General features: G+C 48.9%; 64 protein-coding genes and 2 pseudogenes. 18 read left to right on the top strand and 48 right to left on the bottom strand.

The window, feature by feature from the left end; all coding sequences use genetic code 11:
• The 5 genes and pseudogenes from IPL17_RS21415 to IPL17_RS21435 form a co-directional block, all read left to right on the top strand.
• Window positions 1–893: ABC transporter ATP-binding protein (locus IPL17_RS21415; RefSeq protein ID WP_345309126.1), on the top strand; the 893-nt coding region annotated here is incomplete at its 5' end.
• Window positions 890–1,747 (top strand): ABC transporter ATP-binding protein, encoded by an 858-nt coding sequence (locus IPL17_RS21420; protein ID WP_345309127.1) that lies wholly within the window; start codon window positions 890–892, stop codon window positions 1,745–1,747. The genes IPL17_RS21415 and IPL17_RS21420, both read left to right, overlap by 4 nt.
• A gap of 128 nt (window positions 1,748–1,875) precedes the next feature.
• The gene (locus tag IPL17_RS21425) at window positions 1,876–2,649 is read left to right on the top strand and encodes an RNA methyltransferase (protein ID WP_345309128.1); all 774 of its coding nucleotides are present in this window, start codon (window positions 1,876–1,878) and stop codon (window positions 2,647–2,649) included.
• Between the two features lie 86 nt (window positions 2,650–2,735).
• Window positions 2,736–2,953, top strand: a pseudogene (locus IPL17_RS21430) (alcohol dehydrogenase catalytic domain-containing protein); the annotation flags it as partial.
• 96 nt (window positions 2,954–3,049) lie between these two features.
• Entirely contained in the window at window positions 3,050–3,541 is a 492-nt protein-coding gene (locus tag IPL17_RS21435; protein ID WP_345309202.1) for a zinc-binding dehydrogenase, read from the top strand.
• Here the strand turns inward: IPL17_RS21435 and IPL17_RS21440 are convergent.
• The 3 genes from IPL17_RS21440 to IPL17_RS21450 all read right to left on the bottom strand — a co-directional run bounded on the left by IPL17_RS21440 (window position 3,528) and on the right by IPL17_RS21450 (window position 4,768).
• Complete coding sequence (locus IPL17_RS21440; RefSeq protein ID WP_345309129.1) at window positions 3,528–3,839, bottom strand: hypothetical protein; 312 nt, start codon at window positions 3,837–3,839, stop codon at window positions 3,528–3,530. The genes IPL17_RS21435 and IPL17_RS21440 overlap by 14 nt on opposite strands.
• A gap of 82 nt (window positions 3,840–3,921) precedes the next feature.
• Window positions 3,922–4,233, bottom strand: a complete 312-nt coding sequence (locus IPL17_RS21445) for a CPBP family intramembrane glutamic endopeptidase (protein WP_345309203.1) — start codon at window positions 4,231–4,233, stop codon at window positions 3,922–3,924.
• On the bottom strand, window positions 4,205–4,768 hold the full coding sequence (locus IPL17_RS21450; protein ID WP_345309130.1) for a hypothetical protein: 564 nt from the start codon (window positions 4,766–4,768) through the stop codon (window positions 4,205–4,207). The genes IPL17_RS21445 and IPL17_RS21450 overlap by 29 nt, the downstream gene beginning before the upstream one ends.
• Window positions 4,769–4,901: 133 nt before the next feature.
• Between IPL17_RS21450 and IPL17_RS21455 the strand changes: the two genes are divergently transcribed.
• The 3 genes from IPL17_RS21455 (at window position 4,902) to IPL17_RS21465 (ending at window position 7,924) form a co-directional block, all read left to right on the top strand.
• Window positions 4,902–5,345 carry an Hsp20/alpha crystallin family protein gene (locus tag IPL17_RS21455; RefSeq protein ID WP_345309131.1) on the top strand — a complete coding sequence of 148 codons (444 nt, stop codon included), beginning with the start codon at window positions 4,902–4,904 and terminating at the stop codon, window positions 5,343–5,345.
• 275 nt (window positions 5,346–5,620) lie between these two features.
• Entirely contained in the window at window positions 5,621–7,006 is a 1,386-nt protein-coding gene (locus tag IPL17_RS21460) for an NADP-dependent malic enzyme (protein WP_345309132.1), read from the top strand.
• Window positions 7,007–7,018: 12 nt separating this feature from the next.
• A complete protein-coding gene (locus IPL17_RS21465; RefSeq protein WP_345309133.1) occupies window positions 7,019–7,924 on the top strand; it encodes an FAD-dependent oxidoreductase in 906 nt (301 codons plus the stop codon).
• 173 nt (window positions 7,925–8,097) lie between these two features.
• Here the strand turns inward: IPL17_RS21465 and IPL17_RS21470 are convergent, their stop codons facing one another.
• From IPL17_RS21470 to IPL17_RS21480, 3 genes are all read right to left on the bottom strand, one after another.
• The gene (locus IPL17_RS21470) at window positions 8,098–8,751 is read right to left on the bottom strand and encodes a DUF3592 domain-containing protein (protein WP_345309134.1); all 654 of its coding nucleotides are present in this window, start codon (window positions 8,749–8,751) and stop codon (window positions 8,098–8,100) included.
• 96 nt (window positions 8,752–8,847) lie between these two features.
• Complete coding sequence (locus tag IPL17_RS21475; protein WP_345309135.1) at window positions 8,848–9,285, bottom strand: universal stress protein; 438 nt, start codon at window positions 9,283–9,285, stop codon at window positions 8,848–8,850.
• A 39-nt stretch (window positions 9,286–9,324) separates the two neighbouring features.
• A complete protein-coding gene (locus IPL17_RS21480; protein WP_345309136.1) occupies window positions 9,325–10,062 on the bottom strand; it encodes a metallophosphoesterase family protein in 738 nt (245 codons plus the stop codon).
• An 82-nt stretch (window positions 10,063–10,144) separates the two neighbouring features.
• On the opposite strand from IPL17_RS21480, the gene IPL17_RS21485 reads away from it, so the two are divergent.
• Both IPL17_RS21485 and IPL17_RS21490 read left to right on the top strand, forming a co-directional pair.
• Window positions 10,145–11,503 carry a protein kinase gene (locus IPL17_RS21485; RefSeq protein ID WP_345309137.1) on the top strand — a complete coding sequence of 453 codons (1,359 nt, stop codon included), beginning with the start codon at window positions 10,145–10,147 and terminating at the stop codon, window positions 11,501–11,503.
• Between the two features lie 149 nt (window positions 11,504–11,652).
• Window positions 11,653–12,153 (top strand): hypothetical protein, encoded by a 501-nt coding sequence (locus IPL17_RS21490; RefSeq protein ID WP_345309138.1) that lies wholly within the window; start codon window positions 11,653–11,655, stop codon window positions 12,151–12,153.
• A gap of 105 nt (window positions 12,154–12,258) precedes the next feature.
• Here the strand turns inward: IPL17_RS21490 and IPL17_RS21495 are convergent, their stop codons facing one another.
• Together IPL17_RS21495 and IPL17_RS21500 are read right to left on the bottom strand one after the other, a co-directional pair.
• Window positions 12,259–14,121 (bottom strand): ABC transporter ATP-binding protein, encoded by a 1,863-nt coding sequence (locus IPL17_RS21495; RefSeq protein WP_345309139.1) that lies wholly within the window; start codon window positions 14,119–14,121, stop codon window positions 12,259–12,261.
• Window positions 14,122–14,164: 43 nt separating this feature from the next.
• A complete protein-coding gene (locus tag IPL17_RS21500) occupies window positions 14,165–16,012 on the bottom strand; it encodes an ABC transporter ATP-binding protein (RefSeq protein WP_345309140.1) in 1,848 nt (615 codons plus the stop codon).
• Between the two features lie 527 nt (window positions 16,013–16,539).
• Between IPL17_RS21500 and IPL17_RS21505 the strand changes: the two genes are divergently transcribed.
• From IPL17_RS21505 to IPL17_RS21515, 3 genes are all read left to right on the top strand, one after another.
• Window positions 16,540–16,911: a ferredoxin family protein gene (locus tag IPL17_RS21505; RefSeq protein ID WP_345309141.1), complete on the top strand. Its 372-nt coding sequence runs from the start codon at window positions 16,540–16,542 to the stop codon at window positions 16,909–16,911.
• A 78-nt stretch (window positions 16,912–16,989) separates the two neighbouring features.
• The gene (locus IPL17_RS21510) at window positions 16,990–17,814 is read left to right on the top strand and encodes an aminotransferase class IV (protein WP_345309142.1); all 825 of its coding nucleotides are present in this window, start codon (window positions 16,990–16,992) and stop codon (window positions 17,812–17,814) included.
• 59 nt (window positions 17,815–17,873) lie between these two features.
• Complete coding sequence (locus tag IPL17_RS21515) at window positions 17,874–18,065, top strand: hypothetical protein (protein WP_345309143.1); 192 nt, start codon at window positions 17,874–17,876, stop codon at window positions 18,063–18,065.
• Here the strand turns inward: IPL17_RS21515 and IPL17_RS21520 are convergent.
• From IPL17_RS21520 to IPL17_RS21585, 14 genes are all read right to left on the bottom strand, one after another.
• Window positions 18,055–19,083 carry a tyrosine-type recombinase/integrase gene (locus IPL17_RS21520; RefSeq protein WP_345309144.1) on the bottom strand — a complete coding sequence of 343 codons (1,029 nt, stop codon included), beginning with the start codon at window positions 19,081–19,083 and terminating at the stop codon, window positions 18,055–18,057. The two genes, IPL17_RS21515 and IPL17_RS21520, sit on opposite strands and share 11 nt — an antisense overlap.
• 267 nt (window positions 19,084–19,350) lie before the next feature.
• Complete coding sequence (nadE, locus tag IPL17_RS21525; RefSeq protein WP_345309145.1) at window positions 19,351–20,889, bottom strand: NAD(+) synthase; 1,539 nt, start codon at window positions 20,887–20,889, stop codon at window positions 19,351–19,353.
• Between the two features lie 16 nt (window positions 20,890–20,905).
• Window positions 20,906–21,799, bottom strand: a complete 894-nt coding sequence (locus IPL17_RS21530; protein WP_345309146.1) for a pyruvate kinase — start codon at window positions 21,797–21,799, stop codon at window positions 20,906–20,908.
• A 45-nt stretch (window positions 21,800–21,844) separates the two neighbouring features.
• On the bottom strand, window positions 21,845–22,831 hold the full coding sequence (locus IPL17_RS21535; protein WP_345309147.1) for a zinc ribbon domain-containing protein: 987 nt from the start codon (window positions 22,829–22,831) through the stop codon (window positions 21,845–21,847).
• Between the two features lie 17 nt (window positions 22,832–22,848).
• The gene (locus IPL17_RS21540) at window positions 22,849–23,400 is read right to left on the bottom strand and encodes a hypothetical protein (protein WP_345309148.1); all 552 of its coding nucleotides are present in this window, start codon (window positions 23,398–23,400) and stop codon (window positions 22,849–22,851) included.
• Window positions 23,401–23,509: 109 nt separating this feature from the next.
• Window positions 23,510–23,653 carry a hypothetical protein gene (locus IPL17_RS21545; RefSeq protein ID WP_345309149.1) on the bottom strand — a complete coding sequence of 48 codons (144 nt, stop codon included), beginning with the start codon at window positions 23,651–23,653 and terminating at the stop codon, window positions 23,510–23,512.
• 86 nt (window positions 23,654–23,739) lie between these two features.
• A complete protein-coding gene (locus IPL17_RS21550) occupies window positions 23,740–24,546 on the bottom strand; it encodes a 4Fe-4S binding protein (RefSeq protein WP_345309150.1) in 807 nt (268 codons plus the stop codon).
• A 493-nt stretch (window positions 24,547–25,039) separates the two neighbouring features.
• On the bottom strand, window positions 25,040–25,468 hold the full coding sequence (locus IPL17_RS21555) for a hypothetical protein (protein ID WP_345309151.1): 429 nt from the start codon (window positions 25,466–25,468) through the stop codon (window positions 25,040–25,042).
• Between the two features lie 17 nt (window positions 25,469–25,485).
• A complete protein-coding gene (locus tag IPL17_RS21560; protein WP_345309152.1) occupies window positions 25,486–26,106 on the bottom strand; it encodes a DUF3267 domain-containing protein in 621 nt (206 codons plus the stop codon).
• Window positions 26,107–26,433: 327 nt separating this feature from the next.
• Complete coding sequence (locus tag IPL17_RS21565; RefSeq protein ID WP_345309153.1) at window positions 26,434–27,273, bottom strand: SDR family NAD(P)-dependent oxidoreductase; 840 nt, start codon at window positions 27,271–27,273, stop codon at window positions 26,434–26,436.
• A 251-nt stretch (window positions 27,274–27,524) separates the two neighbouring features.
• The gene (locus tag IPL17_RS21570) at window positions 27,525–28,127 is read right to left on the bottom strand and encodes a hypothetical protein (RefSeq protein WP_345309154.1); all 603 of its coding nucleotides are present in this window, start codon (window positions 28,125–28,127) and stop codon (window positions 27,525–27,527) included.
• Window positions 28,128–28,333: 206 nt separating this feature from the next.
• Window positions 28,334–29,029, bottom strand: coding sequence for a hypothetical protein (locus IPL17_RS21575; RefSeq protein ID WP_345309155.1), 696 nt, complete (start codon window positions 29,027–29,029; stop codon window positions 28,334–28,336).
• Window positions 29,030–29,247: 218 nt separating this feature from the next.
• Window positions 29,248–29,745, bottom strand: a complete 498-nt coding sequence (locus tag IPL17_RS21580) for a hypothetical protein (protein WP_345309156.1) — start codon at window positions 29,743–29,745, stop codon at window positions 29,248–29,250.
• Between the two features lie 192 nt (window positions 29,746–29,937).
• Window positions 29,938–30,522, bottom strand: a complete 585-nt coding sequence (locus IPL17_RS21585) for a hypothetical protein (RefSeq protein WP_345309157.1) — start codon at window positions 30,520–30,522, stop codon at window positions 29,938–29,940.
• 366 nt (window positions 30,523–30,888) lie between these two features.
• On the opposite strand from IPL17_RS21585, the gene IPL17_RS21590 reads away from it, so the two are divergent.
• The gene (locus IPL17_RS21590; RefSeq protein WP_345309158.1) at window positions 30,889–31,218 is read left to right on the top strand and encodes a hypothetical protein; all 330 of its coding nucleotides are present in this window, start codon (window positions 30,889–30,891) and stop codon (window positions 31,216–31,218) included.
• Window positions 31,196–32,398 (top strand): ISKra4 family transposase, encoded by a 1,203-nt coding sequence (locus tag IPL17_RS21595; RefSeq protein ID WP_345309159.1) that lies wholly within the window; start codon window positions 31,196–31,198, stop codon window positions 32,396–32,398. Before IPL17_RS21590 ends, IPL17_RS21595 begins: the two co-directional genes overlap by 23 nt.
• Here the strand turns inward: IPL17_RS21595 and IPL17_RS21600 are convergent.
• From IPL17_RS21600 to IPL17_RS21620, 5 genes are all read right to left on the bottom strand, one after another.
• Window positions 32,395–32,976: a hypothetical protein gene (locus tag IPL17_RS21600; protein WP_345309160.1), complete on the bottom strand. Its 582-nt coding sequence runs from the start codon at window positions 32,974–32,976 to the stop codon at window positions 32,395–32,397. The two genes, IPL17_RS21595 and IPL17_RS21600, sit on opposite strands and share 4 nt — an antisense overlap.
• 436 nt (window positions 32,977–33,412) lie before the next feature.
• A complete protein-coding gene (locus IPL17_RS21605; protein ID WP_345309161.1) occupies window positions 33,413–34,237 on the bottom strand; it encodes a hypothetical protein in 825 nt (274 codons plus the stop codon).
• Window positions 34,238–34,435: 198 nt separating this feature from the next.
• Window positions 34,436–35,173: a TraX family protein gene (locus tag IPL17_RS21610; RefSeq protein WP_345309162.1), complete on the bottom strand. Its 738-nt coding sequence runs from the start codon at window positions 35,171–35,173 to the stop codon at window positions 34,436–34,438.
• A 205-nt stretch (window positions 35,174–35,378) separates the two neighbouring features.
• A complete protein-coding gene (locus IPL17_RS21615; protein WP_345309163.1) occupies window positions 35,379–36,392 on the bottom strand; it encodes a S66 peptidase family protein in 1,014 nt (337 codons plus the stop codon).
• Between the two features lie 777 nt (window positions 36,393–37,169).
• Window positions 37,170–37,538, bottom strand: a complete 369-nt coding sequence (locus tag IPL17_RS21620; RefSeq protein WP_345309164.1) for a hypothetical protein — start codon at window positions 37,536–37,538, stop codon at window positions 37,170–37,172.
• 331 nt (window positions 37,539–37,869) lie between these two features.
• Here IPL17_RS21620 and IPL17_RS21625 point away from each other — a divergent pair, with 331 nt between their 5' ends.
• A complete protein-coding gene (locus tag IPL17_RS21625) occupies window positions 37,870–38,199 on the top strand; it encodes a PadR family transcriptional regulator (protein WP_345309165.1) in 330 nt (109 codons plus the stop codon).
• A gap of 14 nt (window positions 38,200–38,213) precedes the next feature.
• Window positions 38,214–39,080: a pentapeptide repeat-containing protein gene (locus IPL17_RS21630; RefSeq protein ID WP_345309166.1), complete on the top strand. Its 867-nt coding sequence runs from the start codon at window positions 38,214–38,216 to the stop codon at window positions 39,078–39,080.
• A 333-nt stretch (window positions 39,081–39,413) separates the two neighbouring features.
• On the opposite strand, the gene IPL17_RS21635 is transcribed toward IPL17_RS21630, so the two are convergent.
• The 13 genes and pseudogenes from IPL17_RS21635 to IPL17_RS21695 all read right to left on the bottom strand — a co-directional run bounded on the left by IPL17_RS21635 (window position 39,414) and on the right by IPL17_RS21695 (window position 48,523).
• The gene (locus IPL17_RS21635) at window positions 39,414–40,067 is read right to left on the bottom strand and encodes a DUF899 domain-containing protein (RefSeq protein WP_345309167.1); all 654 of its coding nucleotides are present in this window, start codon (window positions 40,065–40,067) and stop codon (window positions 39,414–39,416) included.
• 461 nt (window positions 40,068–40,528) lie between these two features.
• Window positions 40,529–41,341 (bottom strand): MFS transporter, encoded by an 813-nt coding sequence (locus tag IPL17_RS21640; RefSeq protein WP_345309168.1) that lies wholly within the window; start codon window positions 41,339–41,341, stop codon window positions 40,529–40,531.
• Entirely contained in the window at window positions 41,314–41,730 is a 417-nt protein-coding gene (locus IPL17_RS21645; protein ID WP_345309169.1) for a hypothetical protein, read from the bottom strand. Before IPL17_RS21645 ends, IPL17_RS21640 begins: the two co-directional genes overlap by 28 nt.
• Before the next feature lie 37 nt (window positions 41,731–41,767).
• Window positions 41,768–42,565 (bottom strand): APH(3') family aminoglycoside O-phosphotransferase, encoded by a 798-nt coding sequence (locus IPL17_RS21650; RefSeq protein ID WP_345309204.1) that lies wholly within the window; start codon window positions 42,563–42,565, stop codon window positions 41,768–41,770.
• Window positions 42,566–42,623: 58 nt separating this feature from the next.
• On the bottom strand, window positions 42,624–43,151 hold the full coding sequence (locus IPL17_RS21655; protein ID WP_345309170.1) for a DinB family protein: 528 nt from the start codon (window positions 43,149–43,151) through the stop codon (window positions 42,624–42,626).
• A gap of 332 nt (window positions 43,152–43,483) precedes the next feature.
• Entirely contained in the window at window positions 43,484–43,915 is a 432-nt protein-coding gene (locus IPL17_RS21660) for a GNAT family N-acetyltransferase (RefSeq protein ID WP_345309171.1), read from the bottom strand.
• Between the two features lie 103 nt (window positions 43,916–44,018).
• Window positions 44,019–44,933 (bottom strand): aminoglycoside phosphotransferase family protein, encoded by a 915-nt coding sequence (locus tag IPL17_RS21665; protein ID WP_345309172.1) that lies wholly within the window; start codon window positions 44,931–44,933, stop codon window positions 44,019–44,021.
• Between the two features lie 96 nt (window positions 44,934–45,029).
• Window positions 45,030–45,461 (bottom strand): hypothetical protein, encoded by a 432-nt coding sequence (locus tag IPL17_RS21670; RefSeq protein ID WP_345309173.1) that lies wholly within the window; start codon window positions 45,459–45,461, stop codon window positions 45,030–45,032.
• A gap of 78 nt (window positions 45,462–45,539) precedes the next feature.
• A complete protein-coding gene (locus IPL17_RS21675; RefSeq protein WP_345309174.1) occupies window positions 45,540–45,905 on the bottom strand; it encodes a DUF2200 domain-containing protein in 366 nt (121 codons plus the stop codon).
• Window positions 45,906–45,988: 83 nt separating this feature from the next.
• Window positions 45,989–46,577 (bottom strand): annotated as a pseudogene (locus IPL17_RS21680) (dihydrofolate reductase family protein).
• 152 nt (window positions 46,578–46,729) lie between these two features.
• Window positions 46,730–47,353, bottom strand: a complete 624-nt coding sequence (locus IPL17_RS21685; protein WP_345309175.1) for a class I SAM-dependent methyltransferase — start codon at window positions 47,351–47,353, stop codon at window positions 46,730–46,732.
• A 6-nt stretch (window positions 47,354–47,359) separates the two neighbouring features.
• Entirely contained in the window at window positions 47,360–47,731 is a 372-nt protein-coding gene (locus tag IPL17_RS21690) for a VOC family protein (protein WP_345309176.1), read from the bottom strand.
• 171 nt (window positions 47,732–47,902) lie between these two features.
• Complete coding sequence (locus tag IPL17_RS21695) at window positions 47,903–48,523, bottom strand: MBL fold metallo-hydrolase (protein ID WP_345309177.1); 621 nt, start codon at window positions 48,521–48,523, stop codon at window positions 47,903–47,905.
• A 259-nt stretch (window positions 48,524–48,782) separates the two neighbouring features.
• Between IPL17_RS21695 and IPL17_RS21700 the strand changes: the two genes are divergently transcribed.
• Window positions 48,783–49,010 (top strand): integrase core domain-containing protein, encoded by a 228-nt coding sequence (locus IPL17_RS21700; protein WP_345309178.1) that lies wholly within the window; start codon window positions 48,783–48,785, stop codon window positions 49,008–49,010.
• A gap of 275 nt (window positions 49,011–49,285) precedes the next feature.
• Here IPL17_RS21700 and IPL17_RS21705 read toward each other — a convergent pair whose 3' ends face one another.
• The 8 genes from IPL17_RS21705 to IPL17_RS21740 all read right to left on the bottom strand — a co-directional run bounded on the left by IPL17_RS21705 (window position 49,286) and on the right by IPL17_RS21740 (window position 55,183).
• Window positions 49,286–49,663: a DUF805 domain-containing protein gene (locus IPL17_RS21705; RefSeq protein ID WP_345309179.1), complete on the bottom strand. Its 378-nt coding sequence runs from the start codon at window positions 49,661–49,663 to the stop codon at window positions 49,286–49,288.
• The gene (locus tag IPL17_RS21710; RefSeq protein ID WP_345309180.1) at window positions 49,635–50,000 is read right to left on the bottom strand and encodes a helix-turn-helix transcriptional regulator; all 366 of its coding nucleotides are present in this window, start codon (window positions 49,998–50,000) and stop codon (window positions 49,635–49,637) included. Before IPL17_RS21710 ends, IPL17_RS21705 begins: the two co-directional genes overlap by 29 nt.
• 203 nt (window positions 50,001–50,203) lie before the next feature.
• Window positions 50,204–50,965, bottom strand: coding sequence for a hypothetical protein (locus IPL17_RS21715; protein ID WP_345309181.1), 762 nt, complete (start codon window positions 50,963–50,965; stop codon window positions 50,204–50,206).
• A 202-nt stretch (window positions 50,966–51,167) separates the two neighbouring features.
• Window positions 51,168–51,458, bottom strand: a complete 291-nt coding sequence (locus IPL17_RS21720) for a hypothetical protein (RefSeq protein ID WP_345309182.1) — start codon at window positions 51,456–51,458, stop codon at window positions 51,168–51,170.
• 370 nt (window positions 51,459–51,828) lie between these two features.
• Window positions 51,829–52,515 carry a hypothetical protein gene (locus IPL17_RS21725; RefSeq protein WP_345309183.1) on the bottom strand — a complete coding sequence of 229 codons (687 nt, stop codon included), beginning with the start codon at window positions 52,513–52,515 and terminating at the stop codon, window positions 51,829–51,831.
• A 276-nt stretch (window positions 52,516–52,791) separates the two neighbouring features.
• The gene (locus IPL17_RS21730; protein ID WP_345309184.1) at window positions 52,792–53,664 is read right to left on the bottom strand and encodes a GNAT family N-acetyltransferase; all 873 of its coding nucleotides are present in this window, start codon (window positions 53,662–53,664) and stop codon (window positions 52,792–52,794) included.
• A 352-nt stretch (window positions 53,665–54,016) separates the two neighbouring features.
• Complete coding sequence (locus IPL17_RS21735; protein WP_345309185.1) at window positions 54,017–54,505, bottom strand: hypothetical protein; 489 nt, start codon at window positions 54,503–54,505, stop codon at window positions 54,017–54,019.
• A gap of 294 nt (window positions 54,506–54,799) precedes the next feature.
• Entirely contained in the window at window positions 54,800–55,183 is a 384-nt protein-coding gene (locus tag IPL17_RS21740) for a hypothetical protein (RefSeq protein ID WP_345309186.1), read from the bottom strand.
• Window positions 55,184–55,193 lie beyond the last annotated feature (10 nt).

Here is a 55,193-nt window from a genome sequence, read left to right on the forward strand (position 1 = left end):
TGAATGAAGGTGAATTGATCGGGCTGGTGGGTGAAAGCGGATGCGGGAAGACCACGCTGATGCTAGCCTTGCTGAGACTGCTGCCCTCTGCAGGTCAGATCGTAAATGGGAGAGTTTTCTTCAAAGGCAATGATTTGACGGCCCTCAGCGAAGAAGAAATAAACACCGTGCGTTGGAAGGATATTTCCATCGTGTTCCAGGGCGCGATGAATGCACTCAACCCGGTCCGGACTGACGGCGACCAAATTCAGGAAGCGATTATCAAGCACATGCCAGGCCTCCCACGTGACCAACGCTTGCAGGAACGCGTGGTGGAATTGCTTGACCTAGTTGGCATCGCAGCTGACCATAAGGATCATTATCCGCATCAATACTCTGGCGGTATGCGCCAGCGCGCGATGATCGCCATGGCGCTGGCTTGCAACCCGCAAGTTATCATTGCCGACGAGCCGACCACCGCTTTGGATGTAATGATCCAGGCGCAGATATTGGAACTACTCGACAGCCTGCGCAAGAAACTTGGCCTCGCCATTATTTTCGTGACTCACGACCTTGGGGTTGTGGCTGAAATGTGCGACAGAGTTCTGGTGATGTATGGCGGCGTGACAGCCGAATACGCGGATGTGGATGCCATTTATAATGAGCCGCGCCATCCCTATACTCAGGAATTGATCAAGGCCTTCCCTGATCTGACAAAGCCAAAGAAAAAACTTTCATCCATCCCCGGCTATCCGCCGCGGCTGGACGCGCTCCCCGCTGGCTGCCGCTTTGCGCCGCGCTGTCCTCTGGTGTTTGACCGCTGTCGCACGGAACCACCACCACTCTACAAAATTGATGATGCTCAAAGTGCTGTGCACATCGCGAGCTGCCATCTGCTTGAGGCTTCAAAATGAGCAAAGATCATTTTCTGGAAGTAACTGGATTAAAAAAATATTTTGATGCAGACCGACCCTCTTTTTTCTCGCGCGAGGCGCGTTACGTGCATGCCGTGGATGGAGTCGATTTCAATCTCAGGCGCAGTGAAGTGATCGCGCTGGTCGGCGAGAGCGGCTGCGGAAAATCAACGCTCGCGCTTTTATTGATGGGGTTGGAAGAACCAACTGCTGGCACGATCTCGTTTGAAGGGCGTGACATCACGCATTTGAATGACCATGAACGAAAGGATGTGCGTCGTAAAATTCAAATGGTGTTTCAAGATCCCTACGAATCTTTGAATCCCACACAGACCATCGAAGAGATCATCAACGAACCTTTAGTTGTGCATGGCATTGGGAGCGGTAAGAACGAACGCGATGAGCGTGTGAAAAAAGCGATGGAAGACTCAGGTTTGAAACCAGCCGAAGTTTACCTGCAACGCTTCCCGCATGAACTTTCAGGCGGACAACGCCAACGCGTGGTGATCGCCGCCGCGCTTGTGCTTGAGCCTGAGATCCTTCTCGCTGATGAACCTGTCTCGATGCTGGATGTTTCCATCCGCGCGGAGATCATCAACCTGCTGGCCGAACTGCGCATCACACGCCAGATCGCGGTCATCTTCATCACGCATGATCTTGGCTCGGTTGGTTTCTTTGCCGACCGTGTGGCGGTCATGTATCTTGGCCGCATCGTTGAGATCGGCACCATGCTCGAAGTGCTGGAAAAGCCGCAGCATCCATACACAAAAGCCTTGATCTCCGTCATCCCCGTTCCGAACCCGCGCTGCGTCGTGAGCGTATTATTCTGCAGGGCGAAACTCCCAACCCCATAGACGTGCCGAGGGGCTGTCGCTTTCATCCGCGCTGTCCTGTGGCAATGGCTACCTGCAAGATCAGTGACCCGCCTTTCGTATCGTTCGGCAAGACGCATCAGGCCGCGTGTTTGTTATTGGTGAAATAATTGGACATCACAAGTTTACAAAACCCCAGAGTTAAATATATCGTCAAACTGCGCGAAGATAAACGTCAGCGCAAGTTGGATGGCTTGATGTTGGTGGAAGGCTACGATGAGTTGACTCTGGCCCTCAGCACTGGACTCAAGCCGCAGACGGTTCTTACCGCGCCCGAGCTTGCCTCAGTTTCAATGGACATTCCCTCCGCTGAAATTGTGACCGTCACCCGCGCCGTGTTCGAGAAGATCTCCTATCGCGATAACCCCGATGGCTGGCTGGGAATTTTTCCCGTTCCAAAAACATCTCTCGATGATTTGAAATTAAGTGAGTCACCTTTTGTGATCCTGGCCGAGTCAGTCGAGAAGCCCGGCAATCTTGGCGCGATCCTACGTACAGCAGACGCGGCGCATGTGGATGCTGTCATCGTCTGCGACCCACGCGTGGACTTATGGAATCCCAATGTCGTACGCGCATCGCGCGGGACGATCTTTACCGTACCAACCGTCGAAGTTGATTCGCCGAATGCGCTGGCATTTATAAAGTCAAGAAAGATGCGCGTGCTTGCGGCCACACCCTCTGCTGAGGTGTTGTACACTGATGTTGATATGAAAGAACCCATCGCGCTGGCAGTCGGAACTGAAGATGAAGGGCTGACAGATTTCTGGATGCAGAACGCAAATATTAAAGTAAAAATTCCCATGCTGGGGAAAGTGAATTCGCTGAATGTTTCCATCGCAACCGCATTGATCACCTACGAAGCAGTGAGGCAGAGAGGTTTATGAAAGCAATCTGGCTTGAAAACAACCAAATTAAATTAGCAGATGTGGAAGCGCCAAACAAGCCTGATGAAGCTTTGATCAAAATTCGCATGGCTGGCATTTGCAGCACCGACCTTGAATTGGTCAAAGGCTATTATCCCTACACGGGAATTCTCGGCCATGAATTTGTCGGTGAGGTTGTCAGTGCGCCCGATGCCGCATGGGCGGGTCAGCGAGTGGTGGGGAGATCAACGCGGTCTGCGGAACATGCGAAGCCTGTTTGAACGGACGCTCAACGCATTGCGAGAACCGCACCGTACTTGGGATTGCGGATCGCAACGGCGTATTCGCCGAGTACACCAGCCTGCCGCTGAAAAATCTATACCGCGTGCCAGATTCTGTTCCAGATGAACAGGCGGTCTTTGTGGAGCCTTTGGCCGCCGCCTTGGAAATTCAGGAGCAAATAAAACTTCAAAAAACGGATCGGGTTTTATTGATCGGCGCTGGCAGGCTCGGACAACTGATCGCGCAGACTCTGGCTCTCACGGGTTGTGACTTGCACGTGGTGGCGCGGAGTTTCCGTGCGCAGCAATTACTTACAGCGCGCGGAATTAACGTGATCGCTGAAGTTGATATCAAATCGCAAAAATGGGATGTGGTGATCGAAGCGACAGGCTCAACAGACGGCTTTACTCTTGCCCGCCGCGCGGTGCGTCCACGTGGGACGATGGTATTGAAATCAACCTACAAAGGCGATATGAGTGTAAATATTTCCTCAATTGTTGTGGATGAGATCACTGTGCTTGGTTCGCGCTGCGGTCCATTTGAACCTGCCCTGCGTTTATTGGAAACGCGCGCAGTTGACCCAAGCGTGTTGATCTCCGATACCACACTATGCCTAATCAATTTGATTTAGCAATAGAGAAGATCATTTGCACGAACAGGATCAGGAATGGTGCGCCGACCAATGCCAGCGCAATGACCGAAAGAAGTTTTGAGTCATTCCTTTTGAATAACCCGACCATGCCAAGCAATACAGCCAGCGGAGCCAAAACGCAGGCGGTCAAAACTGTGATGTTATTCAAGAAGCTAAAGGTCTCAGGGGTAATATTCAGTTGGGAAGCGCCGAAGTTCGCTCCCAGAAACAGCACGGATAGAAGCGCCGTGAGCAGAGATGCAATACCAAAATAAGTGTTTTTTACTGGGGAATTCATGGACGGATTATAAACTGGTTTAAATACGTCGTTGCGAGGGCGAAAGCCCGCAGCAATCTCCCCATTTTAGAGGGAGGCTGCTTTACGGTAATACTGCTCGCAGCGACATCATGATCAGAACATACACCGAGCCGTTGATCATGCCGTGCGCGAGGATGGCGGGGGCAATGGAGCGCGAACGCAAGGTCAGCCATCCAAATAAGATGGCTGTGGCTGGAATGTAGACCCAGAACATGAGCGGATATCTTCCTGCAAAGTAAACATGCGCACAGGTAAACAAGAGGGCTTGGAAGATCATTATCCAGCCGTCCTTCCATTTGAGTTGACGCAGGTAGCCCCAGAGGAATCCGCGAAATAGCGGTTCTTCATTGATGTGGCGCGAAGCCGAGGTGATAGACGATGTTCAGGCTCATGGATGTTAGTACGGATACGGAGGGCGGATATGGGTTGGGGGAAAACATGGATCTAAACGAATTCAGGTTTCCAGCGACACTGACACAGATGCCGGCGAATATTCCGATGGCGAGCCAGCTGACAGTTACGGATGAAGCGTGCGCGGGTTTGAATCCACTTTGCCAGAGCAGGAGAATTAATCCAATTGAAATGACCCAGATCAGCAATCCCATTGGGTGCGGAAATGCCATCGGGGATTCAACCTTCCAGTATGCCAGGATCAGTGTTTGCAGCGGCCTCAAAAAGAGGACGAACGCCAGCGCATACACGTCCACGTGGAAATCCGCCAGCCTGTGACGTTCCCAGTAGATCAGGATGGCGGTCAATAAATACGTGCCGACCTCGTAAACCGCGCCGCCGCTTTGGTCTTCGATGGGATGAAAAAATGTGACGGCGATGGTGAAGGGAATGCGCAGGAATAAAAGCAGGGCGATGATGAGCCATGCGATCTGACGATGCCTTTTCGATTCGTTCATGATCACCTCTAAAGCGGACGGAGCAGGAAATTTAAACGATCCTCGTATTTTCCTCTTACGATTTTCATATATCAGCGAATTAAATTAAGGGCGTAACAACCAATTTCACCAAATAATAAAAGGAGGTTCTGTTATGTCCAATTTAATTCGATGGGAGCCGATGCGTGAAGTGATGACTCTGCGCGAGGCGATGGATCATCTCTTTGATGATGCCTTTACTCGTCCGGTGGGCATGGCTGGGTCTTCTGTACCCGCCCTTGACCTGTACCAGACCAACGACGCGGTGGTGGTAAAAGCCGCCCTGCCGGGTTTCAAGCCTGATGATGTTCAAATTTCCGTGACCAGCGATGTACTCACCCTGCGCGGCGAATACAGGACGGAAAACGGGAACGGTCAGAATGACACAGTCTATCATATCCGCGAGCGCCGTTCTGGTTCGTTCGAGCGCTCCCTGACCCTGCCGACCAGCGTCCAAACCGACAAAGCCAAGGCAGATTTTGAGAACGGCATTCTGACCATTCAATTGCCCAAATCGGAAGAGGTCAAACCGAAGAGCATTACCATCAAAGCCAGATAATTCTCCACGCAGTCAGCGTGATAAACAAACATCCCGGGGTCAATGGGTCTCGAATGTTTTGTTTCTTTCTCCGACAATTTATCCATGTGGAGATCTCCAAACAATGTCCCCATGTCCTTTTAAATGCTAGAATAAATATGGAAACAAATCCCTCCTTTAGTGGTGGCGCGGCAAAAACTCCTGAGTCGTTCCTGAGTCGTTTCGGCAAAAGCGTTTTTGAAGTTTCTGCCTTTTTATCTATAGCAGGCAGTGCGTCGCCAAGGAGGCTGCCTCATATGAACGTCGAAGAGTTACTCGCCAAGGCCAAGAAGCCTTCAGCGGATGCCCTGCGATTACATCCGTTCTACCGCGGGAAGATCGAAACCGCTGTCAAATGTACCGTGCATAGTTTCAATGATTTTTCAATCTGGTATACGCCCGGTGTCGCCGCGCCCTGTAAAGCCATTCAAGCCAACCCTGAACTGGTCTATGAATACACCAACAAGTGGAACACAGTCGCCATTGTCAGTGACGGGACACGGGTGCTGGGCTTGGGCGATATCGGTCCCAAGGCTGGGCTGCCCGTAATGGAGGGCAAGTCACTATTGTATAAATATTTGGGGGGAGTGGACGGCTTCCCGCTCATGCTGGATACCAAGGACCCTGCCGCGATCATCAATACAGCGCTCATGCTCCAGCCCGGACTGGGCGGGGTTAATCTCGAGGATATTTCCTCGCCCAAATGTTTTTACATCCTTGATACGCTGCGTGAAAAAGCGGAAATCCCCATGTGGCACGATGATCAACAGGGTACGGCCACTGTTACCTTATCGGGCTTGATGAATGCTTTGAAAGTAGTGGGCAAGAAGAAACAGGACGTGAAGATCGCGTTCATTGGCGCCGGCGCGTCCAATATCGCCGTTTCGCGGCTTATCTTCAGGTGGGGCGTGGACCCCGCAAAATGTTATCTGGTGGATATCAACGGCATCCTCGGAAAACACCGCAAAGATTATGAGATGCGCAAAGCGGAATTCAAGGATGCGTGGAAGTATTGCAATATCACGAACGAAGACGCGCGTGAAGGCGGTATTCCAGAGGCGCTCGAAGGCGTGGATGTGGCCATTTGTTTTTCACAATCTGGCCCGGGCGTTGTCCTGCCCGAGTGGGTCAGGACCATGGCAAAGGATCCAATCATCTTCGCCTGCGCTAATCCAGTTCCCGAGATCTGGCCCTGGGAGGCGAAAGAGGCTGGCGCAGCTGTCATCGCAACCGGCCGTTCCGATTTTCCAAACCAGGTCAATAATTCACTGGGATTCCCCGGTATCTTCCGCGGCACACTCGATGTGCGCGCCCGCACTATCACGGACGAGATGTGTTTTGCCGCGGCACAAGCCCTGGCGGATCATGTTGGCGATAAACTGGCCGCCGATCATCTCCTGCCCAACATGGATGATTGGGAGGTATTTCCACGCGAGGCCGCGGCAGTTGCAATGAAGGCGCAGGAACAGGGACTGGCGCGCATCACGATGACCTACGAAGAGGAGCTTGAAAATGCAAAGCGCATTATCAAGCGTTCGCGCGACCTGACGGAGATGATGATGGAAGAACACTTCATCGCGGAACCGCCAGCTGAAGAAGAGCAGCATCACGTTGACATGGCCGCGGCTCAACCCGCTCATTGAAAGGAGACTACCATGTATGATCTGATCATCATTGGCGGCGGACCTGCCGGCCTGACCGCGGCGATCTACGCCATCCGCAAGCGGTTGAATTTTTTGCTTCTCTCCAAAGACCTGGGCGGGAAGACCAACTATCACCTTTCCCTGCCGTGGGTTGAGGATTACCAGGTCATAAAAGGACTGGAGATCGTCAACAAATTCCGCACAGAGTTGGAGTATCTTGACTTTGCCCGTCACATGGAGGCGGTCGAAACAGTCCTGAAAACAAATCAGCATTTTACAGTCTCCACCAAAGGCGGCGCACTGCTGGAATCCAAAGCGGTCATCCTCGCCACAGGGACTCGTCAGGTGCGCATGAACGTGCCCGGCGAGAAGCAATATACAATGAGGGGACTGTGCTACTCGGCACTTTCATACGCGCCGCTTTTCATTGACAAGACTGTCATGGTGATCGGCGATGCGGACCTCGCGCAGCGTTCGGTTGGCGAACTGGCCACAGTTGCCAGGGAAGTGACCATGGTCTGCGCTGACGATAAACTTTTGGACTCTCCGCTCGGGTATAAACTGCAACGATCTCAAAATGTTAAGATCTTCACAGGCTGCGAGATCGTGGAAGTGCAGGGAGATGAATATGCCCGCAAGTTGATCTTGAAAGACAGGCACGGAAAGATCAAAGAATATTTGGCGGACGGAATGTTCGTGGAAAAGGCGCTTACGCCAAACACAAGTATGGTCAAAGACTTGGTTGAACTCGATAAGCTGGGACGCATCGTCATAGACAGCGCCTGCTGCACGAATGTCCCCGGTCTGTTTGCCGCAGGTGACGTCACCAATAGTTATGCCGAGCAGGTTCTGGTGGCGGTCGGAGAAGGCGCCAAAGCCGCGTTAAGTGCTTACGAATATTTGTTGCCGAGGATTTAGTATTTAATAATTTCGTTGCGAGGAAGGCTTTAGCCTGACAAAGCAACCTCCTGTAACAGGAGGTTGCTCTCCTGCACTGCAAAACACCTGCCCTCGCGGGCGGTGCCAGGGAACGCAGTGCGTCGCAAATGTCGCCCGAAGAACAAGAACGCCCTCGCAACGACATCTTTAATTTAAACCGCCATCACCTTCTTCACAACCAACACCGCTCCCGCAAAAGCAATTCCTAATATCCCTGTTATGGACGGCAGGACCCACATCAGCGCAGAACTGTCCGAGGACTTGATGCGCGCATCCAACGGATGTTCAGGGTCATATGCCACTGTGATCTCGTCGCCTTTTTCGTAAAAAGGCGCATCACTGCCTTCGCTGACCTGGACAGTGCGCTTGCGCCCGTCAATGGGGATGAATTCGATCACAGGGAAATAAAAATCCCGCACGATGCGCTCCTGTTCGTTCACAACCACCCGCTCTACCGCCACATCCACCACGCGCCCCGGCGCGCTTTCCTCCCTGCCGATCTTTTGGACGTTGGAGAATATGGACATGGCACTGACCAGCAGCATAATCACAGCGATGGCGCTGAAGCCTCCCAGTACCCATCTTTCCATCGTGGGACTCTCGGCGGCTTTGCGCAGTTCCTCGAATTCTTTTTCGTCGAACTTCACATCCCCCGGATCATCAGCGGATGCGTGCAGCATGGCCGCGAGTTTGTCCCTGTCCTTCCAGTCTGGGACATCGTCCAGCGATTCGTACGCCACGCCGTTCACTTCAAAGGAGACTGGTTCATCATTCTCCCAGTTGATCGAATACTTCTTCTTTGGCATCTTCCATGCTCCGATCGTTAAAATTATTTTTTCTTGTAAAAGACTCAGAGCGCTCCCATGCGGTCTCTGAGTCGCGCTGTGTTAAATCTTCAGGCATCAACCCTTGGCACGGATCAGCAGTACAGGGATATTCGAATTGCGCACCACACGCTCCGCGATACTGCCGAGCAGCCAGCGCGCGGGGCCGGTGCGGCCATGCGTTGACATTGCGATGACATCAACCTGTAGCTCCTCCGCCACCCCGAGGATTACATCGGCGACCGCGCCGACGCGCATCTGGGTTGATGTTTTGAATCCTGCGGACTTGAGCTGGGCTTCGATCTCCGTAATGTACTTGCTGCTGCGGTCTTCCTGTTCCTGTATCGCCTGCTGCGCCAGACCGGGGTCAGAGAAGGCGTAATCCAGCGCGGGGTTGGCGCCGACCGTCAGCAGGATCAACTCAGCGCCTTCGGAGTACGCCAGCGATTTCGCGTGAGGCAGCACACCTTCGGCTACTTTCGAGCCGTCGAGCGGGACAAGGATCTTTCTGTACATGGTCTCATCTCCTTTTTATACTTGATCTTATTACACAGGCTATTGCCCAAAACGTAAGCGCCGTGTCAGGCGGCTCGGAAATTTTTCCGCTTTCATTTTAGCTTGAGTGGCAGTGACATCGTACAGCACGCGGTGATGGGTGAGGGTCATCTGGTCAAGGTCGATCAGGGCGTATGCCGCACGCGGATCTTCATCACGGGGCTGGCCGACACTGCCCGGGTTAATGAACACGCGGTCGTAGGGGTGGAACTGGATCGGAGAATTGACGGGCAGATGCTCTTCCAGAACTTTTAGACCATCCCACGGCTTGCGAAAGATAGCTGGGAAATGTGTATGTCCATTCAGGCAGACTGGCGTGTCGAACATGTCCAGGTTTTTTACCGCCGTTTCTTCGGTCATAATATATTCCCAAACCGGGTCGCGCGGACTGGCATGCACCAGCGTGATGCCGTGTCCCGCGGAGAGGGCGGTCGCCGGCAGGGACCGAAGCCAGTCGAGATTAAAAGTGGTCAGCGCGTGTCTTGTCCAGAAGATGGCTTCGCGTGCGTCCTGCGTGAAATCCCAAAGCGCTGCCTTGCCCGTCACCCCCAGGTCGTGATTCCCCGCCAAGCAGGTCAGGTCGAACTCGAGCAGATGGTTGATACATTCATTCGGGTCAGGTCCGTAACCGACCACGTCGCCGAGACACCAGACCTGCTCGAACGCGCCGGCGTCCTTGATGACAGCCTCCAGTGCGGCATAGTTGGCGTGAATATCCGACAGCAGTAAAATTCGCATGGTGATCTTGAAAATATTATAAAGGATATTTTATTGGCGGCGCACTTTGCGCGGAACAGCGCGCGGGAATATAATCACCGTCATGCTTCCCAAACTATTCTCCCGCCTGTCACAAGCCCTGCGGAAAAATGAAAACTCCGCACCAATCGGGGTCGGAACGTTGATCGATCAACGTTACCGGCTGGATGCCGAGATCGGCAGGGGCGGGATGGGCATTGTCTACCGCACGCGTGACATCCAGTGTGACAGGGATGTGGCGCTCAAAATTGTCAACCTTGAAACCGCGAACGCGCTTACCCTGCGGCAGTTTTCACGCGAGGCGCAGATCACATCCCAACTGGATCATCCGCACATCGTTGCGGTGTACGACACGGGCACGGTTCAGGTTGGCGCGGGCGGACAAGTTCCCTATATCGTCATGGAGTTGGTGGAAGGTACGGGGCTTGATGAAATATCAGGGCTGACCTATGCAAGGATCATTGACCTCGGAATTCAGATCTGCGACGCGCTTGAGTACGCCCACCGGCACGGACTCGTTCATCGCGACCTCAAGCCCGGCAACCTGCTGATTAAAAAAGAAGGCTTTCAATACTGCGTCAAGCTGATGGATTTTGGTCTGTCCCGTCCGCGCGCAGAGGCCTACAGCCAAACCGAGAGCAGCAGGGCGGGGTCATTCTTCTATCTCGCCCCCGAAGTCATCCTCGGGCAGCCCGCGGATGTTCCCTCTGACCTGTACGCGCTCGGCGTGATCCTGTACGAGCTGATCACAGGCCGCGTGCCCTTTTCCAACTTTGACGAGCAGACCGTTCTCGCGCAGCATGTGCGTGAGGCCGCCGCACTCCCCAGCCGTTCGCGCAGTGATCTTCCACCCGCTCTGGAAAAGATCGTAATGCGCCTGCTGGAAAAAGACCCCAGGGATCGTTTTGCCTCCGCCGCACAGGTCCGCCTGGCGCTTGAACAGGTTAACGCCAAAAGCGGAGCCGCGCACACGAGCGGCAATTTGCCCGCCGTGCCGGCAGACATAAGCAAACTCAAAAACGAGATCGAACAGGTACGGGGCATGATCGCGTCCAGCCGTCTGGTGACCTTGCTCAGCGAAAATGACGCGCTGGCTTTAGCCGCCGCCTCGCAGTACATTGACCAATTTACGGATGGGATTTGGCGCGTGGACTTGCTGCCCGTGCAAGATCCGTCTCAAGTGCTGAAAACTGTCGCGCACGTCCTTGGCGTCCAGACCGACCCCGACCGCCCGTTGACCAATTCCCTGCTGCAATTTTTACGTGAAAAGGACCTTTTGCTGATCCTCAGTCATTGCGGACATGTGGTACAGGCCTGCGCCCAGCTTACCGAAACGATCATGAGCGCCTGCCCTGAGGTGCGCATTCTGGCAGTCAGTCAGCGGGTCTTGAATATAGACGGGGAACTGCACCATCCCAGATAGGTCGGGTACTATTGGAGTAAAATCGGGGACAGGATGCGTCTGTTCAAGCAGTCATTCCCACACAAGGGAATCTTTTATAAATGCGTTTAACATAAAGATGATACCCGAACGCTGACTGATATGTATGATGTGTGTTAAAGGAGAAAATTATGACAGAAACAAACGTACGCCCATGGGTCGAGGTCAACGAAATGATGGATGACGAGTATCGTCAACGGGTGGTCGCGGATGCGCTCGGTCACTACCCAAAAGCATCCTCGGAATTAAATAAATTCGCAGCAGATATTCTCAAGAAGACCATCCAGGTCAATGGGTTTCGCTCCTTCCAGAGCATTCCGCCCCATATGGCAAAGATACAGGTCGCCAGGGAATTCAAGATCAATGATCAACTCGCCGCGGCGATCATCTGTCTGTGGGCTGAAAAACAACACGAGGTCATTGAAACCCTCGCGCACGCCGCGCGCGAAGCCAACATTTCCATACCTGAAACATGGGACTGGCACGAAGCGCGTCACGGCTTTGTCCAGGCTCAAGACACCCCGCAACTCGATCAACTGGCGACGACACTCTCGGCGCAAAAAACAAAACCCGAATCAGATCATTATATTTTGGCTGCCTTATGGTTAAGCAACAGCCTCTTTGTGGAATAGGTTACATTCAAGAGCACACGGCAAACCCAACACAGGAATAGGAAAAAAAGTTCCATCAAGGTTTTGAAAACCTCGATGGAACTTTTCATCATCAATCCTTCCTTCCTAATCTGCCGTCGCCAACTCACTCATTTCTTCCTCCTCGTTACTCGTCCCTTCACTCTCCTCCGCCACTCCATACGCCACCTCCAATTGATGCCTGAACTGCTGGGTGTACAACCTGTAATAATGCCCGCGCAGTTTCAACAATTCAGCGTGACTGCCTTGCTCAGCGATATGACCATTCTCGATCACGAGGATTCGGTCCGCGCGGCGGATGGTACTTAGGCGGTGCGCGATCACAAAGGAAGTGCGGCCTTTCATCAGGGCGTCCATGCCGCGCTGGATCAGCGCCTCGGTCAGCGTGTCCACCGAGGAGGTGGCTTCGTCCATGATGAACAACTCGGGTCTTGCCAGCACGGCGCGCGCGAGCGAGATCAACTGCTTCTGCCCGACCGATAACAGGTTTCCGCTTTCGCCCACGTTCTGCTCGTAGCCCTTTTCCAGTGTCACAATGAAATCATGCGCGCCCGCGATCTTGGCGGCTTCCTCCACCTGCGCGTCGTCCGCAGACAGATTGCCGTAGCGGATATTCTCGCGCACCGTCCCAGAGAACAGGTGCGGCGTTTGCAGCACGATGCCGATCTTGTTATGGATCGACTCGAGCTTGTAGTCCATATAATCCAACCCGTTGATGCGGATCACGCCCTGGGTCGGCTCGTAAAAGCGGCACAGCAAATTCACGATCGTAGACTTGCCGCCGCCGGTCGGCCCCACCAGCGCGATCATCTCGCCCGGGTTGACCTTCAGCGTGAAGTCGGATAGGACGGATTTCCTGTCCTCGTAGAAAAAATCCACGTGATCGAATTCGATCTCGCCGAGCAAAGTTTTCGCTTCGACCGCATCGGGTCTGTTGTGGACCTCGGGCGGGGTGTCCACCAACTTGAAGATTCGTTCCGCTGATGCGATGCTGTGCTGCATTTCTGCGTACACGCGCGCCAGGTCCTGAATCGGCCACATCATAAAGGTCAGGTACGACACGAAGGCTTGAATGCCGCCGATGGTCATCAACCCGATCTCGATCTGCGTTCCGCCGTAGCCGACGATGAATCCCAGCGCGAGCGCGGCGATCATCTGCACGGTGGGGAGGAAGAGCGCCGACAGCCACGCCGCGCGGTACGAAGCGTGATACATGCTGCTGGTCAGTCCCTGGAACTCGCGCGTGTTCTCGTCCTCGCGGCTCAAGGCCTTCACCACGCGCATGCCCTGAAAGTTCTCGTTATACGCGCCCGTGATCTTGCTGTTGGCTCGCCGTGAAATGCGGAACTGCTCCAATATCCGCTTGCGGAATTCCACCGCGATGAACATCATGACCGGGATGATGGTCAGCACGATCAGCGCCAGCCGCCAGTTGATGATCAGCATGAAGATCGTGGATGAGGTAATGTTCATCACCGCCCAGGTGCTGTCCACGATGCCCCAGGTCAACAGGTCAGAGACGCGCCCCGTATCGGATGTCACGCGCGAGATCAAGCGTCCCACCGCGTTATTCGAATAATACGAAAGCGACAGGTCCTGCAAATGATTGAACAGCATCTTGCGCAGGTCATATTGAATGCGCTCGCCGAGCACGCCCGCCAGATAAATGAACGTGAACACCGCCGCCGCCTGCACGAGGATAAATCCGCCGTAGACGATGGCAAGCTGCATCACGCGCGCGCTGTCTTTCAACAGAATGCCCTGGTCAATGAACTGCTTGTTCACATACGTGAAATACGCGTCCAGCCCGGAAACCAGCGCGATGGTCAATAAAAAGCCCAGCACCCATTTCCAATGCGGTCTCAATAATCCGCCAATGCGTTTCAAAACAGGTGTGGTCAGTTGTGATGTGAACTCTTCTTCTTCGAGTTCGAGGATTTCGTCTGACATTGTATTTCTCCGGTAGGGGCGGATCGCGATCCGCCCCTACAAATTAATTTACACGCGCAATTTCGTTCTCCAATTCCACATCGATCTTCGTCTGAATATCATAGATCCTGCGATACATGCCGTCTTTATCCTTCAACAGCTCTTCATGCGTACCCATCTGCACCACCTCGCCTTTATCCAGCACCAGGATCAGATCCGCGATCATCACCGATTGAATGCGGTGCGCGATGATGAAGGTTGTGCGGTTCTGCATCAAGCCGTTCAACGCCTCGCGGATCTCCGCTTCGGTTTCGGTGTCCACCGAAGAGGTTGAGTCGTCGAGGATCAGGATGCGCGGATTCTTCAACAAGGTCCGCGCGATGGCAACACGCTGCTTCTGTCCGCCGGAGAGGGTCACGCCTTTCTCGCCGACCAAAGTATTGTAGCCATCCGGAAAGGTCAGGATCACATCATGCACAGCCGCGGCTTTCGCGGCGTTTTCCACTTCTTCCTGCGGCACATCGCGCCCGACTCCGTACATGATATTCTCGCGGATCGAGCGGCTGAACAAAAATGGTTCCTGTTCCACAATGCCGATCTGCTTGCGCAGGTATGCGCGCGAATAATCCTTCAATTCAATATCATCGAGCAGTACGCGTCCGCCCGTGTATTCGTGGAAGCGGGGGAGCAGGTTCACCAGCGAGGTCTTGCCCGATCCCGTTGACCCAAGCAAGGCGATCGCCTGTCCGGGCCTGGCGTGGAACGAAACATTCTTCAACACATCCGATTTGCCGTCCGAGTACATGAACGAGACATTCTCGAAAAGCAGGTCGCCTCGCGCCGCGCCCTCAGGCTGGACTTTCCCATCCAGCAGGGGTTCACGCTGCTGCTTGACCACTTCCATCAGGCGCGAATATGAGACCATGCCGGTGGATGTGGAGACGATCAGCCGTCCCAGGTTGCGGATCGGCCAGATCAGCCACACGACCAGACCGACATAAGCAATATAAGTCCCGAGCGAGATCTCGTCGCGGATCGCCATGTTCGCGCCATACACGAACCCGAACAGCATCTGAAATCCCAGCACAATATCCGAGAGCGGCCAGAACATGGAGTGCATGAAAAGCAGGATCTTGCCTTTCAGGTATTTGCCCCAATTGTCCTTCTCGAATTTTTTCTTTTCATAATCCTGGCGCGCGAAGGCTTTCACCACGCGCACGCCGGTCAGGTTTTCCTGTAAGGTCGTCGAGAGGATCGCTTCCTGCGCCTGATAGTCCTCGTAGGCCTTGGTCACTTTTTTGAAGAACCACAACGAGACCAGCAGGATCAGCGGAATGACCACGACTGAAACCAGCGCCAGTTCCACGTTCAAATTCAGGATCGCCACAAAGTTGATCACGAACAGCAGGATAATGCGTCCCATGCCGATGGCTTGCTCGCTGAAGAAGCGCCTCAGTGCGTCCACATCCGATGTGACTCGTTCGATCAGGTCGCCGGTCGGCGTGGTGGCGTGGTACGAGAAGCTCAATCGCTGGATGTGGTCGAACAGGAAGTCTCTCAAACGGCGCGTGATGCCCTCGGCGGTATAGGCCGCCAGCCGTCCGGACAGGAACGTGAAGGTGCCTTCAAACGCGGCGAGTCCCACGAATCCAAGCCCGATCCAGACAAAGGTCGAGGTCATTGAAGCGCCGAGCATTGTCCTCTGCGCCAGCACATCGTCCGCGAAGAAGCGCAGCAACAGGTACGTGAATGTTTTCGAGAGCGCAGAGATCGCCAGCGCAATGGTCGCCGCGACATAGGAAAGGCGGTAATCGGACATCATTTGCCACAGCCCTTTCAGGCGGTTGGCGTTCAGGGTCGGGCGGAAGTCAAAGGTGAGCGCGGGCTCATGGGCGGGTTGTAGGGTGGTCATGTCATTCTCCATTCTGGAGTCCATCAGCTTGCTGATGGATATTTTCTCCAGAGTTAGTAAAAAATTAAACAAAAAAGGCTGCGGCAAGTACGCCGCAGCCCAAATAAACAGGGGACAGGTGAGACCTAGGTTCGGTCTACAGGCGCACTCCGAGAAGGCAAATAGCCAACTGCATCAGGGGTGATAAAGATTGTGTAGATCATCAAGAGTGCGCTTCCTTTCTTTGAGATTTTTACTTCAATGGCTCGAGTTTACACCAACAAAATAGGATGTGTCAAGGATTAATCAAGATTTAATTTATTATAAAGGTCTGCGGGGTCGAGCCCGCTGGTTTTGTGAGAAAATAATTAGAAGAATTTTTTAGCGTAACTTTTCAGCGCTGAATACGACTTGTGAATATATTATGCAGGTCAGGGACATTCTTGATGTAACCCGTGGGTTTCCTGCATATTAGCAAGTCCGCAAAAGGTCATGTGCTTATTTGCGTTTAAAAATTTGAAAACACAGCCAGCCAAAGGAGATAATCAATGACTCATGTAATTACCAGTTTGTGCCTGCGCGATAATGGGTGTTCGTCAGTCTGTCCGGTGGAATGTATCCAGCCGGGCGAGCCTGAATCACAGTGGCCGACATTCTATATCGACCCCGGCACCTGCATCGACTGCGGCGCCTGCGTGCCGGAATGTCCTTATCATGCCATCTTCCCGGCCGATGAAACCCCGAAGGCCTACGCCGCGAAGGGCGGTGAATACATCAACCAGACCGGGCTGACAGGTCATTATGAAGGCACAGATCACTATGGCAAAAAGATCGTACTCGAGACCACCCGCGTACTCGCGGCGGGCGAAATCATTGATCTGACGCCCGCCATCAAAGATAACGCCGGCTTCTATAAATAACCATTCGCGTCATGCAAAAAACTCCGCGGGCCAAATGTCCGCGGAGTTTTTTGTTATGCAATACAGTAAAATAAGCGTATGAGTATTATGGAATTTAAGATCACGCCTTCGGGAAATATTCCGCTTCAGACCGGGGCCGCTACGCTTGACGAAATGACCCGCGAATTATCGCAGGGCTTCTACACCACCTTCAGCACGCTGGCAGGCGGGACGCAGGTCATGGGGTTCCACGCGCATCTCCAGAGATTGTATCTCCCGGCCGCCGGGCAGGGCATCCATCCGTCTGTGGATGTGGGCACGCTGCGCGAAAGAATTGCCGGGCTTGCTAAAATTAATCTGCCGAAAGAATCGCGCCTGCGGGTCATCCTGGTCAAAGACAGCGGCATGATCTACGCCGGCCTTCAGCCGTTTGAGCCGCTCTCAAAACAAATTTACACCGAAGGCGTCAAGGTGGTCACAGCCTCCATGACGCGCCAGGCTCCGCGCGTAAAAGACACGGGCTTTATTTCATCCAGCGTCGAACAGCGCAGGCGGGTTGGGGGGGATGTCTTTGAGATCCTGCTTACAAAGGATGGGAAAATATTGGAGGGAATGACATCCAATTTCTACGCGGTCAAGGGCCGCACCCTCATCACTGCGCGCTATGGGATCCTGCTTGGCGTGACCAGGCGCGCGGTGCTTCGGCTCGCGAGAGGGCAGGGGATGTCAATCGAGTATCGCTCTCCCCGCATGGATGAAAAATTTCACGAAGCGTTTCTCACCTCGAGTTCGCGCGGCGTTGTTCCGATCGTGTCCATTGACAACAAGCCGCTGGGGCGGGGGAGTGTGGGCAGGTGGTCGGCAATGCTTTCGAAGGCGTATCAGGCGTACGTCGCGCAGAGAAGCGAGGATATTCTCGATTAATCCAACGGGGGAAGTAACTTTTTCCTTGCAGGGACGACTGTATCTGTAAGGAGCTTACCATGGAATCTCATCCTCCAAAAACATGTCTTCGCAAGAAAACCAGTACCGAATTCAAATGCAGCGAGTGTTCGCCGGATTGCCCGTTGTATTCAAGCACAGCCCTGGGCAGGGAAGTTTTAGTGGGTGTGGATCTTGAAAAGCTGGCCGAGAAAATGGACAAGAACAAGAAATTTGTTTTGTTCATAAAGTAGTTTTATTTTTTCCGTCTTCAAAGATCTCGTAATAGCCTTTATCCAATTCATCGTCGCTCAAGTGCGCGTAGCGCTGCGTGACCTGAATATTGCTGTGACGCGCAAGCTCCTGCGCCAGCTTGAGATTGCCCGAACCGCGTAAAACCGTGGTAACAAAATAATGCCGGAAGGAGTGGGGGGTGATCTTGCCGGCGGCATCCTTTCCAAGAATTTCCAAAACACGTTCAGCTACGATATTTCTGCCGGTTGTCGGTGTGATCGGCTTGACCTTCTTTCCCGCGCCTTTATCGTGCCGTGAAAAGAGGGGCAGGGAAGCCAGTTGTTTTCCCGAACCGCCGTCCAGCTGCGCGCGCAGTGATAGATAGTCCTTGATGGCTTTCATGGAACGCGTCGAAAATCGTACGACAGCCTGCTTATCGCCTTTGCCGATGATCACAGCCCGTCCTTCGTTCCAATCCACGTCGCCGCGCCTGAGTTTGCAGGCTTCATGGACGCGCAAGCCTGTATCAGCCAGCATGAGCAGAAAAGCCCGATCGCGCATTGCGCGTAGCTGTTCATTGGCGCCATCCCTGTCCTCAGTTGACAGATTTATATGCGAAGGTTCGCTGACATGGGCAAGTATTCGTTCGATATCTTCAGCCGGGAATTGCGGCAGGCGGATGCCAGGCCTGCGTGAGCGCTGACGGATCAAAGTCCGCACACGCGAGATATTGACCTCAACGTAGCGCTCTGAATCCACGTATTCGTAAAAGCCTTTGACAGCCTGCATGTACAGGAATTCCGTGGCTGGCGCGAACACCTTCAGATACATGGCAAATGGCGAGATGATATCTTCAGTGAGTTTTTCAATGGGGGTGCTGCGCGGGTCCAGCCATTTTTCTGTCAACACATCACAGAAAGCCTTCAGCGCATTTTTGTAGGCGCGCGCGGTGTGTTCACTGCGTGAGAGCTTCACAACCTCAATATATTTTCCGATCACATCAGAGATCATCACAGGAGCGTCATTTTGCTTGGTCATACCGATCATTATACGAATTAATCAGCTTTTGTCAATGCTTTCGATAATAATACTTATCGAAAGCAAAAGAGTTAAGAAAGAAAAACGGCAAAAGCGCCATCCTCACCCGCTCCCCTGCCCGCCTGCAATTTCAGATTAAAATCCGAAAGCCTGAGTTCAATGCCGCAGGTCAAAAAGAACGAAGGGAGAATCTCGCAAAAAATTCATCCTTCCGAATTCATCCTTCATCCTTTATTCTCCCTCTCTCCCCTGCCCCATGAAACGCCGTCATTTTCTCGTGATCGGCATCATCCTGCCCCGTCCAAACGACTTCGGGCTTATCTTCAAAACTACGCCCATTTGCCAGCGTTTATGCTCCGCCGCGCGCATGGCGGCGTTACTTTGCGAGTCAAGCACAAGCCTCTCGATCTCTGGCGCAAGCGTTTCGTACTCGAACGGATCCACCTGATCAGGTCTTAATTCTGCGCTTGGCTTTCTCTTCATCACGAACTCAGGAATGACCGTGCCTTCCCGATTGATCCATTTCGCAAGCGCGTACACTTCAGGTTTCGTCAGATCGCCCAGCGGACTGATCGCGCCTGCCATATCCCCATACAGGGTTGAATATCCCAAAGTTAGTTCGGTTTTATTGCTTGTGTTCAATAATAGCCCGCCAGTCTGGTTGACATAACTCATCAGGATGATCATCCTCAACCGTGCCTGGATATTTTCTCCGCCATTCCCGCCGCTTCGGTCCGGACCTAAAACCTGCTCAGCCGCCGAATGCATTTTCTCCAATTCGACCGTTTCAAAACCGATCCCCAGCCTTTGCGCCAGCTCGCGCGCAGACTCTGTCGAACGCGGGTCTGTGTATCTGGATGGAATGGCAACCCCCAGCACCCTTTCAGGTCCAGCCGCCTGCGCCGCGATCACAGCCGCAACCGACGAATCGATTCCGCCGGAAAGACCGATCACGATGCGTTTCTGTCCATTCTTATGGAAGAAATCATGAACGCCTAAAACCAACGCATTGAAGATTTCCTCTTCTTGCGGATGTGACTGATTAACGGGCTTGCTCTCTCCCTCTGGGAAATTCACAATCGAAACATCTTCCTTGAACAGCGGTGATTGATGCAGCACCTCCCCTGCCCCGGACAGCGCAAAACATCCGCCGTCAAAGATCAATTCGTCATTGCCACCGACAAGGTCAACAAACACGATTGGGTATCCCTGCCGGCGCGCGTGATACAGCCTGTTCTCCATCCCTCCCCTCTCATACGCTGCCGCAGACATGCAGATCAGCAGCTCCGCGCCCATCTGTTTCAGATCCGCGCCCGGATGAACGGGATATTGTTCATCCCACATATCTTCACAGATCAAGACGCCCAATTTACGCCCCGCGATCTCGATCGGCGGTAAAGTTTCCTTGCCAGGAATGAACCAGCGCGGTTCGTAGAAAACATCATATACCGGCAGGAGCTGTTTGATCTGCGCGATCCTCTTTTCGCCGTGCTGGATCAGATAAGCAATGTTATGCAATGCGGGGTGCTCAAGCCGGCTCTCTCCCGAAGGCGCAAATGACCCGACCAGCATGGGCGGCAATCCATTCGATTGATCCGCCAGGTCCTGCGTCGCCGCCTGCACCGCCTCCACAAAAGACGCATCATACAAAATATCGCGCGGCGGATATCCTGAAATGGTCATCTCGGGAAAAACGATCAGGTCGGGTTTTTGGCTTTGGACCGAACGCGCCGCGTCCAGAATGTGCGCAACATTCCCGCCTAAATCGCCAACAGTTGTGTTGATCTGTGCCAGCGCAAGTCTCATAATATATTCACCGACTTTACTTGCTGGAGTCCGCGATGGCATCCAGTAAATTTAATGCTTCGATCACAGAATCCCGTTTCAGGCAGACTTGATCGCCAAGCATGAACGTGCGGTATCCGATCTCCAGTAAAAACGCCGCATCCCCGATATCCGCGCTGACCGGGACGGGCTGCCACGCCAGCGAATCGAAAATACGGCTCGCGGCAATGGCGTTCTGATCGGCTTGAATGACCGTCTTCACCGCATCAATGATCATGTGCGGGCGCAGCACTTCCACATACAAGTCCCCGCGCGCCGCCATCAGGCGGCCATGCTGTGCGCCATGCTTCTTTGCAAAATCCAGCCCGCGTTGAGTTTCTATTTTCAAGACAACTTCCGCGCCTGGTAATAACCTCTTGACTTCCTCCACATCGTCTGCGGATTCCACATACGAGAGCATCACCTTGCTCATCCCCATTTCTTTCATTGCGTCCAGGTATGCTTTATCTGTGTCGGTGAGAGTGCCCTCTATTTCAAACGAAGGATGCATAATGTTGACAGACTCGCCCGGTCCGATCATGCGGCGCGGACCGTCCTCCAAAATAATTCTGTCGCCGTCAACTGCCGCGATGCGCGCGCGTTCATTGCCGTCTGAGAAATAGGCGTCCACAGGTGTGTTGACTTTTATTTTATGGCTCAGCCTGATCTCGGTGAACGGAGGCATGGCCGCACCGACCACGCGTAACTGCCGCCCTTTCAAGTCCACCCACACCGGCTGCTTATATTTTCCCAAAAGCTCCAACGCCTCGCGCGGACCAGTCTTGAGCGGCATGACCGTATTCAAACGGAATCCCGCCACAAGCGGATGTCGCGCAACTTCATCAAGGAATGCCGCGTAAGGCGGCGTGGTAACAATGGCGGATATTTTCATATATTTCCGTAGGGGCGGGCCGCGGCCCGCCCCTGTTAAGAATAATTACAGCTTCAAGGTTGTCCCGCAGAAACCACATTTGAACATCCCATCCGCGCGGACAGGGATCGGCGCGCCGCAGCGCGGGCAGATCATCTCGATCGGCTTGCTGACCTGCTCCACTTTGGCACTATCCTGCCTTGCGCGCATGTTCTCTTGAAAATCGCCAAAGTAACCCCATGAACGCGCCACCAGTCCCATGGCATAATCCACTGCGCGCTGTTCATCTTCAATATGGAATATCTTTTGTGCGCCGATGGCCTTTGACCATTGCGCGTCGATCTTGTCGCCTTTTTTGCCGCCGGGCCGGCGCAGGAACCAGGTGTTCCATTTCTGTGTCACCTTCTGCCACTCATCGATCGAATCAATGCCGCCTGTCAGCCAGTCCTTGATACCGCCGCCCTCTTCCTCACCCAGGTAATGCTTTACTTGCGCAGCCGGTATCTTGGCATGCATGTTGATGTCGCCGAACACAATTAGAAAAGGCGCTTCCTGCGCATTGGGAGTCTGTACATGCGTATTGACCCAATGCGCGAATAAGCCGTACGACTCAGGTGCATCCCCTCCCCCGCCCTCGCCATACAGGGCGCCGAGCAGTTGCTCAAGGTCATATCCGCTGGCGAAGGATGTGACTTGCAGCGGCCAGCGATCCACGCCGGCGTCTCCGATCGCGGCAAAACAAATTTCAGTATCGGGGCGGTATTGCGCCAGTGTGTTGAACAGCAAAGGCAAACGGTCGAATATCTCGGCCGGCCAGGACGACATGGAGCCCGTCACATCAATTGCCACGATCAACGGATTTGTGGATTCCGTGCTGACGATCTTCTTCGGGTCGATGATCTTTTCATTCGGTCCGCTTTTTCCCTGATACGTGCGCGGACCCGCGGCCTTTGCCCTCTCCGCCGAGGCAATGCGCGCAGGCGCCGCCGCGGGGCTGTATTGATATTTTGCCGAACCAGACCATCCGCTTGTGTCATCATCCCATGAATACATTTTGCGCTCCTTTGAGGTTATTCGACGATTGTCGTTAAAGCCAATGTTTCCAATCCAAATTCCTGGCGGAATCTTTCATCCAGCTTCTTCTCCTGGATGTAAAGCGCGCATCTTTCCTCGACCCAGGCCTGCCAGCCCTCGCCGCGCGCCATCATCGCCCGCACCATTGTCCCGTCCGCACGCACCTGCTCTTCGGACGGGATCAGCTCGACAGGCCGCAGGATGCGGTAGTCATTCCGCAGCAGATTCGCCACGTACGGATTATCCGTCACGAAGAGATCAATATCCCCAAATAGGTCCAGCACCAGCATCCGCCAGCGCGGACCGTCATCCAGATCAGGGACGGGGATCAAAGTGTAGTTGTCGCGTCCATACAGCGCGAGACGCAGCATGTCCTGGGTTTCTTCAAGGGTAAAGGGATTGCGCACATTGTAGCGGTTGGAAGAACCAATGCCGATATAGGCCTGGTCGGCATGCGCACAAAGCGCGCGTAAAACAACCGCCTGCCCAATATGAACAGGTTTCCAGCGCGCGATCATGCCGATCTTTTTGAAATGTTCGTCGGGCATTTGGCGATTATATCGTAATCAAATAATGTGGACGCGCCGTTTAATGACACAACCCCCAGTTCAAAAATTTGACTGGGGGTTGTAAATATACTTGCTCACTTCCAGCGGACTACTTCTTCGGAGGCGCGGGTTTCTCTTTCTTCTTCTTTTTCTTTTCCTTGTTCTTGCCTTGTTCCTTGTTTGCCATGGTTAGCTCCTTTCCAAGAGTCAATCCCGTTGACCCTTGAACAAAATGTGTTAAGTCTTCGCGCACAGCAAAGACGCCGACAAACTCTTTACATCAAGTCAAATTATACACCAGCCCTCTCGACGCGCAGCGTTCATCCTTCATCCTTTCCCCTACCATACTCCCGCTGCTTCCTTCACCATCTCGCGCGGATGTAACGTGATCGCATCTTTCTTACAACTTGCCCTGCATACCCCGCAGCCATAACAGGCCGTCGGGTCGATCATGACCTTCTTGTTATTGGAAGAATAGCGTATCGCGCCGTACTGGCATTGGCGCATGCACAGGCGGCAGCCATTGCACGCATCCATTGACACGCCCGCCACCCACTCCGCGCGGAACATGACCGGGTAATCCTTGCGCGCGTGCGTCATACGGTACGCCATGCAGTCCTGGTCGCAATTGCACAACCCGCCGATGAACGGTGTCTTGAACGTCCACACCGAATGCACCAGTCCCTCCTTATCAAGACCGCGGATAGACTCCAAGGCCTCTTCTTTGGAGAGGGTTTCAAGGCTGAACGAATCGTCGAGCGCGTCCATCAACTCCTGATCCATGGTCAAGCCGTAGCAGTAACGCGCGTTCATGTTGCCTGTTGTCACGCGCCGGCACACGCACGGCAGTCGCACCGCGCCCTGCACCATGTCGAAGATCTTTTCCACATCTTCCATCGGCACCACCTGGCCGTAATGATCCTGTTTTTGCATGTGGGTCAAGACCGGCTTTGCGAGTCTCATCAGCGGCGTCTTGCGGATTTTGTCCAATTGCTTAATGCTCTTCGGCACACGCTTGTCGAATCCGTTCAGGAACTCCGCCGCGTATTCGCGCCGCTTGTTTTGATCCAGCAGGTCTTTGGAGTAATTCTCCATGGTCAGATACCACTTCTCCCCTTCCCCGTGCTGAGTACAGAATTCACACATACGCGCCTCCTGATGGATTGCATGATGTCATTGCGAGGCGCTGCTCTTCGTCGCGGCAGCCTCACGTTCCGATCAGTATAGTCAATGCGTACTTAATCACCAAGTGACATTTCTCCCCCATTCATTTTTTACTGTCATCTTTTTAATCCACAGCGGAATTTCCGTTCGTCAGCAACAACCCATTCTGAAACGGGCGAAGGCGTATCTGGCTGTCTTCAGCATGTAACAAATAAACAACATAATCAAAAACAAAATTCCAACGCCGATCTTCCTCCTCCAATTGTGATCGCCTGCCCCGCATGCTTTTGTGGGGTCAATTGGGGGACATCGTACTCGAAGCAAAGCGAGTGGTAGGTGTCCGAAGGACGGAGGGGGCGCACACCTGCGCTAATCGGTGGGCGGTTTGTATTTTGAAAGACACTTTTGCGGTAAAGCATTGACACCTATGTTAAAGAATTTAGTCCTTTTTCGCTACATCAGGATTGTTAACTTCTTAATCGTGTTCCTTTGATATTTTTAGTTTCGTAAGCCATCGATACGAAATATACGCCAAAAAAGTCCCAACAAAAGTTGCAATAATGTCATTTGTATCAAAATAAAGGTTCTTGCTATTGACCTGAATAAATTCCCACGCGATAAGACCAAAAGTAGTAAAAGCAGAAACGAATAAATATATTTTATGCGCTTCTCTTTTATTTTCATTTTTGACTATTTTTTGCACAAAACTGGCGAGAATGAGAGGCATTGCATAGCCTGCTGCGATGTTTGGTGATACGCCTAGAAAGAATAGAAACAAAGAATTATTACTGGATATATTTTCGCGCGCCCATTGAGTTGAACTTAATAATGCTAACCCAAGCATGCCCATTAATGACAGTTGAATAGCAAACGACATCTTAAGATCCAAACCAGATTTATTCATAGTAGTTTCATCTAATTTTATATTTCGATATGTGTGTAGAAATAGGTTCTTTTCTCACTAGCATCATCAAAAGTAAAAATCCTTTGATGACGATTTAACCATAAATAATTAAGCATGGCAAAATCACCACTTGTTCCAGCGGTATGTAGCAATAAAACACCGATCAGATAGAAAGCATATTGCGGAAGAAATACAGCCCAGAGAACAAGGATGCTATTGATAACAATAAATGGGGCGATTGCAACCCATGTGAAGACAAACCTGTTCGCCACAAAATTATGAGCGATTGCATAGGCATACGCTTGACGGAGAGACGCGCCGAAACGAACATCTTTAGCCCCTGCGATTTTATAAATCAATGCATGAATCAGTTCGTGAATTGGCAAGAGCATAAAAAAGGAAAGGACGGCAAATCCAAACCTTGAAAACCACGCATCAAATGAATATTTTGATTGAAAGCCTATCCAAAACCAAACAATGAGAATTACAAGGGAAATGAGGTAGTGAAGGATGGTCACCCAGGATTTTCTTTTCCAGTAATATTCGTTGACAAAAGGGATTAAATCCTCATGCCCAAGTTCTACAAGAAGTTGGAATTTGGTGTTATTTTTTAAATCAGAAACGCTTGGTTGAGACATTATTCACTGTCCTATATATACGATTATTACTTTCTGAAAGAACCGCCCAACGAGACTGTCGAAAAACCGAATATTGAGAGTAAAGATTGAGACCAACATCGGCCAAACCCTGCAGGCAGCGGTGGATGAACAGGCTCAAACTAGGCTTAGATCAGCGCCCCGCACCCGCGGACTCCGCTCGCGAGCAGAAAAAAACTCCAAGCCAGATCCCTCCCAACCCGCAGTCTTCCCCTTTAGGGGACGCTACGCGGTCCGAAGGACAGAAGAGGTCCTATCTCTTGACAGCTGCTACTCATCGGTAGCTCGCTTTGATACGAAGCGAATGTTTTATGCTTCATTGACTGTAATAGGTCTTGGTTGCTTTCCGTCAATATCAGTAAAGCCATATTCTTTTGCGACTGCCGCTGCTACTAAGATTTGACCTGACCTTTGCATAACGTTGGGATCAGTAGCAAGCGCAGTAATCGCTCGCCCAATGAATTGCGGAGATTCTGAATTAGATAGATCGAAGAATTCTGCTGATTTCATCACGCTTTCTGTGCGCACCAGCCCAGGATAGATGCTAACAACTGCCACATGATACTCTCGCAATTCATGAGCCATTGCAGTCGCCATCCGATCATCAGCGGCTTTAGCGGCTGCATAGGAAACTCCTTTATCATCACGTTGTGCTGCGAAGAATGAGATGTTAACTATCAGCCCAGACTGTTGCGTAATCATGATGGGTGCGGCAAGGATACTGGCAACATAATGTGCTCGCACACCTGATTGAAATGCCTTATCCCATCGTGAAATTGGGGCAGTCCAAAATCCTTTCTCTTTCCAAAATTCTGTACCATCATTGAAGAATTCGTAACCGCCCCACACATTATTGACAAGAATATCTAAATGATTTTGTTCTGTTTGGATACGTTGGAACAGATCTCTCACTTCTTCATCTTCTAGATGGTCGCAACGAACTGCAATACCTTTGCCGCCTAGTTTGGTTATCTCTTCTGCTGTTTGATATATGGTGCCTGGCAAGGACACCGCCCCCTTGCCTTCTTCTACTGTTCGACCTGTAACATAAACGATGGCTCCTGCTTCACCTAATCCGAGAGCAATGCCTTTACCAACACCACGACTTGCGCCTGTGACAAGCGCAACTTTTCCTATTAGTGATTTCATAAATGAATGATTATCCTTCTGAGGATTTGAGAAAAACTAACGATTTGCGGGCTTGTTGGATACTGCCTTGCGGGCTAACGGTTTGCGCGGACCTGCGTGTGGGCGTGGACTCTGCTCGTGACCAGAAAAAACTCGAAGCCAGTGCCCTTCCTCCTCCAATTGTGATCTTCAATTGGGGGAGGTGTCCGAAGGACGGAGGGGGCGCACACCTGAGCTAATCGGTGGGCGGTTTTTCTTTATCAAAAAACTCTCTAAGGCACTATCTTCAAACTGTTAAAGAAATAATCGAAACCTTGCTCAAATTCACCTCCACGCTCTTTTTCAGCAACTGTAAAATTAATTCTGTATATTTGATTGTTGACTATAAAAACTATATATTTCGAGAACATTTGTGATGTAAAACCATTTCCATCTATACTGGTAAGAGGCTCAATTTGCAACTCTAATATAAAAGCGTCGTGCCCATCCATTTTAACTTTGTAATGATCTATTGGTTTTATCCACCAATTGTACTCATCATCTTGTGTGTATTCACTAAATAAAGTGTCGAGAGTTTGCCCAGATTTCACAGGCTGAATATCAATGCCAATTCTTCCTAAATCACTTGGGGTACCATGAGATTCATTAGGCGCACGAGTTGGCACGGTAGATATTCGTGGGTCTCCCATGCTAATAACTATAAAATCTGTATACTCAATTTCTTCGCTGAAAAGCCATGTGCTTGGATAATCAAATTCAATATGAATATTAGAAGATTTTGACGGCTTATAGTGAAGAAATGGTGGTGCGGGAGTGGAAACACCACAAGCAGAAAGAAAGAATATTATGAGAATTGCGGAAATGCATTTTTTCAATATAAAAAACCTTTTATTTCCAGAAAACACCATTCGCGAAATAACCGCCCAACTACATGTTCAGCAAGGATTATCGTACCCTCACGCGGAGCCCCGCCCCGCACCCGCGGACTCTGCTCGCGAGCAGGAAAAACCCGAAGCCACAGGATCTTCCTCCTCCAATTGTGATCTTCAATTGGGGGAGGTGCCGAAGGCGGAGGGCGCGGTCACCTCACGCTTTGTTGGCCTGTTTTTGGCTTGCCCGTGACCCAGCCTGCAAAAACACGCACACCGTTTAGGTTTGGTAATTCTACCAATTTATTTATTTGACCAGCCACTCCAAACAAACTCAAAAAATCTTGATAATCTGTAAGCCATTTATGTTCTTGACTAAAAGAATGAACAATCATCATGGCGTATTTGGCGTTAAATCGTTTGGCTTCAATAATTGCTGACGCTGTTCTGTGAAATAACTGATACCGAATGCGCGAAGGTGGTGGGCTTGCTAAACCTAAAACATCACATAAGAATTTAAGACGAATTTTTTTACCATTGGAATCATCTTTTAGCCAAGTCTCCAATGTTTCGCCGAAAGTTTCTGATACTTTTCCTTCCACAGTTATTGAGACCAATTGCTCATCTTTTGCACGAGCCAAAACAAATAAATCGTTTTGAGAAGGACGTTTTCCACCTGGTAAAACCACTTTATGTTCGGGAATCGCCAGCAGCATTTCTAATTTGTGCAAAATTGGATTGTCTGAATTGGTGAATAATTCTTGAAACTCTGGAGGAAACCCGTCTGATTTTTCCCAACACTCGGCAAGTTCTTTAGCAGAAAATCCTGAACGCCATTGCGTTTCTGGGTCTGCAAGAAATTGTCTCCAGTCGTCGGGGGATTTCGTAGGTACATATACACATTTCATTTTGGGTTTTCTCGCTGACTGAAAGGGGGACGGGCTAACGCTTTGCGCGGACTGGCGCTGGGGCGGGCGTGGACTATGCCTGGGCCAGAAAAAACTCGAAGCCAGATCCCTCCCAATCCGCAGTCTTCCCCTTTAGGGGAAGATGTCCGAAGGACAGAAGAGGTGTCCGAAGGACGGAGGGGGCACACACCTGCGCTAATCGGTGGGCGGCGTTGCTTTCACGATACTTTCTCTACGGACATGATTGTTGAAATTGGATCTGCATAATAAATAGCATAAACGGAATTTTTCTCGAAAAGATTTACAACATCCAGCAACATTCTAATCCGTGTTTCTTCAATGCACAGAAATAACACGCCTTTCACTTCTTGAAATTCCACTTTTCCATAAAGCCGTTTTACAGTTCCCAAACTATAAGTACTCCAATGTAACCAAGCCAGTGACGCACCAATAATTGTAAAGATAACGAGAAAAAATCCTGGGATTGCCAAAGATATTTCACTAAAAGGTTTTTTTGATACAAACAAAAACATCCCTGTAAAAAATAGCCCAACGACTTGAAAAATTGAAAACGACGTTACCGCGTAATTCATAACACGTTTCTTTTGGGCTTCACTGAGGTTGCCGTTTTTATTTGACAACAAATCTTGATAGTCAAATTTGAAAACTTCCATAAATTGATTTTGAACCGATGGTTGAGTTGATGTTATTTCCATTTCGAATCGCTTTCAACTTATTGTGAACTGCTTGCGGACAGCCGCCCAACCGTTTGCGCGGACCTGCGTGTGGGCGGGCATTGATTCTGCTCGGGAGCAGAGAAAAAACTAGAACCCAGATCCCTCTCAATCCGCAGTCTTCCCCTCTAGGGGAAGATGTCCGAAGGACAGAAGAGGTAACCTCACGCTTTGTTAACCTGCTTTTGATTTGGAAAAAGACTCTTGGAGAACAGATACAATTTTCTTTGCTTCTGACTCTTCAATCTCAAATCCAAAACGAACTGTTTTTGCGCCATAGTCAAAAGCAATCATGCCATTTTGCCCTGAAATATTCTTGAAAATTTTTATTGAAGCAAATAAGACAGGTTGCGGAGTGCTGCTGCGTAAACCACTAATACTTGGCGTGGAATACTCTAAGAATTTATTCCGATTGAAAATTTGACGAGAAATACGAAGGGTATCGTTTTTTACAATAATAATTTCTTTTCCAATAAATTGCCAGAGAAGGGAATAAATTATATAAGCGCCTAAACTGACTAAGAACAAAAGTATAAAAGCAAGAAACCCTATAAAAATCCACTTGCCATTATTACTGCCTAAACCGATTATTAATAGACTTGTAATAAAAACGACACTTCCTGTCATGAAAACCCACATTGCTAAACCTAAAACAAACCATATGATACGAAAGAAGTTTTTCTTGCTTGGCAAAACAATCTGGATACCATCATTTAACTGTTGAACTTTGTGACGAGGTTGTGTAGGTTTTATTGGCATATGAACTCCCGACCTTTTATAAATTTCCTTTTGTTTTGCACGGGCAGGCTAACCATTTGCGCGGACCGTGGCGCCCTGCACCCGCAGACTCTGCTCGCGAGCAGAAAAAACCCCGAAACCAAATCCCTCCCAACCCGCAGTCTTCCCCTCTAGGGGACGCTACGCGGTCCGTAGGACAGAAAAGAGCGAACACACTGCTGTTAATCGGTGGGCAGCTTTTGACTTTACACGACTCTATTATATAAACAAAATCACACTAGTTCAAATTTACTTTACTTAGGTGTGGTCTAAAGTTTCGGAAAAGGGAGTAAGATGGGGAAAAGGAAAAAAGGAGGCAGCTGATGAAAAAGGCAAAGCAGAAGAGGAATGGATAAACTGAGTGACGAGGTGATAGCAGGGACAAGCGCATGGCGTGAAAAACATCCGAAGGCAACGATGCGAGAAATCGAAGAAGAAGTGGATAAGCGGCTGTCGGTGATGCGAGCACGGATGATTGCAGACACAGCGATGAAGAGCGGGAGAACAGAATGGGAGTCGGGAGAAAAAGAAGCGGTGTGTCCGAAGTGCGGCGGAGAGTTGCTGAAGAAGGGGAAAAAGAAGAGGAAGTTGGAAACGCGGGAAGGACAAGAAATCGAGTTGGAGCGCGAGTACGGAATATGCCTGAAATGCGGGCATGGGATTTTTCCCCCTCGATGAAGAATTGGAATTGTTGCCGGGGAAGCTGACGCCGAAAGGGCATGAGCAGTTGGTAAGAGTATCCAGTTGGATGCCCTTCAGAAGGGCAGTAGAAATGTATGGAGAATTCACGGGGATCAAAGTGAGCAAGATTGTCAGTCAAAGGAACACGGAGAGAGCCGGGGCGGTGTATGAAGAAATACAAAAAGCAGAAGTAGAGTGGTTACAGAAAAAGATGCCGCGCGCAACAATTCACCCGGAGAAACTGCAGATCAGTGCGGATGGAGCGATGGTGCCTTTGCTGCATGGAGCGTGGGCAGAAGTAAGAACACTGGTAATCGGAGAAGTGCAACCTGCGGTGCGGGAAAAGGGAGAAATGGTGGTGCACACGCGGAATTTGAGTTATTTTTCGAGGAAAACGAGCTCAGCGGAGTTTGAAACAGCCAGTTTGGGAGAAATGCATCGGCGGGGAGTAGCAAATGCAAAAGCGGTGGCGGCGGTAATGGATGGGGCAGAATGGCTGCAAAGTTTCACGGACTATCATTGTCGGCGTGCAGTGCGCATCCTGGATTTTGCGCACGCAGCAGAACACATCAACCCGGTGGGCGAGTTTCTATATGGAGAACGTACGGAAGAAAGCAAGACCTGGTTGAAAGACCATCTGCATCAATTGAAACATGCAGGTCCAAAGAAATTGTTGCTGGAGATGCAGAAGTTGGAGAAGAAATATCCTGAGGAGAAGCCGATCACAGGCAACCATGCCTATTTGAAAAAGCGTGAAAGTCAAATCCAATACCCGACCTTTCAAGCCCAGGGTTGGCCGATCGGAAGCGGAATCGTTGAGAGTGGCAACAAGCTCGTGGTGGAAGCACGCTTGAAAGGTGCCGGGATGCATTGGGCGGAGCAGCATGTGAATCCGATGTTGGCTTTGCGGAATATCATCTGTTCCGATCGTTGGCAGGAAGAGTGGGCGAAGATCGAGGTGGGTATTCGGAAGCAGAAATTGAAGAAGCCTGATGTGGCTCCATCGAAAGTCATTACTGGCGATGAAGCGATACGCCTTATCCTTCAAGAGAAATTGAATTCAGGAGATCATTTACTGGATGCCGTTCTGGGTCCTAAAAAACCAAAACCCAATCCTTGGAAACAATTCAAATTCGGCAAGTCCCTTTACCAACGCCAGGATCCCCCGAAACTTTAGACCACACCCTTACTTCGATATTGTGGATATCTTTGCTGAATTTCTGAAAGAATTTGCTTTGCTTCTGCTTCATCAATTTCAGTACCAAAATTTACGGTTTTTGCTCCGTAATCAAAAGCGATAATGCCACCGCCCATGCCATAAAAACGTGAAGCCCTAGACCAACCGAACATATCGTTTGTGCTTACCGAAGCCGAAACCCGTAATGCCTTTATATGCTCGGATGAATATTCCTTTGGGAAAAGTCCAAAACCAAGTATAGAACGACTCGTAGTAATGCCACTATTTGATACATTGATTATTTCGCTTCCTGATAATTGCCAAAATAAAATATACATTGCATAGCCACCGCCGATTGTCCAGCCGCCGAGCCATGCAATCATAAAAAGACTTGCTCCCCCAAAACCTTTACCGCTGATTAAACTTCCTGCAACGGTAAATTCCCCAAATGCCCAACCAACAAGCCAGAAGCCAATAAATAGAATTTGAAACCACTGTTTTTGACTTGGGATAGTTATCCTAAAAGAATCTACTGTATCTTCTGTCGCATGTCTTGCTGAGTATGGCTTTATTGGCATGTTTTTCTCCCGTGATGTATTTTGAAGTTACTTTATTCTGCAAGGAACTGCCCAACTACGTGTTCAGCAAGGATTTTTGTATAACACCCCGCATGCGGAGTCCCACCCAGCGCAGACTTGCATAACATACGATCTCGCTCGAAACCTCACCATACCATTTCCACCGCCGATCTTCCTCCTCCAATTGTGATCGCCTGCCCCGCATGCTTTTGTGGGGTCAATTGGGGGACATCGTACCCGAAGCGACACTTGCACCGCACTGCGGTTTGTGCAGTGCAGGTGAGCGAGTGGCAGGTATCCCGCTTCGCGGGCGGAGGGGGCACCTCGCTCGTGATGATATGATTTCTGAGGACCTCCTCATGATGTTGCCATCTTTTTTCATACAAAAAACAGGGTTGTTTCTAACCACGTTTTGTTGAGCTGCAGCATAAGAACCTTAATTTGAGTTTCGATTTTTCATAACCATAAGAAGTACAACAATGCTCATTAACATCAAACTTAAACCACCAACAAATAGCCAACTACCCCAAGTTGTCCAATCGTAATCCTGCCAAGATAGAATTGAAGCAATTAGGATTAATAAAATTGAAAATCCTTGCGACTGGAGAATGAGGGTTGCGGCACTCCACCGCTTATCGAAGGCTATTCCAAGTCCGACAAGTCCAGGAAGTGCAAACATTGCGCCCATAACCCGTGCGGTTAACGGAGTTAATTTCCAGAACCATAGAGTAATCATCGTGCTTGGTTGTATAAATAGAAACAAGCTGACGATCAGTGTAACTGTGCCAAATAATCCCATAATCAGACGAGCCGTATATGGGATTATCGTGTCGGTATCACCTAAATTTCCTGTATCTTGATGGCGATTGCGAAGCCACACAAACAAGACGATAAAGGGTGTCGTGAAATACAAACCAGCCCACGCAAAAAATGAAATATGACTATGGTTAAATTTATCCCAATGCAAGATAGTAGCTATTCCTAATAGGGATGCGAAAGTTATTACAGGCAGGAAACCTACTTTGACTTGATGCCATTGTTTGCTCCGCAATACCCCTGCAAAGAAGTATATTCCGCCTGCGTAAGCAGAGCCTAACATCATGGCGGACATTGATGGCTGGATTTTCCAAGCGAATAACATTTCTGTCTTATCGGGGAATATGAACAAAATAATAAATGCAACTACAAGAAAGGGGATAACTAATGCTGCAACCCAGCGTGTTTCCAATAAAATTTGATTATCAAGATGATTTGTTTTCATATTTTCCTTCTTGTTAAAATATTATGCGTTTCATACGATCTCGCTCGAAATCTCACCCTGCCATTTCCACCGCCGATCTTCCTCCTCCAATTGTGATCGCCTGCCCCGCATGCTTTTGTGGGGTCAATTGGGGGACATCGTATCCGAAGCGACACTTGCACCGCACTGCGGTTTGTGCAGTGCAGGTGGGCGGTATTTTTAGAGTTTATTCAATCCAATCGCATGCCTTATGAAATATAAAATCCAAATGTGCAAAGGATAAAATGCGTAGAACAAGTATTTCAGACTATAACGCCCACGTTCGCCATTGTAAAGGATAATAAATGGCAAGGCGGCAATCATCATCCACTGGAACTCGAACTCCCAGAAATATTCAAGATTGGTAAGTCCCCATAAGAAAAACAGAATACACAAACCTGCATAAGCAAAATACAAAACGGTTTTTTTGTTGTAAAAGAAGTAAAAGACAATGAGCATTGCAAGCCCATTGTAGGACGCTTCTGTCAAAAGGCTGGCGAATGCTAACAACCCTGTCAAAGCGAACCCACTCCATTTTTTAAGTCCGATTTGTGCGCGCCCCCATTCAAAAGCGGCAACCATACTTACACCAACCGCAATTGATAAAAATATATTCTGCCCTACTGGAAAAAAGTGTTCAGGTTGATAAGCAGTTTGAACAATTTGGCTAATGATGAAATTTCCAACCTGCATGATTAACGCCCATACATATAATCGGATGATATATTGGCGGCGATTGCTTGTTTTGAAATAACTTTCTACTGCAAGAAAAAAGAAAATAGGGGCAACAATGCGTCCAGCATATTCGAGATAAAGCGGAAAATGATTTGGTAATATTTCACCCAAGTATCTGCCGAAATGCTCTGTGAACATCAGGATTAGAGCAATGATTTTGAGATGCAATCCATTTAATTTCACAAAAACTCCTACGATTGATTATTGAGCAACCGCCCAACGGTTTGCGCGGACCTGCGTGTGGGCTGGCGCAGACTCTGCTCGCGAGCAGGAAAAACCTCCAAGCCAGATCCCACCCAACCCGCAGTCTCCCCCTCTAAGGGAAGATGTACGTAAGACAGAAGGATCCTTTTCATCTATGCGCGCTCTGTTCGGTGCGTTCTTAATATTATTTTGTTGTAGCACTTTCTGTCAACTCAAACACTTTATTCTCACTATCCATATAGGCTCTTATTCCTATGGGTAATGGCAGCATTGTTTGATTATGACCAAAATCAACTTCAGCCAAGATGGGAAATTTATAATCAGCCAGTACATCAAGGATGGCTTCTCGAGGAGTTGGGTGCTCTATCTCATCAAAATACTGATTGACCCATATTAGCTTCCCAATAATCATCCCTGAAATGCGCTCTAATATGCCTAAATGCTTTAATCGAGCAAGATTTAGAGTAATGTCATAGAGTGTTTCACCAATTTCTTCCCAAAAGAGAATTGTCCCGTCAAACTCGGATAATCGGGGAAAGTATTTTGTGCCAGCTAAAGCAATAAGGCGGCGCAATACACCTCCGAACAATTTTCCTTCCGCAACGCCAGCTCGCCAGCATTCCCATTCAGTTAATTGCGGCAACACGCCAAGAGGACTTGGAACAGTTAACAAATTTACATACAAATTGTCAATTAGCTTTTGATGGGCGTGCGGTATCTTTTGGTAATATTCACCAAAGCCCTCTACAATTGTATTACCTTGAAATCCTATTAACCCGCATTTTGAATACATGGCAATGTGGTAAATGGTATTATCGCTCATCCCGATAAAAGGTTTTGGCGAATGTTGTATTAAGTCGTAATCTAATTTATCTATGACATGAATTGCTGAGAAGCCGCCTGACAAAGCGACAATCCCATGAATATCACGGTTCGCAAACATTTCGTTGATATCTGCTGCTTGTTCGGTTGGTGTTCCGGCAGACCACCAATGTTTTTGGCTAATTGTGCGTCCTTCCTTTATATGAAAGCCATACGATTGAAGCGTTTGCTTTCCAATTTCGTAGTTTTCTTTCCATGATGACAATAAAGGCAAAGATGAACCAACCAGCCCCAGCGTACTACCAGGTTTTAAGCAGGGTGGTTTAAGAACGGCTGGTGAGTTTGCAGAATTTGCAGGGGAATTTTTGGATATCATTTGCACCAAATAGAACTGTTCGATGGTTTTTGACTAAGCAGCCAACTATTTGTTCAGCAAGAATTATTGTACCCCCGCGGAGCCCTACCCAGCGCGGACTTGCATACCATACCATCTCGCTCCAAACCCACCATACCATTCCCACCGCCGATCTTCCTCCCCCAAATCCGACAGCTCGATCGTCGTATTTGGGGGAGGTGCCCGCTTCGCGGGCGGAGGGGGCACACCTGCGCTAATCGGTGGGCTCTTTCACCGATTAGCGCAGGTGACTTGCTTTGTAAAAAACGAAAACCCATGTCAACCCAATGTGTTTTTCCCTGTAAAAAGCCTCAAAGTCAATTGCGTCGCTTACAGGATCTCCAACTCCGATAGCATAAAATGAAACAAGTCCAATAAAAATGGTCATCAATATATTTAGAATTGTGGCGATTGACGCAATGGTTCTAAATGGTTTCACTGGGATTCTAAAATCTTGATTCTGCATTTAATCCTATTTTCTTGGCAGAAGCGCCAATTACGTGTTCAGCAAGGATTTTTGTATAACACCCCGCATGCGGATTCTATCCAGCGCGGACTTGCATACCATACGATCTCGCTCGAAACCTCACCATACCATTCCCACCGCCGATCTTCCTCCCCCTTCGCGGGACGGAGGGGGCACACACTGCTGTTAATCGGTGGTCCGCGGTTTTGCAAGATTTACTTTTAAAGAGATTTTTGAGCCAGTGTAATCTTTTTCAACCTTTGGGAATAGACGTGGCCAGTCCATATTTTTCCTTATTGATTATGAAAGAGTTTATTGTGCAAATAAGACATTAACGCTGATAATGTTACAGTCAGGAACATCAACAGGAAAAGCATTATTCTCAAACTGCCGCCTTGTTCAGGGTTTGTCGATCCTTCACGGGCAAGGAAGATGAAATTAAGGATAACATACAGCCCAATGGAACTGATGGAAATTTGTAGAAACTTCGTTTTATACCAATTCAGCATAAAAACCATTAACCATAGAAGAATGATTAAATTTGACGAGACTCGAATTATTTCCAATTGGTTTGTAGCGGCGTGGATGATAATATCTGTCAACTGAATAACCGCAATTCCAATTCCCAAAGTTTTCAAGATTGTATCTGTATTTTTTGCCATTTTATCTACACCTTCCAAGTGATTCACTGCGAAGCCGCCCAACTATGTGTTCAGCAGGAATTTTTGTATAACACTCCCATGCGGGGTCTTATCCAGCGCGGACTAGCACAACAGTCTATATTCAAATGATATCCACCGCCGATCTTCCTCCTCCAAATACGATCGAAACTAAGTTTACATCAAACTTGCAAATATCCGGGTTCTTAAAAATCCAAGGTCAATTTTTACCTGTTTTGGAGATCGGTACTTTTTTCAGCACTACCCAATATATCATATTACCTTGACAGACATAGTACTATGTCGTATATTACACCAATGGAGATAAATATTTATGACCGATAATAAAATCTCTGCCGACCTGCTCAGAGGTCACACCGATACCATTATTTTGAAATTCCTGATGAGTGGCGATAAATATGGCTACGAGATTACGAAGTTGATTCATACAAATTCTTCAGGCGAATACGAACTGAAGGAAGCAACTATGTATTCCAGCTTGAAACGGCTTGAAGGGGATGGCTGTATCACTTCCTATTGGGGCGATGAAACCCAGGGAGGCAGAAGGAAGTATTATCAGATCACCAAAAAGGGCAAACAGTTGTATTCTGAAAACAAAAGCAATTGGGAATATGCAAAGCGCATACTCGACAACTTATTATAAGGAAACGTGCTGTCATGAACGAAAAATTAAATCAATACTTGAACGGCGTTTTTGCGCCTTACGATGAAGTAAAAAGTGTTTCAGAACTAAAGGCTGACCTGCTTGCCGATTTGCAGGATCGATTCAGTGAACTCAAAGCCGCGGGCAAGGACGATGAAACGGCATTTAAGATGACCATCGATAGCATTGGCGACATCGAAGAGACAGTACAGGAGGTTGCCAACCTCTCCCGCTCGCTCGAGCGACAGGTGCTGACAAACTTCAGCGCCAGCGATCTGCCAAAGAGCGATTTTGCAGGCGTAAAAGCGCATAAAGGAAAATTTGATGCAAGCATGTTGCATGGCTCCGACTTTTCGGGTGCCGACTTGACGGGCAGTTCGTTTAAAGCCAGCGATGTGCGTGAAGCCAATTTCGATGGAGCGAATCTGACAGACTGCACCATGTACGTCAGTGACTTTACAGGTGCGAGTTTCAACAAAGCCATTTTGGTACGCACCGAATTCAATACGTCGGATCTGACCAGGGCAAAATTTGGCAATGTAAAACTGGTCGATGTCAAGTTGACCATGACCGACCTCAGAGAAACGATATTTGAGAACTGCACCTTCAACGGGGTGGTTTTCAAATATGGTGACTTGCGAGGGAAGAGCATGGATGGATTAACCTTTATTGATGTCAAGTTTGACAGAACGGATATGAAAGAAGCCGCGTTTAAAGGTGCAACACTTAAGAATGTATCATTCACTCCGTCATTTGCCTTGACTAATAAATTTTACCGTGCCATCAAAAACATCAACTTTGACGGCGCAATGATGGATAAACTGACCTATGCCGCGCTCAAGGGTTTGGATGTTGATTTATCAAAAGTTACAACGTTTTAACAACCTCCAATTGCTAAGAAACTGAATACGCCTTCCATGACACACTCAAAACCCAGGCCGATAGCCTGGGTTTTGAGTGTTAATTTGTTGCGTAAGCCGGCTTGCACAACAAATTAAGCATTTCTTCATCTTTAGCGGACAAGGTAAAAGAAAGGGACTGTGTTCACACGTCCGAAGACTCCGCCCCCTCCCCTACTTTGCTCTATAACGGAAAAAAACCATGCCGTTGTCAAAACGCCGTTCCTCCAAAAGTTCGAGTTCCAATCGAACCTTCTCAGGCAGGGCTGGTTTGCCGCCTCCCACCACGCAAGCGGATAAAGCAAAAGAAAGGGACTATCCGTAAGTTGGGCGTTGTGGCCAGCCAGACGGGGAATCTTCCCAATCTTCCTGTCGCCCATAGGGAGTCAAATCAAGCAACCGATAAACATCACTTAGCGACTCGCAGCCGCGTTTGTAAGTTGAATATGTATGAAATATGTCATCAGCAATACGAAAGAAGACACTTAATCCGTGTCTTTCGCCGCCATCAACTGTAACTTGGAAGTCCTGGTTGAAATCGGTGTCAAATGACGAATACCACGGACGTTCCCAGCCCATCCGCGTCTTATATGCGATTAGTTTTTCTAATGGGGCACGCGAGATAATCGCAAACTGTGTTTTACGCGCTTGCAGTTCAGATAAATTTCCCAGATCGTTTACAAATCCGGTACAGCCCATGCAGCCATCCTCCCAGGCGGGGTCGAACATAAAATGATATATGATTAATTGGCTATGCGCACAGAATAAGTCGGGAAGGCTGCGTTTTCCTTCTGATCCGTTAAATGTATACCTTTTTTCGATCTTTACCATGGGCAGTCTGCGACGCTCGGCACTTACTTGGTCTTGGTGTTTGGTGAGATCCTTCTCATGGGCAAGCAATACTCCCCTGGCTGCCTGCCATTCGTCTTTACTAACAATTTTGGGATGTGCAGGATCTTGAGCTGTCATATGTTTGTCCTTTCTTGACTCGGTGAAGATAAGAGAGAAATTTTAGAATATACGTTCTGTTTAGTCAAGATGGAAATGCTCTGTCCCCAGGGCTTTCTCAAAGTACAGAAACCATTAATGCGAATTTCAAAAGAATTATTCGTGCCATTCGCTAATTCGCTGAATTCGCGTTCCCAACACGCCACTAAAAAAGAAACTCGTCAAGCTACTTTGAGAAAACCGTAGCTCTGTCCCCATGGCTATTCCAAGGTTAGGAAAATGTCATTGCGAGGAGCGTTCTGTGCGACGAAGCAATCTCCAAATTTATGAGTTTTGCCCGTTTAAGTGAAAATTGCTTCTGCACACCTGCCCTGCAGACGGTGCCAGAGAAAACACATCGCACATGGAAAAACCATGCCTCTATCCCGAAACTTAGAGTGACTATACAAGGGGGTTTAAAGAACTTTCTTTTTTTTCGCACATTACGCCTTATTCATCTCCTTCATGGCAGGGATTAGCGCCATACTCAGGGTGACGATCAGATAGGTGGCGCCTAAAAAGATCAGCATTGGGAATATGCCCAGTCTTTCGGTGAAAATTCCACCCAACAATACGCCAAGCGGCATCGCTATCCAGGCACCTGCCGTGATTGCGCCAAAGACCCTTCCGCGCATGCTCTCGGGGATGCGCTCAAATTCCACAGCGCCGATGATTGGGTTGAGCGGACCTGCTCCCATGCTGAAGATCAAACCTGTAGTGACCAAAACCGCAATGGGGGGATAAAAAAGATACATCCAAAACTGCATGCCTGTTAATACAAAAGCCCAAACAAAAACAGCGTGGCGCGGCAGGCGGTGACCAACCGCCGCAAAGATCAATCCGCCGACGACCGCTCCGCCTCCGTTTGCCGCGATCAGCAGGCCTAAACTGACCGCGCTGCCATATGTCTCTTTTACATAAACTGGACGCACTACGCCGCTGAAGATCGAGTCGAGAAAATTTGTCAGCATCACCATAATGACAATGGCAAGGATCAACTTGTCGTGAGCGATGAAGCGCAGTCCTTCACACAGTTCGTCAAAGTAGCCGGTCGACTTACTTTCCTTTTCAATGGGTTTTTGTCCCGAGATGACGATCCAAATAATTCCAGCCGAGATGAAAAATGAAGCGGCGTCGAGCCACAGGACATTTTCTGTGCCGATGATGCCGATCAAGAGACCTGCGAGCGGTGCGCCGACAAGCCTTGCGCCGCGTTCGATGACATGGGTCAGGGATGTGGCTCTTTCAATGGGCATGCCCGCTTGTCTGGCAAGTTCTGGGAGCAATGCGCGCGGGCGGTGCCGCCCACGAGCGCCATCAACTGCCAGAATTGCAGTCCAATCGTGAAATGGAGCAGCGGGATCATTGCGGTTGTCACTCCGCTCGCCAGATCGGAAACAATGCTGGTACGTTTGAAGCCAAATCTATCGATCAGTGTGCCGCCCAGGAAACCAGCAATGACGACGGGCAGAATGGTAAAAAAGCCCGTGATGCCCATTTGCGTGGCGCTGCCTGTTGTTTGGAGCACAAACCACGGAATGGCAAGCGCTGAAAAGACATTGCCCACGAGTGAAATGGCATTGGCAATGAATAACGAATATATGGGGACGGGATTAAGTTTCTTTTCTTCTTTTGTTTGTATCATCACGATACTGCTTTGGATCGGTGGGCGTTGTTTTTACTCAAAACAACTCATCTAACAAAATATAATATTTTATCTTCTCCCAATTTGGTTCAATTTCAAGGAAATTGAAAAACAGATCAAGATACTCTCTATTGGGACCCATATCATGCTGGATCGAACGTACACAAAAGGCGATGTCAAGCCACTGATCCGCTTTTCCGCTTCTCCCCAGATCGATGAAACCGCTTATTTGACTGTTACTGATGAATAAATTACTGTCTCCAAGGTCGCCATGAGAAAATATCAATTCTTCTTTTGGCTTATGAGTTTGCAAAAAAGCAAATAATTCATTTGGGTCTCTAAAAGAGGTGTCGTCTTCCCAGTTATCGCTATTCACATCGGCCAGTTGATGGCGTAATAAATAGTCTAACTCATCAAGCCGGTTGTCTATATCGTTGTTAAAGGGGCAGCCTGTTGTGTTGATGGATTGTAAAAGTTTGATGGCTTCAGCATAGACCTTCACCATTCTTTTGGGCTCACGGTGTTCTTTATAGTCTTCATAACCTGGAACGCCCTTCAATTCGCTCATAAGCAAAAACTTTGTATCTTCGTACTGTTCAAAATAAATTACTTCTGGAACAGGCAGCTTTCCCTTTAGCCATAACATAATATCTTTCTCTCGCTCGACATCATATGTTGTTCCATGATACCGTCCGTCTGACATTTTCAAATATAGGTTCTGATTGCGCCCGGTTAATTTATACACGCGAGCCGGCGACATGCCCTCTGTGTCTTTTGCAAAACGATACTCTCTCGTGATCTTGCTTAATTCTTTTGAAAGCCTGAAATCCGACATTGGATTGTGTTCGTCCTTGTTGTCATTTTCATCGGTAGGCGGCGTGACGTTACAAGAATCACTGCCCGGTTTTGACCACTCTGGATTGAAACCTTTCCGGGTATGCGGATTGATAGCCCCAGACATCCAGCTCTGGCAGGCCGATGCCTTTTTGGTTGAGTGCCGTAGTGATGTCAGTCCGATGGGAGATGCCGTGATAGACCACTGACATGAAGATCAAGCCTGCTTGATAATCGAATGTCCAACCATCGCCTTCCTCATGCACATTCTGGGTTACTGGAACACGCTGAAGGGTATCCAGTAAGGCTTCGTTCAATTCTGTTTCATACGCCATCATTTGAGACAGGCTTGGATTCTCTTCCCACTTAAAGCCTGGTTGCGGATATGTCCCATGAATTCGCTTCAAAAAGCTGGTTTCCGCCTTCAAGATATGGGCAAACGTATCGCGGATCGAACCATAGGAGCCGGGCAGGTTGGCTGTGATGATTTCATCGCTTAATTTTATGCAAATACGCATAAGTTCTTGATTTGCCCAGTGATTGTATTGAAAGAATTCGATCACTGTTGGTTCGGGTTGATACGTCATAAGCAAATTCCTCCATAACCAGGTTTAACTGACGTGATCATTCCGCCTTGAGAACCTGTGGGGTTTTAACGTCGGTGTTTGATAAACGTGCACAATTACAAAGAAAAGGACTGTGCGCCGCGGATCTGGCTTGATGTGACAGGAAGCCAATTCCCGTTAGCAAGGGATGATATGGGGAATATTTTACATGAGAAGCGTAACCCAGCAAGAGAAAAAATGATCGCACAAAATATGCAGGTTTTTGAAGATCACGGCGAGACACTCCCAATTTGATTAACTTTCACACCCAGCTCATTTTTGGGCAACAACAAAAAAACAATGATGCGTACTGGTTATGCATTGCTTGACAAATTACCTTCAAAAACAATCACCTTCCTTGCTATAAGATTCAAGGAATCGTAGAATTTTATTGCAGGCTCATTGTCAGGCTCGGTGGCTACCCAAACTTCTTCGCAGCCTCTTTCCACCCCGATAATATACATTTGTTCAAGCAGGCGGGTTGCAACCCCGCGCCGCTGAAATTTTTCAGAAACCCCAAGGTCGTCAATATATAACTCCGTTGGTTTATCAGGGTGTCTATGAATTACTGCCAGTACCTGACCGATGACAACGCCTTCATGTACCGCCGCAAGCAAAATATTATTTTCCTCTTTTAGCATGGCGGCCAATCTGCCTGCATCGATTTTTTCATCGAAAATATCCTCGTCATACTGATTGAGGATATCCATGTTGCTTTCGCCAAGTTGGATGATTTCTATGGTCATATTAATTCCTGTGAAAGACTCGCTTTTGAAACCGGAAATTTTGTTTGATAAAGGAATTTTTTGTGGAATGAAAACCGTTTACAGCCAAAGGATTGTTGGGGAATCAATATTTGCTGTGTCGGTAATCTTCAAGCACTTCATTAATAACATATTTAGCATTTCTTGATTTATGGATGTCCGTTTCGATAGTGTCAACAAGCGTGATCAATGCCTTCCAAAGTGCCCAGCCGCGGGCGCGCGCCCAGGTAGCGTCATCAAGTGTAAGAGTCTTTCTAAATGCCTCTCGGCTTGCCCCTGACAAGAACGTCCATGCAATAGTGAGATCACATGCGGGGTCGCCGACTCCTGAACACCCAAAATCTATAACGGCACTTAGTTGTCCTTCTTTGATCAGCAAATTGCCTGCGGCGAAATCTCCATGCAGCCAGACGGGCTTTCTATGCCATTTTGTATTGATGGCAGTTTCCCAAACTTCGGTAACAGCCTCCCTGTTTATGTCGTTATGCAGAGCAATAATTGATTTCCGAGTTTCATCATCGTACACACTTAATGACCCTCCCCGATAAAAGTTGTGCTCTCCAGGCGGCGGTCCGCCGCTGGAGTCAACTCGTTGTAACGCTGCAAGAAACTGGGCTAGTGTGGTTGCAAATTCCTGTACGTCGCTAATACTTTCAATTGTGGCATTCTCACCTTCGAGCCATCGATAGATTGACCATTGCCACGGATAAGTTTTATCAGGCTGTCCCATTGCCAATGGGACGGGGATCGGCAATGGGAGATGGGGCGCAAGTTTTGGAAGCCATTTGTGTTCTTTTTCCACTTGTGCTGCATACCATGCTGCGCTGGGAAGTCTTACGCTCATATCATCGCCAAGACGAAATGTTCGGTTATCCCATCCACTCAATTCAACTGGTTTGATTGGGAGGTCTGCCCATTGGGGAAATTGCGAGGCGATCAACCTGCCTGTAAGACTTTCGTTGATGATAATATTTTGGGAGGGAGCGTTGTCGGATTGCATATTGAATTTCACATTATTTTTCAAGGAAACTGCCCAGAGCGTTACAGCATCGGAACACGGAATAGGCCCGCTGAGTGTGGACCGCCCAACAAGCGCTCATTTTCGGAGGCTGCCAAGCAGCTCTTTTAGTTCCTGCTCATGCTGGGTCAGTCCAAGCCACTTTAGCCCGTCTATCAACGCTGGAAACGTATCTATTTTGGTTGGCACATTGAATGACATTAATTCAACCGCTTTTACAAAGATTTCCAGGGTTCGGCTTTGCGTAAGAATAGCCGCATGGCTGGTGACTTTTCCGCTTTCAAACAACTGTTTGTTCATTGCTAATATTTGCCTGACGTCTTTTTGTTCAATATCCAATTCGCCTTCCAAAAAATCGAAAATTGTCATTGCCTTTCCTTCCGATTCTATTTTTCCTCCCAATGCTTCTGTAGCGATTTCTTGAGCGGCGCGTATCGTTTCTGCGCTGGTACAGTAGCCTCGAAAATGATAATACAACAAACCCCATTCAGGTTTCTTTATAATATTCACGGGCATAAAAGAATTTCCCTTTTCGGCTTGCACATTTGGCTATGGATCACAGATCATCCCCATCGCGCGCAGGCCACCTTAGGAGCCTCTCAAAATCTTCTCCATCTTCCTGCCCTTCGCCAACTCATCCACCAGCTTATCCAGGTATCTAACCCGCTGCGTCAAAGCATCCTTGATCTCCTCCACCCGGCACCCGCAGATTGTCCCGCTGATGAGGTGCGCATTAGGATTTAACGAGGCGCGCTGGAAGAATGTTTCAAAAGTCGCATTTTCCCTTATCAGTTCCTCAAGCTTCTGGTTATCGAAGCTTGTTAACCACTTTATAACCTGATTCAACTCTTCTCTGGTTCTGCCTTTCTTCTCGATCTTTTGGAGATACAGCGGGTAGACTGAAGCGAAGGTCATTTGTGCGATCCGTTGATTTTGTGTATTGGAATTGTTCATATATGTATGTCCTGTATTTTAAAGTTAATCTCTCTGATACTCGAATATGTCTTTCAACTTTCGGTCTCTGCTATTCTTCAGCTTCAGCTTGTGATTGCGCCTGCGCGCTCGTAATTCACGATAATCACGCCGTTCGGGGTGACCTGGCTTTCCAGTCACCTTGAACGCCGCCGGGATCGTCCCCTCGGCAAACAATCGCTTTCCAACACCCAGGGTTATCGGATATATCATCAGCCAGAACGCATCGACCAGATCATGCTTGATAAGTGTCTGAAGGAGATCGCCGCTTCCCCAGACGTTCAGATCCGGCCCTGGCTGCTGCTTAATTTTGGCGACCTTTTCTGCAATATCTTCGCTTAAAAACACGGACGGCTGCCATTGGCCGGAAGTCATGGTATTCGAGACGACATATTTGGTCGCCGCGTTGACGCCAGGCCATACGTCCGCATGGTGCGGCCAGTACGGAGCCCAAATATCAAAGGTCTTACGCCCCAATAACAGGTCGAACGGCATGTTCATCTGCCTTCTCAGGGCTGTTCCAAGGATCGCATCGGAATGTGGCGATATCCACCCGCCGTGCGCGAAGCCGCCGCTGGTATCCTCGTCTGGCCCGCCTGGGCCTTGTATGACACCATCAAGGGAGATATGTTCAAGTACAACAATTTTTCTCATGACTAAGTTCCTCCAATATCTGAATTGTTATTTGGCTGCCTGGTTCAAAGCAGGTAAATGACGTCTTAAATAATGTTGGATCGTGACAAAGACAAGTGTATGCGAAATGCTCAACGCGAAGCATGTCGCAGAACACAAATTGTCGGGTTGTTTTACACGGGTAGGCGCTCTATACAAGCACAGGTTGCTGGCACTGGGGGAGCGACTCGACTCAGAAATTCCACCGTTTGAATTTCTTTAATGCGCCATCCTTTTTCAACTGTAAAACGCATTTGTAATTCATCAATTGAAATTTGACGGGGCACATTAGGCACTGGGAATTCTATTGCAAACTCGTGCAAATAATAACAACCATGTGGCTTCAGTATTGAGGCAACTTCATCAATTAATTTCTCGCATTGGTCTGGATTAAATAAATGATAAAAACCTGAATCAAAAACCGCTCCAAATTTTTCTTGAAGTAAAGTGGGCTTTAGGGCGTCTGCTACCTGAAAACGTAATGATCGGGCGGTCTCGCTGGGAAGGGCGGCAACTTTGTCCTGGGCGTTCTTGATGGCAGATTCAACAAAATCAATCCCAACAACTTGATGCCCCAACTTCGCTAAATAGATCGCAAGGTCGCCAGAACCGCAGCCAAGATCCAAAATTGGGTTTGCGGGCGGACATTTTTCAACAAGGGCGGCCATGGCAGGCTGAGGTGCGCCAATATCCCAAGGCGCAATATTCTGATAAACAGAATTGAAAAAATTAAGTGGGTCAGAACCAAATCTACTCATGACAAACTAGACGTGCTGGTCAATGAGAATCGGATTGCCATCGGGATCCATTACCATGAAACTGGCGGGTCCCACTGTACTTTCGTCTGCTTCACTCATCAACTCAATCCCTTGTGCTTTCAGTTGGCGCTGGAGTTCACGAACATCTGTGAAATTATCCAAATTCTGGGCATTGCTATCCCAACCAGGATTAAATGTTAACGTATTCGTCTCAAACATCCCTTGGAAAAGACCAATCACATGATTCCCGTTTTTCAAAATAAGCCAGTTTTGCGAAATTTCTCCCATGAAGACCTTGAAACCGAGCTTCTCGTAAAATATTCTCGAAGCCTTGATGTCCTTCACAGCCAAACTAATTGAAAAGTTGCCGAGTTCCATATTTTGCTCCTTTGGTTAATCATATAAAATGAATTGTGCATGTTCACTAATAAATTATGCCAATAAAATCGCGGCGGCTTCTGCATCAAAACTCCTGGCTGCTGCCCAACGCTTTGCGTTCGCGGAGCCTGGTACTGCAACAAGCATGGACTCTGCCCTGGATAAAAAGCATTAAGCCGCATGACCAGGTCGCCACGGCTCTTCCGTGTGCGTGAGCCAGACCAGCTCGGGGTCGAGCGCGAGCACCCGCAGCTGGCCTTCGGTGTGCGGCTCGTCGAGCTCGCCGAACCAAACCGCCACATCGCCGCCGATCACGATCGGACGTCCGTCAGTCTCCACGACGACCATTTGCATTCCGCGTGTGTGACCCGGAGCCGGGACGAGTCGCAGCCCGGGAAGCAGTTCGAGCACGCCGTCGACCGGCACGTACTGCACACCGGGCGCATCGACCCACTCGCGGATAGTGTAGTCGTCCTTGCTGCGCGCATCTTCGAGCTCCTGACGCTGGACGTAGATCGGCTTGCCGGCAAAGAGATGGTTGCCGCCACAATGGTCGAAGTGCAGGTGTGTGTTGACAATGATGTCAATACTGGCGAGGTCGAAGTCCTGCTTGTTCAGTGGAAAGAGGCGGGGATCAAGGTCTGCCCCCGCCGGGTGCAGCTCCGTCATGCCGGTGTCGACCAGCACGCGCGCTTCAGGATGGTCGATGACATGCACGTAGACCGGCATCAGCTCGCCCTCGGCAAGCAGGTCGGCAACGTGGATTGGCGTGATGGTAATGTCTTTTGTCATGATAATTTTCCTTTAATTGGATAATAGAACATATTTTCTTTTTCGTCAAGACGAAAATACCTTGCCAGCATGGTTTTCCAAGGTCAGAAAACCTTTAACGCGAATTTCGCGAAAAGGCGAATTACACGAAAAAACCTTTTAAGTTCATGTAATTCGTTCATTCGATAAAGTTGCTTTCCAAATACGCCATAGAAATTATGTCTCGTCAAGCGACCTTGGAAAAGCCATGACCCTGCCAGCAGAACGAGTGGTGTGAGTGTTGGAAAATCTGTTGCTTTGGCAAGCTGCTCCCAAACAGATCCGCATGGATAATGGCCCAGAGTTTATCTCCAAGCGCTTGGAGAACTGGGCGAAGGAGAAACAGATTGAGATGCTCCACATCCAGCCGGGCAAGCCTGCACAAAATGCATATATCGAACGGTTCAACCGCACGTTTCGTGAAGATGTTTTGGATGCTTATTTGTTTGATCGCAGAGCACTGGCTTGAAGATTACAACACCATCCGTCCGCACGAGGCATTAAAGGGTTTGTCACCCTGCCAGTTTGCAATTCAAAATGCCTGATTTGTCTATTTATCTTTGGTACATAATATGGGTACTTGATAGGGGCACACAATACCCGAAGCGACACTTGCACCCGATTTGCTTGGCAAATCGTGCGTTCCCTGGCACCGCACACCACATCGGCTTCGCTTCGCGACGCGATGCAAAGGGCAGGTGTGGTGCAGTGCGGTGGGCCAGAAGAGGTGCTGATCTCTTGACACTATGCTGAAAGCGTATCCTCCTCTGACAAGGGATCTATTGATGGCAATGCCCATAAACTACCTAGTATGAAAACTCCAGCAACTGGAACTAATAGATATAGCAACTGCCACGCGCTTTTTCCACTATCGTGAAGTCGGCGTGAACCTGCCGCCAATAGAGGTAGTAAAGTAGTAATAAGAAACACTTCTCCAATAGTTTCATTTAAAAGCGTAATTGCAGAAAGGCATATCACGATAAACAATGCAAACCACCAGAATTCTGAGCGCGATGCTCGTCCATTGAATTCTGCGTATTTTGTTAAGCATCTGCGGATTGAATCTTGGAATGTAATCGGGCTTGTTTCATTATCAGTACTTGAATTTGAAGATACTTTCATTCTTTAACTCCTTGCCGATTTTAAAGACGGCATCTCTCAAAGATGTAACCCAATTCGATAGATTGGGTCCGTCATCATTTTCAGCAGGAATCCTCTTATCCGCAACTGTGGAATACCCTAGTTTTTCAGATTCGAGCCAATTCATGTCGTTTTTTAGTCTCAAAACTAATTCCATTCTTGAATTTACCTGAAATTTCGAGTATATATTTTTCAAATGGAATTCAATTGTGCGTTCAGAGACCTTCATATCCAGCGCAATTAATTTATTGCTTTTACCTTCCAATAAAAGTTGCAAGGTTTCCCTTTCGCGGTTGCTTAGTCGGGGAGATTGTTTCATAGTGAAGATTCCTTTTTAGATTATTTTGCCAATAACCAGTCAACTATGTGTTCAGCAACAATTATTGTAAACTCCCCTCATGCGGGGAGTTATCTAGCGCGGACTTGTACAACAGATTATATTCAATTGTTATCCACCGCCGCTTCTCCTCCTCCCGGAAGCGTGCGATCAACCATATAATCCGTTTTTGATGATTTCAAGACTTATTTGTTTTTCAATTGTACATAATCAAACGAACCAGTAATAGAACCTTTGTTTGACGAGGATCCGTCCAGTATAAGTGAATATTCCGCATTTTTTAACTTGTTTATATCTTGTGGAAGGTATTTGCCAACATTTTGTCCGTCAACAAAGAAAGTTATCGCTCCGTTTTCAGAATCAACTTCAAATCTTACAAGGCACCATGTATCATATGAGGCTTTCACAGCGGTTGTTGAAAATCCATCTGCTGTATTACAAAGAATTGATGCCGTATTTTTACCCTGCCCACCCTGAATTCCACATTTGGCAAACCACATATTTCCGCCAATATCAGTATTGATCTCAAAGCCAATATCCCCAGCCAACGTTTGAATATCACTGCTTAACATCAGTCTGCTCTCTATGTAGTTGATTTGACTGAGATACCATTTGCGTCGATGGGCAACGAGTCCGCCAAAGCCTTCCACTTCACGCGACAATATCAATATTCCATCAAGCTGCTCAATATGTGATCCTGAGCCAACTTCTGCCCAGGTAGACTCATTCCATTTTGTGTCAAACACTTTAAATCCAAAATTATCGAAGATCTCTAATGAAGAAATGGCTTGTGTTGCTTGTATGTCAACACCATTCCTCCCAGCAAAACTTAAAGAATTCATCAGCAAGCCCAACAAGTAAAAAAAGACCAGGGCTAGAACAATCTGCCCAATAAAATTCCACGGAATTCTGTTGGGCTGGTGATTATTGGATGTTTGATCCTTCATAAAAAACCTTCTAAGATTAGAGAGCGGACTAACGCTTTCCGTTACTGGACAGTGCCCCAGGCGTGGACTCTGCTCGGGGGCAGAAAAAAAACCAAAACCAGAAAAATGCTTGTAAATCGCGCAGACAGTGCCACGCTTTGTGGACGCGAATTTTGCGACTCTTTGGCATTGTGATGTTCACTATCATTTTAGATGATTAAACCTATTCATCCAAAGGGCGGTGGCACACTTTCCAAATCCATTGAGCCAGCCTGATGATTCCAAATCCCATAAGTCCGCCCCATAATAGCGTACCAATGTAAGGCGGGAATGACATACCTGGTATCGCCAGAATAAAGGCTGTATCAAACCACCACGGCTTTGTTTCACCACGATAGCCCCAGGCTTCCAGCGCAAACCACCAGCAGAACACAGTATAGACCAGCGCAGAGAAAGGCACAAACACCCAGTAATACCACTGCGGCAATAAACCCTTCTTATTTGTAGGACTCATCTACATTCCCTTTTTCAAAGTTGTGCCCACAATATCACAACATAATGCAGAAGCTATACTCCATATACTGCAATGCGGACACTTTTTATTGGACACATTTACTTCCTTTGCAAGATATTACTTTAGTGGCTCAGTCAGCGCCCAACCCTTCGCGCGGACTCTGCTCGCGATCAGAAAAATCTCGAGCCACTGGATCTTCCTCCCCCAAATCCGACGGTCGATCTGTCGGATTTGGGGGAGGTGTCCGAAGGACGGAGGGGGCGGGACGCTGCGCGGTCCGACACTTGCGCAGCACTGCGTTTGTTGCAGTGCGGCGAGGCCAGAAGAGGTCCGATCTCTTCGCGCCTGCTACTCATCGGTGGGCGGCACCTCACGGTTGTTTGACAGTCATATCCTTGTCTTCCATTTCCCAGGCATGGTCTAAGGTGTGAAAAGCGGTGTGCCGAATTAGGTATCGGAGAGGCCATTTCGACACCTTGCCTGCCAATATACCCCGTGAGTGGTAGTCTCGAATTGCGTTGCAATAGGCGTTGCGGTGCGCGATCAATCCTTCGTCGGTCAACAATGGAGCCAGTTCGACGGGCAGGTTGAGCTTCTTTGTCCAGTCCAACTCCGCCAGGAACGTATGACGGACGATTTGGTACCGATCACGCCCTCCTCCTCGCGAACCCTTCTGCATCTCAGCCGACACCCGCCCGCGCACATCGTCGAAAAACGCCCAGCACGCTTGCATTAGCGTCAACTCACGCTCCAATTCTTTATCCGACATGGCTTGCCTATCGATGCCCGAAAACGCAAATGAGATGCCCCAGAAGTCAGTTGATCCCGTTCCTGGATATTGCTCGACCACCTTGAAGTTCTTGATCTTGTCAAACTCCGCGTCCAATTCGGCTAATTTTGCCACTTGTGAATATCGCGGGATATAAAAACGTAATCTTTCGATTGCTTCTTCCCCGGTCTTCGCCCCGCGCTCAAGCCCGGGCCAATCAGGTGCTACCGCCACCACCTTCTTGCATTTCGGTCCGATTTCCAGCGTCACTCGACTATGTTTAGCCATATTTCCTCCGATCATAATAGTTCCTGCCATTATCGCAGCTCGCTACATCTCAATCAAGAAAAGGAAGATCGAACGCCCTGCCGTTGCCGCCCAACCCTTTGCGCTCGCGAAGCATGGCGCTGGCGCAGACTCTGTCTGGGAGCAGAACAACCCCAAAGCCAGATCCCTCCCAACCCGCAGTCTTCCCCCTCTAGGGGACGCTGCGCGGTCCAAAGGACAGAAGAGGTCCTATCTCTTCACATCTGCGCTAATCGGTGGGCGGTGTTTTTGGAAAGGCTAACTTTCTCCCATTCTCAATTCTTTTTCGTACAAAGAAAATTCACCTGCTACATACATGCCTGCCCGCTCATAAAGACGGGTGGCTCCTGTTAGGTTGGCAGAATCAACACCTAAACCAATGATTGCCGTACCGCGTTTGTAAAACTCGCCAAAAGTATGATGCATTAGGGCTATGCCAAGACCTTTTCCACGCCATGGGCGACGGACGGCAATTGTTCCAATCCAGCCAATTCCTTTACGGAAGCGGTTCTGGGAAAAGCCTGCTATTTCATTTCCATCCCATGCAATCATCCATAGCGTAGGGTCAAAATTGGGGTTGCCAAATTTTGCATGAGACCATTCTTGAAAGGTACGATCGTGGCTGCCCCAATGGTCACGGAATGCTTCATCGTCTGCTTGCCAGACTGCAACCGCATGTTCATCTTTGATGAATGGTCGCAGTTCAATGCCAGAAGGAAGGTTTATAGCGGGTGGGGTTTCCTGTAATTTGATTTCCATGCGCCAAAAATAACGAACAAGAGAATATCCATTATTTTTAAGCAAGTTGTGACCCGCTTCATCTTTGTTATTGATTAAACTTTGGATAAATACCCGGACATTAGGCGCGGCAAGTTTCAGTTCAGCCTGCGCGCGCTCGGTCATTTTTTCAAGTAGGGATGAGCCAATGCCCAGCCCTCTAAATTCTGGATGGACACATCCATCGGCTTTAAGTTTATAGTGACCGCTCTCATTATAGAATTCTTCACTACCAACCAAACGTCCATCACTGGTTTCTACAACAAAAACATCACGCTCCACGTTGAAGCCTTCATTTTTCCACTCGTTTGCCAGTTCTTCAGCGGTAAGCACAAACAGCGAATCGCCTTCCATTTCCGCAACATCATGATTGAGTTTTGCTACGGCATTGGTGTCTATTGAACTGGCAGGGCGTAGAGTCAGACCAGGGTCAAGATGAGTTTTTCAATCATAGCAATCTCCGCTTATTTCTAAACTTACCAATAAAGGTTACACAGTGATGGGCGCAACCGCCACCCCTTCGCGCGGACTCTGCTCGCGAGCAGAAAAAAACGAAGCCAGATCCCTCCCAATCCGCAGCCTTCTCCTCTAGGGGACGCTGCGCGGTCGTAGGACAGAAGAGGTCACCTCACGCTTTGTTGGGCGCATTTTGCATGACGATTTTGACTTTGCAATTTTGTCCTTCACAATTATTCGATCATGCAAATTAATCATAAGTATTCTTGCAATCGCGCGTTCCCCAAGAGCTCCATTCAAACGAAAAATACCAAGAAATCATTTCTCTTTTCTTTCCAGAAAGACCTTCGGCAGATGCACATTCGACACGAATATCCACACGCCCTCTTTGATCTTGCTCAAAATAAGGAACAACAGGATACTCTTTGCCGTTACTGTCCGTCATTGTAATTTCGTTTTCACCGCCAGACTTAGATTTTAAATAATAAACATTCGCTTTTGAAAAAGGCTCTATCTGGTTGATTTGCAAAGGTTCAGAGTCTCGGTATTCCGATATAACAAACGGTCCTATTTGTTTATTGGTTCGGTTGTCAATCACAATATGAATTGCAATTGCCTCAGGCGAAAACCAGGTTTCATTCAATATAACATTGGCTATAAAGATAATGGTTGCTATTAAGGCAACACCAACGAGGATAATCTTTTTGTTGCGATTGGACATAGATTTCTTTGCATTCATATTTGCCAGCGCCCAACGAGACTGTCGAAAAACCGAATATTAATAGTAAAGATTGAGACCAACATCGGTCAAACCCTGCAGGCAGCGGTGGAGTGGGATGAACAGGCTCAAACTAGGCTTAGATCAGCGCCCCGCACCCGCGGACTCTGCTCGCGAGCAGAAAAAAAACCGAAGCCAGATCCTTCCCAATCCGCAGCCTTCCCCTCCAGGGGACGCTGCGCGGTCCAAAGGACAGAAGAGGTGTCCGAAGGACGGAGGGGGCATACCTGCTACTCATCGGTAGGCGCTTATTCATTATCGCACGACCAATTTAGTCAAGGTTTCCCTGAATGTCTTTTCAAGTCTTTCAGGTGTCACCTCGATGTCTCCAGAAAAGAGAGTACGGTAGTGTTCCCGTGTCCATCGCATGTAAAACTGTGAAAATGGAATAGTCATCTGATTGTTCTGATAGAATTTTTGGGCGGGATGAAATAGGATGTCATACCAGTCGTGAATTAATGCATGTAAATAGGGAACCCGTCCAAGTTTCTTTTTCATGGAAAATACATGCTGCCTGAGCACGTGTTCAATCAAAAACCGATACCATCTTTTATTTCCTGGTGGAAGGATTGCATCAGGGTGAAATACAAGTAGTTTTGACTGATTTAAAAAGCGGGTCCGTTCTTCTTCGGTGCTCATCTGATAGTTG

The sequence above is a fragment of the Candidatus Villigracilis saccharophilus genome (genome assembly GCF_016711665.1).

What these genes read in the sequence shown, in the direction of transcription:
- IPL17_RS21645 (WP_345309169.1), bottom strand. Translation starts at nt 41,730, where the DNA reads ATGATACAAACAAAAGAAGAAAAGAAACTTAATCCCGTCCCCATATAT.
- IPL17_RS21725 (WP_345309183.1), bottom strand. Translation starts at nt 52,515, where the DNA reads ATGGCTAAACATAGTCGAGTGACGCTGGAAATCGGACCGAAATGCAAG.
- IPL17_RS21510 (WP_345309142.1), top strand. Translation starts at nt 16,990, where the DNA reads ATGAGTATTATGGAATTTAAGATCACGCCTTCGGGAAATATTCCGCTT.
- IPL17_RS21450 (WP_345309130.1), bottom strand. Translation starts at nt 4,768, where the DNA reads ATGAACGAATCGAAAAGGCATCGTCAGATCGCATGGCTCATCATCGCC.
- IPL17_RS21540 (WP_345309148.1), bottom strand. Translation starts at nt 23,400, where the DNA reads ATGCCCGACGAACATTTCAAAAAGATCGGCATGATCGCGCGCTGGAAA.
- IPL17_RS21520 (WP_345309144.1), bottom strand. Translation starts at nt 19,083, where the DNA reads ATGACCAAGCAAAATGACGCTCCTGTGATGATCTCTGATGTGATCGGA.
- IPL17_RS21490 (WP_345309138.1), top strand. Translation starts at nt 11,653, where the DNA reads ATGACAGAAACAAACGTACGCCCATGGGTCGAGGTCAACGAAATGATG.
- IPL17_RS21515 (WP_345309143.1), top strand. Translation starts at nt 17,874, where the DNA reads ATGGAATCTCATCCTCCAAAAACATGTCTTCGCAAGAAAACCAGTACC.
- IPL17_RS21460 (WP_345309132.1), top strand. Translation starts at nt 5,621, where the DNA reads ATGAACGTCGAAGAGTTACTCGCCAAGGCCAAGAAGCCTTCAGCGGAT.
- IPL17_RS21620 (WP_345309164.1), bottom strand. Translation starts at nt 37,538, where the DNA reads ATGGCAAAAAATACAGATACAATCTTGAAAACTTTGGGAATTGGAATT.
- IPL17_RS21580 (WP_345309156.1), bottom strand. Translation starts at nt 29,745, where the DNA reads ATGGAAATAACATCAACTCAACCATCGGTTCAAAATCAATTTATGGAA.
- IPL17_RS21690 (WP_345309176.1), bottom strand. Translation starts at nt 47,731, where the DNA reads ATGGAACTCGGCAACTTTTCAATTAGTTTGGCTGTGAAGGACATCAAG.
- IPL17_RS21470 (WP_345309134.1), bottom strand. Translation starts at nt 8,751, where the DNA reads ATGCCAAAGAAGAAGTATTCGATCAACTGGGAGAATGATGAACCAGTC.
- IPL17_RS21485 (WP_345309137.1), top strand. Translation starts at nt 10,145, where the DNA reads ATGCTTCCCAAACTATTCTCCCGCCTGTCACAAGCCCTGCGGAAAAAT.
- IPL17_RS21480 (WP_345309136.1), bottom strand. Translation starts at nt 10,062, where the DNA reads ATGCGAATTTTACTGCTGTCGGATATTCACGCCAACTATGCCGCACTG.
- IPL17_RS21730 (WP_345309184.1), bottom strand. Translation starts at nt 53,664, where the DNA reads ATGGAAGGCGATTCGCTGTTTGTGCTTACCGCTGAAGAACTGGCAAAC.
- IPL17_RS21595 (WP_345309159.1), top strand. Translation starts at nt 31,196, where the DNA reads ATGGGATTTTTCCCCCTCGATGAAGAATTGGAATTGTTGCCGGGGAAG.
- IPL17_RS21650 (WP_345309204.1), bottom strand. Translation starts at nt 42,565, where the DNA reads ATGTCGGATTTCAGGCTTTCAAAAGAATTAAGCAAGATCACGAGAGAG.
- IPL17_RS21640 (WP_345309168.1), bottom strand. Translation starts at nt 41,341, where the DNA reads ATGCCCATTGAAAGAGCCACATCCCTGACCCATGTCATCGAACGCGGC.
- IPL17_RS21500 (WP_345309140.1), bottom strand. Translation starts at nt 16,012, where the DNA reads ATGACCACCCTACAACCCGCCCATGAGCCCGCGCTCACCTTTGACTTC.
- IPL17_RS21735 (WP_345309185.1), bottom strand. Translation starts at nt 54,505, where the DNA reads ATGAATGCAAAGAAATCTATGTCCAATCGCAACAAAAAGATTATCCTC.
- IPL17_RS21675 (WP_345309174.1), bottom strand. Translation starts at nt 45,905, where the DNA reads ATGAACAATTCCAATACACAAAATCAACGGATCGCACAAATGACCTTC.
- IPL17_RS21475 (WP_345309135.1), bottom strand. Translation starts at nt 9,285, where the DNA reads ATGTACAGAAAGATCCTTGTCCCGCTCGACGGCTCGAAAGTAGCCGAA.
- IPL17_RS21495 (WP_345309139.1), bottom strand. Translation starts at nt 14,121, where the DNA reads ATGTCAGACGAAATCCTCGAACTCGAAGAAGAAGAGTTCACATCACAA.
- IPL17_RS21420 (WP_345309127.1), top strand. Translation starts at nt 890, where the DNA reads ATGAGCAAAGATCATTTTCTGGAAGTAACTGGATTAAAAAAATATTTT.
- IPL17_RS21665 (WP_345309172.1), bottom strand. Translation starts at nt 44,933, where the DNA reads ATGCAATCCGACAACGCTCCCTCCCAAAATATTATCATCAACGAAAGT.
- IPL17_RS21600 (WP_345309160.1), bottom strand. Translation starts at nt 32,976, where the DNA reads ATGCCAATAAAGCCATACTCAGCAAGACATGCGACAGAAGATACAGTA.
- IPL17_RS21550 (WP_345309150.1), bottom strand. Translation starts at nt 24,546, where the DNA reads ATGTGTGAATTCTGTACTCAGCACGGGGAAGGGGAGAAGTGGTATCTG.
- IPL17_RS21705 (WP_345309179.1), bottom strand. Translation starts at nt 49,663, where the DNA reads ATGAAAGTATCTTCAAATTCAAGTACTGATAATGAAACAAGCCCGATT.
- IPL17_RS21455 (WP_345309131.1), top strand. Translation starts at nt 4,902, where the DNA reads ATGTCCAATTTAATTCGATGGGAGCCGATGCGTGAAGTGATGACTCTG.
- IPL17_RS21530 (WP_345309146.1), bottom strand. Translation starts at nt 21,799, where the DNA reads ATGAAAATATCCGCCATTGTTACCACGCCGCCTTACGCGGCATTCCTT.
- IPL17_RS21715 (WP_345309181.1), bottom strand. Translation starts at nt 50,965, where the DNA reads ATGAAGGATCAAACATCCAATAATCACCAGCCCAACAGAATTCCGTGG.
- IPL17_RS21635 (WP_345309167.1), bottom strand. Translation starts at nt 40,067, where the DNA reads ATGACAGCTCAAGATCCTGCACATCCCAAAATTGTTAGTAAAGACGAA.
- nadE (WP_345309145.1), bottom strand. Translation starts at nt 20,889, where the DNA reads ATGAGACTTGCGCTGGCACAGATCAACACAACTGTTGGCGATTTAGGC.
- IPL17_RS21740 (WP_345309186.1), bottom strand. Translation starts at nt 55,183, where the DNA reads ATGAGCACCGAAGAAGAACGGACCCGCTTTTTAAATCAGTCAAAACTA.
- IPL17_RS21695 (WP_345309177.1), bottom strand. Translation starts at nt 48,523, where the DNA reads ATGACAAAAGACATTACCATCACGCCAATCCACGTTGCCGACCTGCTT.
- IPL17_RS21560 (WP_345309152.1), bottom strand. Translation starts at nt 26,106, where the DNA reads ATGTCTCAACCAAGCGTTTCTGATTTAAAAAATAACACCAAATTCCAA.
- IPL17_RS21590 (WP_345309158.1), top strand. Translation starts at nt 30,889, where the DNA reads ATGGATAAACTGAGTGACGAGGTGATAGCAGGGACAAGCGCATGGCGT.
- IPL17_RS21630 (WP_345309166.1), top strand. Translation starts at nt 38,214, where the DNA reads ATGAACGAAAAATTAAATCAATACTTGAACGGCGTTTTTGCGCCTTAC.
- IPL17_RS21605 (WP_345309161.1), bottom strand. Translation starts at nt 34,237, where the DNA reads ATGAAAACAAATCATCTTGATAATCAAATTTTATTGGAAACACGCTGG.
- IPL17_RS21710 (WP_345309180.1), bottom strand. Translation starts at nt 50,000, where the DNA reads ATGAAACAATCTCCCCGACTAAGCAACCGCGAAAGGGAAACCTTGCAA.
- IPL17_RS21440 (WP_345309129.1), bottom strand. Translation starts at nt 3,839, where the DNA reads ATGAATTCCCCAGTAAAAAACACTTATTTTGGTATTGCATCTCTGCTC.
- IPL17_RS21535 (WP_345309147.1), bottom strand. Translation starts at nt 22,831, where the DNA reads ATGTATTCATGGGATGATGACACAAGCGGATGGTCTGGTTCGGCAAAA.
- IPL17_RS21660 (WP_345309171.1), bottom strand. Translation starts at nt 43,915, where the DNA reads ATGACCATAGAAATCATCCAACTTGGCGAAAGCAACATGGATATCCTC.
- IPL17_RS21655 (WP_345309170.1), bottom strand. Translation starts at nt 43,151, where the DNA reads ATGACGTATCAACCCGAACCAACAGTGATCGAATTCTTTCAATACAAT.
- IPL17_RS21585 (WP_345309157.1), bottom strand. Translation starts at nt 30,522, where the DNA reads ATGCCAATAAAACCTACACAACCTCGTCACAAAGTTCAACAGTTAAAT.
- IPL17_RS21575 (WP_345309155.1), bottom strand. Translation starts at nt 29,029, where the DNA reads ATGAAATGTGTATATGTACCTACGAAATCCCCCGACGACTGGAGACAA.
- IPL17_RS21685 (WP_345309175.1), bottom strand. Translation starts at nt 47,353, where the DNA reads ATGAGTAGATTTGGTTCTGACCCACTTAATTTTTTCAATTCTGTTTAT.
- IPL17_RS21555 (WP_345309151.1), bottom strand. Translation starts at nt 25,468, where the DNA reads ATGAATAAATCTGGTTTGGATCTTAAGATGTCGTTTGCTATTCAACTG.
- IPL17_RS21615 (WP_345309163.1), bottom strand. Translation starts at nt 36,392, where the DNA reads ATGATATCCAAAAATTCCCCTGCAAATTCTGCAAACTCACCAGCCGTT.
- IPL17_RS21565 (WP_345309153.1), bottom strand. Translation starts at nt 27,273, where the DNA reads ATGAAATCACTAATAGGAAAAGTTGCGCTTGTCACAGGCGCAAGTCGT.
- IPL17_RS21505 (WP_345309141.1), top strand. Translation starts at nt 16,540, where the DNA reads ATGACTCATGTAATTACCAGTTTGTGCCTGCGCGATAATGGGTGTTCG.
- IPL17_RS21720 (WP_345309182.1), bottom strand. Translation starts at nt 51,458, where the DNA reads ATGAGTCCTACAAATAAGAAGGGTTTATTGCCGCAGTGGTATTACTGG.
- IPL17_RS21465 (WP_345309133.1), top strand. Translation starts at nt 7,019, where the DNA reads ATGTATGATCTGATCATCATTGGCGGCGGACCTGCCGGCCTGACCGCG.
- IPL17_RS21625 (WP_345309165.1), top strand. Translation starts at nt 37,870, where the DNA reads ATGACCGATAATAAAATCTCTGCCGACCTGCTCAGAGGTCACACCGAT.